The organism is Marinobacter sp. ELB17 (genome assembly GCF_000169375.1).
Lineage (GTDB): Bacteria > Pseudomonadota > Gammaproteobacteria > Pseudomonadales > Oleiphilaceae > Marinobacter.
This window is the reverse complement of sequence record NZ_AAXY01000006.1, coordinates 1-56,024: the sequence shown is the minus strand read 5'-3', so window position 1 is coordinate 56,024 and position 56,024 is coordinate 1. Positions and strand designations below refer to the sequence as shown.

The 56,024-nt window shown below is 54.9% G+C and carries 57 protein-coding genes, 8 pseudogenes and 1 riboswitch (1 of these 66 running past the window's edge); of the genes and pseudogenes, 32 read left to right on the top strand and 33 right to left on the bottom strand.

Translation table 11 applies throughout. The annotated features are described in order from the left end of the window. The 3 genes from MELB17_RS09550 to MELB17_RS09540 form a co-directional block, all read right to left on the bottom strand. Positions 1-246, bottom strand: partial view of an AMP-binding enzyme gene (locus MELB17_RS09550; RefSeq protein ID WP_264673225.1) — the start only. The gene continues 594 nt to the left of window position 1, outside the view; 246 of the gene's 840 nt are visible here — the first part of the coding sequence; the start codon lies at positions 244-246; its stop codon lies off the left edge, out of view. Beyond that, a complete protein-coding gene (locus MELB17_RS09545; RefSeq protein WP_007350013.1) occupies positions 219-968 on the bottom strand; it encodes an IS5 family transposase in 750 nt (249 codons plus the stop codon). Before MELB17_RS09545 ends, MELB17_RS09550 begins: the two co-directional genes overlap by 28 nt. A gap of 78 nt (positions 969-1,046) precedes the next feature. After that, entirely contained in the window at positions 1,047-1,538 is a 492-nt protein-coding gene (locus tag MELB17_RS09540; protein WP_007350012.1) for an FAD-dependent oxidoreductase, read from the bottom strand. 310 nt (positions 1,539-1,848) lie between these two features. On the opposite strand from MELB17_RS09540, the pseudogene MELB17_RS26135 reads away from it, so the two are divergent. Further along, positions 1,849-2,031 (top strand): annotated as a pseudogene (locus tag MELB17_RS26135) (transposase domain-containing protein); the annotation flags it as partial. Positions 2,032-2,089: 58 nt separating this feature from the next. Here the strand turns inward: MELB17_RS26135 and nuoN are convergent. From nuoN to ndhC, 13 genes are all read right to left on the bottom strand, one after another. Then, positions 2,090-3,532, bottom strand: coding sequence for an NADH-quinone oxidoreductase subunit NuoN (nuoN, locus tag MELB17_RS09535; RefSeq protein WP_007350010.1), 1,443 nt, complete (start codon positions 3,530-3,532; stop codon positions 2,090-2,092). Further along, positions 3,532-5,103: an NADH-quinone oxidoreductase subunit M gene (gene nuoM, locus MELB17_RS09530; RefSeq protein WP_007350009.1), complete on the bottom strand. Its 1,572-nt coding sequence runs from the start codon at positions 5,101-5,103 to the stop codon at positions 3,532-3,534. Before nuoM ends, nuoN begins: the two co-directional genes overlap by 1 nt. A gap of 37 nt (positions 5,104-5,140) precedes the next feature. Next, complete coding sequence (nuoL, locus tag MELB17_RS09525) at positions 5,141-7,036, bottom strand: NADH-quinone oxidoreductase subunit L (protein ID WP_007350008.1); 1,896 nt, start codon at positions 7,034-7,036, stop codon at positions 5,141-5,143. Then, a complete protein-coding gene (gene nuoK / locus MELB17_RS09520; RefSeq protein WP_007350007.1) occupies positions 7,036-7,344 on the bottom strand; it encodes an NADH-quinone oxidoreductase subunit NuoK in 309 nt (102 codons plus the stop codon). The genes nuoL and nuoK overlap by 1 nt, the downstream gene beginning before the upstream one ends. Continuing rightward, positions 7,341-7,871: an NADH-quinone oxidoreductase subunit J gene (gene nuoJ, locus MELB17_RS09515; RefSeq protein WP_007350006.1), complete on the bottom strand. Its 531-nt coding sequence runs from the start codon at positions 7,869-7,871 to the stop codon at positions 7,341-7,343. Before nuoJ ends, nuoK begins: the two co-directional genes overlap by 4 nt. A gap of 66 nt (positions 7,872-7,937) precedes the next feature. Further along, complete coding sequence (gene nuoI, locus MELB17_RS09510; RefSeq protein ID WP_007350005.1) at positions 7,938-8,477, bottom strand: NADH-quinone oxidoreductase subunit NuoI; 540 nt, start codon at positions 8,475-8,477, stop codon at positions 7,938-7,940. A gap of 37 nt (positions 8,478-8,514) precedes the next feature. Then, entirely contained in the window at positions 8,515-9,525 is a 1,011-nt protein-coding gene (gene nuoH / locus MELB17_RS09505; RefSeq protein WP_007350004.1) for an NADH-quinone oxidoreductase subunit NuoH, read from the bottom strand. Next, complete coding sequence (gene nuoG, locus MELB17_RS09500) at positions 9,522-12,290, bottom strand: NADH-quinone oxidoreductase subunit NuoG (RefSeq protein WP_007350003.1); 2,769 nt, start codon at positions 12,288-12,290, stop codon at positions 9,522-9,524. The genes nuoH and nuoG overlap by 4 nt, the downstream gene beginning before the upstream one ends. Beyond that, positions 12,290-13,642, bottom strand: coding sequence for an NADH-quinone oxidoreductase subunit NuoF (gene nuoF / locus MELB17_RS09495; RefSeq protein WP_007350002.1), 1,353 nt, complete (start codon positions 13,640-13,642; stop codon positions 12,290-12,292). The genes nuoG and nuoF overlap by 1 nt, the downstream gene beginning before the upstream one ends. Beyond that, on the bottom strand, positions 13,639-14,163 hold the full coding sequence (gene nuoE / locus MELB17_RS09490; RefSeq protein WP_007350001.1) for an NADH-quinone oxidoreductase subunit NuoE: 525 nt from the start codon (positions 14,161-14,163) through the stop codon (positions 13,639-13,641). The genes nuoF and nuoE overlap by 4 nt, the downstream gene beginning before the upstream one ends. Positions 14,164-14,165: 2 nt before the next feature. Then, on the bottom strand, positions 14,166-15,953 hold the full coding sequence (gene nuoC, locus MELB17_RS09485) for an NADH-quinone oxidoreductase subunit C/D (RefSeq protein ID WP_007350000.1): 1,788 nt from the start codon (positions 15,951-15,953) through the stop codon (positions 14,166-14,168). A 55-nt stretch (positions 15,954-16,008) separates the two neighbouring features. After that, a complete protein-coding gene (locus MELB17_RS09480) occupies positions 16,009-16,689 on the bottom strand; it encodes a NuoB/complex I 20 kDa subunit family protein (protein ID WP_007349999.1) in 681 nt (226 codons plus the stop codon). A 32-nt stretch (positions 16,690-16,721) separates the two neighbouring features. After that, positions 16,722-17,132 carry an NADH-quinone oxidoreductase subunit A gene (gene ndhC, locus MELB17_RS09475; RefSeq protein WP_036184372.1) on the bottom strand — a complete coding sequence of 137 codons (411 nt, stop codon included), beginning with the start codon at positions 17,130-17,132 and terminating at the stop codon, positions 16,722-16,724. Positions 17,133-17,390: 258 nt separating this feature from the next. Between ndhC and MELB17_RS26465 the strand changes: the two genes are divergently transcribed. The 10 genes and pseudogenes from MELB17_RS26465 (at position 17,391) to MELB17_RS26130 (ending at position 23,293) form a co-directional block, all read left to right on the top strand. Next, positions 17,391-17,531: a hypothetical protein gene (locus MELB17_RS26465; RefSeq protein WP_007349997.1), complete on the top strand. Its 141-nt coding sequence runs from the start codon at positions 17,391-17,393 to the stop codon at positions 17,529-17,531. Between the two features lie 18 nt (positions 17,532-17,549). Further along, positions 17,550-19,313, top strand: a pseudogene (locus MELB17_RS09470) (aconitate hydratase); the annotation flags it as partial. 154 nt (positions 19,314-19,467) lie between these two features. Next, a pseudogene (locus tag MELB17_RS09465) lies at positions 19,468-19,851 on the top strand (4Fe-4S dicluster domain-containing protein); the annotation flags it as partial. Between the two features lie 54 nt (positions 19,852-19,905). Next, complete coding sequence (sdhC, locus tag MELB17_RS09460) at positions 19,906-20,268, top strand: succinate dehydrogenase, cytochrome b556 subunit (protein WP_036184271.1); 363 nt, start codon at positions 19,906-19,908, stop codon at positions 20,266-20,268. Positions 20,269-20,404: 136 nt separating this feature from the next. Next, positions 20,405-20,584: a hypothetical protein gene (locus MELB17_RS23240; RefSeq protein WP_007349993.1), complete on the top strand. Its 180-nt coding sequence runs from the start codon at positions 20,405-20,407 to the stop codon at positions 20,582-20,584. 16 nt (positions 20,585-20,600) lie between these two features. After that, positions 20,601-20,771, top strand: a complete 171-nt coding sequence (locus tag MELB17_RS24555; RefSeq protein ID WP_007349992.1) for a hypothetical protein — start codon at positions 20,601-20,603, stop codon at positions 20,769-20,771. A 271-nt stretch (positions 20,772-21,042) separates the two neighbouring features. Then, complete coding sequence (locus MELB17_RS09450) at positions 21,043-21,510, top strand: hypothetical protein (RefSeq protein ID WP_036184368.1); 468 nt, start codon at positions 21,043-21,045, stop codon at positions 21,508-21,510. 409 nt (positions 21,511-21,919) lie between these two features. Continuing rightward, positions 21,920-22,120, top strand: a pseudogene (locus MELB17_RS09445) (hypothetical protein); the annotation flags it as partial. A 144-nt stretch (positions 22,121-22,264) separates the two neighbouring features. After that, on the top strand, positions 22,265-22,744 hold the full coding sequence (locus MELB17_RS09440; RefSeq protein WP_007349986.1) for a cytochrome c: 480 nt from the start codon (positions 22,265-22,267) through the stop codon (positions 22,742-22,744). Positions 22,745-22,918: 174 nt separating this feature from the next. After that, on the top strand, positions 22,919-23,293 hold the full coding sequence (locus MELB17_RS26130; protein ID WP_264673224.1) for a hypothetical protein: 375 nt from the start codon (positions 22,919-22,921) through the stop codon (positions 23,291-23,293). Positions 23,294-23,509: 216 nt separating this feature from the next. On the opposite strand, the gene MELB17_RS09430 is transcribed toward MELB17_RS26130, so the two are convergent. After that, complete coding sequence (locus tag MELB17_RS09430; protein ID WP_007349984.1) at positions 23,510-23,860, bottom strand: carboxymuconolactone decarboxylase family protein; 351 nt, start codon at positions 23,858-23,860, stop codon at positions 23,510-23,512. A gap of 576 nt (positions 23,861-24,436) precedes the next feature. Here MELB17_RS09430 and gnd point away from each other — a divergent pair. Further along, positions 24,437-25,447 (top strand): phosphogluconate dehydrogenase (NAD(+)-dependent, decarboxylating), encoded by a 1,011-nt coding sequence (gnd, locus tag MELB17_RS09425; protein ID WP_007349983.1) that lies wholly within the window; start codon positions 24,437-24,439, stop codon positions 25,445-25,447. 86 nt (positions 25,448-25,533) lie between these two features. Here the strand turns inward: gnd and MELB17_RS23235 are convergent, their stop codons facing one another. The 6 genes and pseudogenes from MELB17_RS23235 to MELB17_RS09410 all read right to left on the bottom strand — a co-directional run bounded on the left by MELB17_RS23235 (position 25,534) and on the right by MELB17_RS09410 (position 28,587). Continuing rightward, positions 25,534-25,728, bottom strand: coding sequence for a hypothetical protein (locus MELB17_RS23235; RefSeq protein WP_050774920.1), 195 nt, complete (start codon positions 25,726-25,728; stop codon positions 25,534-25,536). Between the two features lie 6 nt (positions 25,729-25,734). Beyond that, positions 25,735-26,421 (bottom strand): HAD-IC family P-type ATPase, encoded by a 687-nt coding sequence (locus MELB17_RS25575; protein WP_007349981.1) that lies wholly within the window; start codon positions 26,419-26,421, stop codon positions 25,735-25,737. Further along, positions 26,364-26,750, bottom strand: a pseudogene (locus MELB17_RS26460) (HAD family hydrolase); the annotation flags it as partial. The pseudogene MELB17_RS26460 and the gene MELB17_RS25575, both read right to left, overlap by 58 nt. A gap of 29 nt (positions 26,751-26,779) precedes the next feature. After that, positions 26,780-27,481, bottom strand: coding sequence for a cation-translocating P-type ATPase (locus MELB17_RS26125; RefSeq protein ID WP_007349979.1), 702 nt, complete (start codon positions 27,479-27,481; stop codon positions 26,780-26,782). A 16-nt stretch (positions 27,482-27,497) separates the two neighbouring features. Next, complete coding sequence (locus MELB17_RS09415; protein ID WP_007349978.1) at positions 27,498-27,713, bottom strand: heavy-metal-associated domain-containing protein; 216 nt, start codon at positions 27,711-27,713, stop codon at positions 27,498-27,500. A 121-nt stretch (positions 27,714-27,834) separates the two neighbouring features. Beyond that, positions 27,835-28,587, bottom strand: coding sequence for a Crp/Fnr family transcriptional regulator (locus tag MELB17_RS09410; protein WP_007349977.1), 753 nt, complete (start codon positions 28,585-28,587; stop codon positions 27,835-27,837). Positions 28,588-29,077: 490 nt separating this feature from the next. On the opposite strand from MELB17_RS09410, the pseudogene MELB17_RS25565 reads away from it, so the two are divergent. The 8 genes and pseudogenes from MELB17_RS25565 to MELB17_RS09375 all read left to right on the top strand — a co-directional run bounded on the left by MELB17_RS25565 (position 29,078) and on the right by MELB17_RS09375 (position 36,006). Then, positions 29,078-30,103 (top strand): annotated as a pseudogene (locus tag MELB17_RS25565) (tellurite resistance/C4-dicarboxylate transporter family protein). Positions 30,104-30,547: 444 nt separating this feature from the next. Next, positions 30,548-31,261, top strand: a complete 714-nt coding sequence (locus tag MELB17_RS09400) for a succinate dehydrogenase iron-sulfur subunit (protein ID WP_036184365.1) — start codon at positions 30,548-30,550, stop codon at positions 31,259-31,261. Positions 31,262-31,380: 119 nt separating this feature from the next. Beyond that, a complete protein-coding gene (locus MELB17_RS25560; protein ID WP_007349973.1) occupies positions 31,381-31,839 on the top strand; it encodes a cytochrome P450 in 459 nt (152 codons plus the stop codon). Then, the gene (locus MELB17_RS25555; protein ID WP_319795881.1) at positions 31,724-32,149 is read left to right on the top strand and encodes a cytochrome P450; all 426 of its coding nucleotides are present in this window, start codon (positions 31,724-31,726) and stop codon (positions 32,147-32,149) included. Before MELB17_RS25560 ends, MELB17_RS25555 begins: the two co-directional genes overlap by 116 nt. Before the next feature lie 186 nt (positions 32,150-32,335). Further along, entirely contained in the window at positions 32,336-32,944 is a 609-nt protein-coding gene (locus MELB17_RS09390) for a TetR/AcrR family transcriptional regulator (protein ID WP_007349971.1), read from the top strand. Beyond that, entirely contained in the window at positions 32,941-34,092 is a 1,152-nt protein-coding gene (locus tag MELB17_RS09385) for an efflux RND transporter periplasmic adaptor subunit (protein ID WP_007349970.1), read from the top strand. The genes MELB17_RS09390 and MELB17_RS09385 overlap by 4 nt, the downstream gene beginning before the upstream one ends. Then, complete coding sequence (locus MELB17_RS09380) at positions 34,089-35,291, top strand: ABC transporter permease (protein ID WP_007349969.1); 1,203 nt, start codon at positions 34,089-34,091, stop codon at positions 35,289-35,291. Before MELB17_RS09385 ends, MELB17_RS09380 begins: the two co-directional genes overlap by 4 nt. 4 nt (positions 35,292-35,295) lie before the next feature. Beyond that, the gene (locus MELB17_RS09375) at positions 35,296-36,006 is read left to right on the top strand and encodes an ABC transporter ATP-binding protein (RefSeq protein ID WP_036184362.1); all 711 of its coding nucleotides are present in this window, start codon (positions 35,296-35,298) and stop codon (positions 36,004-36,006) included. 661 nt (positions 36,007-36,667) lie between these two features. On the opposite strand, the pseudogene MELB17_RS26120 reads toward MELB17_RS09375, so the two are convergent. The 4 genes and pseudogenes from MELB17_RS26120 to MELB17_RS09355 all read right to left on the bottom strand — a co-directional run. After that, positions 36,668-36,946 (bottom strand): annotated as a pseudogene (locus MELB17_RS26120) (Crp/Fnr family transcriptional regulator); the annotation flags it as partial. Between the two features lie 230 nt (positions 36,947-37,176). Further along, complete coding sequence (locus MELB17_RS09365; RefSeq protein WP_007349965.1) at positions 37,177-40,299, bottom strand: efflux RND transporter permease subunit; 3,123 nt, start codon at positions 40,297-40,299, stop codon at positions 37,177-37,179. Next, complete coding sequence (locus MELB17_RS09360; RefSeq protein ID WP_007349964.1) at positions 40,299-41,582, bottom strand: efflux RND transporter periplasmic adaptor subunit; 1,284 nt, start codon at positions 41,580-41,582, stop codon at positions 40,299-40,301. The genes MELB17_RS09365 and MELB17_RS09360 overlap by 1 nt, the downstream gene beginning before the upstream one ends. A 5-nt stretch (positions 41,583-41,587) precedes the next feature. After that, positions 41,588-42,907 (bottom strand): TolC family protein, encoded by a 1,320-nt coding sequence (locus tag MELB17_RS09355; protein ID WP_007349963.1) that lies wholly within the window; start codon positions 42,905-42,907, stop codon positions 41,588-41,590. 223 nt (positions 42,908-43,130) lie between these two features. Here MELB17_RS09355 and MELB17_RS09350 point away from each other — a divergent pair, with 223 nt between their 5' ends. The 5 genes from MELB17_RS09350 to dmeF all read left to right on the top strand — a co-directional run bounded on the left by MELB17_RS09350 (position 43,131) and on the right by dmeF (position 46,251). Beyond that, positions 43,131-43,481, top strand: a complete 351-nt coding sequence (locus MELB17_RS09350; RefSeq protein WP_007349962.1) for a hypothetical protein — start codon at positions 43,131-43,133, stop codon at positions 43,479-43,481. A gap of 156 nt (positions 43,482-43,637) precedes the next feature. Beyond that, on the top strand, positions 43,638-43,991 hold the full coding sequence (locus MELB17_RS09345; protein ID WP_007349961.1) for a hypothetical protein: 354 nt from the start codon (positions 43,638-43,640) through the stop codon (positions 43,989-43,991). Positions 43,992-44,028: 37 nt separating this feature from the next. After that, positions 44,029-44,547 carry a DUF411 domain-containing protein gene (locus MELB17_RS09340; protein WP_227498856.1) on the top strand — a complete coding sequence of 173 codons (519 nt, stop codon included), beginning with the start codon at positions 44,029-44,031 and terminating at the stop codon, positions 44,545-44,547. 338 nt (positions 44,548-44,885) lie between these two features. After that, on the top strand, positions 44,886-45,164 hold the full coding sequence (locus tag MELB17_RS09335) for a metal/formaldehyde-sensitive transcriptional repressor (protein WP_007349959.1): 279 nt from the start codon (positions 44,886-44,888) through the stop codon (positions 45,162-45,164). Positions 45,165-45,306: 142 nt separating this feature from the next. Then, positions 45,307-46,251, top strand: coding sequence for a CDF family Co(II)/Ni(II) efflux transporter DmeF (gene dmeF, locus MELB17_RS09330; RefSeq protein ID WP_007349958.1), 945 nt, complete (start codon positions 45,307-45,309; stop codon positions 46,249-46,251). 44 nt (positions 46,252-46,295) lie between these two features. Here dmeF and MELB17_RS09325 read toward each other — a convergent pair whose 3' ends face one another. Further along, complete coding sequence (locus MELB17_RS09325; RefSeq protein WP_007349957.1) at positions 46,296-46,853, bottom strand: manganese efflux pump MntP family protein; 558 nt, start codon at positions 46,851-46,853, stop codon at positions 46,296-46,298. A gap of 3 nt (positions 46,854-46,856) precedes the next feature. Further along, positions 46,857-47,029: riboswitch (yybP-ykoY riboswitch) on the bottom strand. 194 nt (positions 47,030-47,223) lie between these two features. Here MELB17_RS09325 and MELB17_RS09320 point away from each other — a divergent pair. The 5 genes and pseudogenes from MELB17_RS09320 to MELB17_RS09300 form a co-directional block, all read left to right on the top strand. Continuing rightward, positions 47,224-47,385 (top strand): annotated as a pseudogene (locus tag MELB17_RS09320) (HupE/UreJ family protein); the annotation flags it as partial. Between the two features lie 741 nt (positions 47,386-48,126). Continuing rightward, positions 48,127-48,336, top strand: coding sequence for a hypothetical protein (locus tag MELB17_RS09315; RefSeq protein WP_007349954.1), 210 nt, complete (start codon positions 48,127-48,129; stop codon positions 48,334-48,336). Positions 48,337-48,728: 392 nt separating this feature from the next. Continuing rightward, positions 48,729-49,085 carry a YHS domain-containing protein gene (locus MELB17_RS09310; RefSeq protein WP_198136472.1) on the top strand — a complete coding sequence of 119 codons (357 nt, stop codon included), beginning with the start codon at positions 48,729-48,731 and terminating at the stop codon, positions 49,083-49,085. After that, positions 49,078-49,416: a DUF5676 family membrane protein gene (locus MELB17_RS09305; protein ID WP_007349952.1), complete on the top strand. Its 339-nt coding sequence runs from the start codon at positions 49,078-49,080 to the stop codon at positions 49,414-49,416. Before MELB17_RS09310 ends, MELB17_RS09305 begins: the two co-directional genes overlap by 8 nt. Before the next feature lie 115 nt (positions 49,417-49,531). Beyond that, positions 49,532-49,747 carry a YHS domain-containing protein gene (locus MELB17_RS09300; protein ID WP_007349951.1) on the top strand — a complete coding sequence of 72 codons (216 nt, stop codon included), beginning with the start codon at positions 49,532-49,534 and terminating at the stop codon, positions 49,745-49,747. Positions 49,748-49,840: 93 nt separating this feature from the next. On the opposite strand, the gene MELB17_RS09295 is transcribed toward MELB17_RS09300, so the two are convergent. Both MELB17_RS09295 and MELB17_RS09290 read right to left on the bottom strand, forming a co-directional pair. Further along, positions 49,841-50,761, bottom strand: a complete 921-nt coding sequence (locus tag MELB17_RS09295) for a DMT family transporter (RefSeq protein WP_227498855.1) — start codon at positions 50,759-50,761, stop codon at positions 49,841-49,843. Beyond that, positions 50,751-51,824: a YncE family protein gene (locus tag MELB17_RS09290; protein WP_007349949.1), complete on the bottom strand. Its 1,074-nt coding sequence runs from the start codon at positions 51,822-51,824 to the stop codon at positions 50,751-50,753. The genes MELB17_RS09295 and MELB17_RS09290 overlap by 11 nt, the downstream gene beginning before the upstream one ends. Positions 51,825-52,277: 453 nt before the next feature. On the opposite strand from MELB17_RS09290, the gene MELB17_RS09285 reads away from it, so the two are divergent. Then, complete coding sequence (locus MELB17_RS09285; RefSeq protein ID WP_007349948.1) at positions 52,278-53,357, top strand: hypothetical protein; 1,080 nt, start codon at positions 52,278-52,280, stop codon at positions 53,355-53,357. Positions 53,358-53,418: 61 nt separating this feature from the next. Next, positions 53,419-53,670, top strand: a complete 252-nt coding sequence (locus tag MELB17_RS25035; protein ID WP_198136471.1) for a hypothetical protein — start codon at positions 53,419-53,421, stop codon at positions 53,668-53,670. Positions 53,671-54,386: 716 nt separating this feature from the next. Here the strand turns inward: MELB17_RS25035 and MELB17_RS09275 are convergent. The 3 genes from MELB17_RS09275 to MELB17_RS09265 form a co-directional block, all read right to left on the bottom strand. Continuing rightward, entirely contained in the window at positions 54,387-54,860 is a 474-nt protein-coding gene (locus MELB17_RS09275; protein WP_007349945.1) for a hypothetical protein, read from the bottom strand. Positions 54,861-54,993: 133 nt separating this feature from the next. Next, positions 54,994-55,380, bottom strand: coding sequence for a DUF302 domain-containing protein (locus tag MELB17_RS09270; RefSeq protein WP_007349944.1), 387 nt, complete (start codon positions 55,378-55,380; stop codon positions 54,994-54,996). 35 nt (positions 55,381-55,415) lie between these two features. Then, a partial coding sequence (locus MELB17_RS09265; RefSeq protein ID WP_007349943.1) for an HAD-IC family P-type ATPase occupies positions 55,416-56,024 on the bottom strand: 609 nt, incomplete at its 5' end.

Below are 56,024 nucleotides of genomic sequence, written 5' to 3'. Positions count from 1 at the left end.
AGCCCAGTCATCCTGCTTGGCGCATACGGCTGCAGGACCATATGTCTCAGTAAGTCCGTAGACATGGGTTAGTTCAAACCCAAGTCCTTCCATCTGTTTCAAAACAGAAGCTGGCGGTGCAGCGCCTGCAATCAGCCCTGAAACCTTGTGCTTGATCGGCGCAGATTGGGTCGCGGCGGCACTGGCGATCATCGAATGTACTAGGGTCTGTTGACAATTCACATCGGCAGCCAAAGAAATGCGCAAGCTAATGACACAATGCTCTCATAGTTACGAGTCAGTTTGTCATATCGGGTGGCGACGGCCCGATACTGCTTGAGCCTGGCAAACGCGTTCTCCACCAGGTGCCTGAGCTTGTACAACGGCCAGTCGAATCCCTTGTTTCCCTTTATCGAGTTTTTCCTTCTGGGAATAATAACGCTCATTCCGAGGGCTTCTCCCTTGTCTCGTATTATCTGGCTGTCGTAGCCTTTATCCGCTATCAGCACCTGCGCAGCGTCAATTTTTTCGATGAGTGCTGGTGCTTCAGTGCAGTCATTGATGTGACCGCCCGTGATGGTGAACACCTCCGGCAGGCCGTAAGCATTCACCGCCAAATGCAGCTTGGAGGTGTTGCCAGCCCTGCTTTTACCGATATTCTCGTCGTAGCCATCCGCGGCTCCGGCACTGTGCTGGTGTGCTTTTACATAGGTGCCATCAATGAAGACCCACTCCAGATCGGAGTCTGCTTTTAGCACGTTGAAGAGCTTTTTCCAGAGGCCTTTTTTCGACCAGTCATTGAAAGCTTTGTAGACGGAATTCCATTTGCCGAAATGGTCTGGCAGATCTCTCCAGGGCACGCCGGTCCGCATTCTGAAGAGAATGCCTTCGACTGTTTTGCGCAGACCTGCCTTGTTATACAGACTGAATTGAAGCAATATTTCTTTTAGCTTGGACCACCGCTCCTCTGTGAGCCTGTATCTGGGCATTGCGGGCTCGTATGGTTGTTGTTGTGGAACTTCATTATACGAGCCTGCTCTTACCTTTCAAAGACTTACGAGCAATTGTCAACAGACCCTAGTCAGTACACGTGACATAACTGGTTGGAACACTTCACTGATCACTGGTCTTGAACCGCAAGCAAGAATGACTTTTTTTGCTTTGACTTCAATGTCCTCACCGACAATGAGGTGGCCCGGCCCGATGACGCGAGCCCGCCCTTCGATCTTATGGTGCGCCGGAATTCTGGCCACATAGCTAAGATTACGCGCCACAAACCGATCGGTCCGTTCCCGGCGCAGTCGCTCCAGCACCTTCGGACCATCTACCGTGCCCCCTGTCTTGACGCCAAAAAACTCGCTGGCATCGATATGGTGGGCATAATCGGCAGCGGTGATCAGAAGCTTGCTAGGCATGCAGCCTACACGTGCGCACGTGGTACCGTAGGGTCCATCTTGAATCATGACAAGGCTATCAGTCTTGCGACTTATCTTGGAGTAGGCCCCTAACCCGGCTGTTCCTGCCCCTATGATTGCGTACTCGATGTCGATGGTTTTCATGCTTGGCTTGCTCTATTGCCCCCTATTTCCACCTATAGGGTGGCAAAGAAGAGCGGTAAATTGGGTTCGCGTGGTAGTTCGTTGGTCGGTAATGCCAACGAACTAAACCCGCACGCACTGGCGAATAGCGGTCAATCCAAGCTTATAATCTGTTTTTTTCTCTTTAAGCATTTAGATCTGATTGTGGAAAAACCAACCAGCTATTAATCAGTGTATTTAGGTTAGTGCAATGGTATTCGGCGGTAAAACGATGATTTCTATCCAACTGATTTAGATTTTGTAATGCGCAATAGTTCTGGGTTCGGCATAAACTGCTAAAGCGAACAGTCTAGAGCCCTCGGCTTATATCCAGCATGTGCTGGCGCGCGTTGCCGAGGCTGATACGCTGGAGAAGCTGGAAGCACTGAAAAGCCAAGGAATTACTGCCAGCCCGTTCGAGGAAATGGTGGCGCAGCCTGGTGGTACAGACAGCAACCTTCTTTGTCTGGAGTGACTGAACTCCTTTCATAGCTTGGTGGTTATCCCGCTGGAAGCCTGTCCGGCGGTTTCATTCAGCGGATGGTTATCCCACCAAGGGCTCGCGCAAGTTCGATCATCGGCGCCGGATAGACGCCCAGCAATATCACCAACCCTGCTACAGCAAGGACCACCAAGCCCCCTGCCCGCGAGCCCCAGTCATCCGATGCGTCGCGACGGTGCATTCCCGGCTCGGCCATAAACAGCGTGATGGTGACCCTCAGGTAGTAGTAAAGCCCGATGGCGCTGCCAAGGATGATGCCGCCCACCAGCCACCAGCGCTGGCCTTCAACGCCCAGAGCGATGAGATAAAACTTGCCGATGAAGCCGACGGTTGCCGGAATGCCCGCCAGTGACAGCATCGCCACGGTAAGTACTGCGGTCAGATAAGGGCGCCGCCAGAACAGGCCTCGATAGTGGTGCAGCGCTGCTGCATCTTCGCCGCTGATCGTGCTCGAAATCAGAATGACCACGCCAAACGCCGCCAGAGTGCTCAACACGTAGGTGATCAGGTAGACCCCTCCCGTTTCCGCCGCCAGGCCGTCCGCGACCACCAGCACAATGAGCAGGTAGCCGAAGTGCGCAATGGACGAATAGCCGAGGATGCGTTTGAGGTTAGATTGAGTCAGCGCCAGCAGGTTGCCGATTAGCATGCTGGCAAGTGCCAGCCCGGTAAACACCGCTCGCAGCCAGTCACCCTGGGCAACCGGCGTCGACAGCATCAGCCGCAGCAGCAGCGCGAATACCGCCACCTTGCTGGCAGTGGCCAGAAAGGTGGCCGCCGGCCCCGGCCCGCCCTCGTAGACGTCCGGGGTCCATAGATGAAAGGGCACTACCGAAAGCTTGAAGCCTAACCCAACGAGCATCAGGCCAACGCCCGCCAGGCCCCAGATACCGGTGTGCGAATCAAGGCTGGCCATCAAAACGTCGATCCGTAACTCACCGGTTTGAGCATAGAGCAGCGCCATACCGAACAGCAAAAATGCGCTGGCGGCGGCAGAAAGAATTAGGTATTTAATGCCGGCTTCAAGGGAGCGTGGCTCATGGTAAGCGTAGGCCAGCATTCCATAGAGCGGCATGGATAACAGCTCCAGGCCGATGAACAGGCTGGCCAGGTGCCGACTCGCCACCAGCACCAGGCCCCCTGCCGCCGCGCACAGCAGCAGAACATAAAATTCTTCGCGGGCGCCGTGAAAAGACTCAAGATAACCATGAGCCAGAATCGCGCAAACCAGGGTCGACGCCAGTATCAAGATCCCGGCTAATAGCGCCAGACCATCAAAATCAAGCAGTGGCGTGTGTACCGGAATCACCCGCCAGGCAAACACCTGAGCGATCAAGGCCAGCCCCAGGCCCAGCACGCTGGCGGCAACCGTTACGGCGTGCTCGCGGCGCCAGGCGATGCCAAGCATCACCGCAATCGCCGTCGCGGCGACCAGAATTATTGGCAGATAGGCGATAAGAACAGCAACGGGCATCAGCGGGCCTCCGGCATTAGCGTAATGGCCGCACCCGGCCCGGCATCGACGCCCCGCTCAGGGGCGCCCGAGATCTCGAACACCCGCTGCACCTCGCCCATGGCGGCTTCGGTGGTATCAAGCAGCGGCTGGGGGTAGATGCCAAGCCATATAAGGAGCACGACGATGCTCAGCATCATGGCAAATTCCCGGGCATCAAGCCCCTTCAATGGCGTGTCGCTGCGAGGCGGGCCATAGTGCACGCGCTGCATCAGGATCAGCGAATAGATTGCGGCCAGCACCAGGCCAAAGCTTGCGATCACAACCACCCAGGGTGCCGTGGGAAAGGTACCGAACAGCACCATAAATTCGCCGACGAAATTGGCGGTGAGTGGTATACCTAGCGAAGCGGCAATAAAGAACAGCCAGAACCCAGGCAGACTCCCCAGCCGCCCCCACAGACCGCCCATCTTGTCCATCTCACGAGTATGCAGGCGCTCGTACAGCTGTCCGCTGAGAACAAAGAGCCCCGCTGCGGAAAAGGCGTGGGCCAGCATCAGTACTATCACACCCTGTAAAGCCAATAGAGAGCCGGAATAGATGCCAATCAGTACGAACCCCATGTGGGCGATACTGGTATAGGCGATGAAGCGCTTAACGTTCTGTTGCCCACAGGCCAGCACCGCACCGTAGTATATGCCAAGCAGGCCAAGCCCCATGGCGATGGGCGCGAATGCCTGGGATGCTTCTGGAAACAGCGGCAAGGCGAAGCGCATCATGCCGTAGGCGGCAGTCTTGAGAAGTATGCCCGCCAGATCCACGCTGCCGGCGGTCGGTGCCTGAGCATGGGCGTCCGGCAGCCAGCCGTGCAGTGGCACTACGGGCAGCTTGACCGCAAAGGCGATAAAGAAGCCCAGCATCAACCACGTGGAGAGTGTCGGCGACAACGTGGTCTCCAGCAGCACCTCATAGCTGAAAGAATACACACCGGTGTTGGCATGGTGAGCGAACACCAGCCCCAGGATCGAGACCAGCATCAAAAGCCCACTGGCCTGGGTATAGATAAAGAACTTGATGGCCGCGCCGATGCGAGTTTTGCCCTTCGAGCCACTATGGCCCCACAGAGCAATCAAGAAGTACATCGGCACCAGCATCAGCTCCCAGAAGAAGAAGAACAGGAACAGATCGATGGCCAGAAACACCCCGACAACGCCGGTGAGAATCCACAGCAGGTTGAGATGGAAAAACCCGATCCGGCGCACAATCTCGTTCCACGAACACAACACCGCCAGCGCGCCGAGAAAGCTGGTCAGGGCGATCAGCACCAACGACAGACCATCCATGGCCAGGTGAAAATCAATGCCAAAACGTTCAATCCAGACCACCCGGAATTCCAGAGCCCACTGGGTAGTCGAGCCATCCAGCGCCGGCAGATGGAAATCGTACTGTGCCCACAACCAAAGCGAAATCAACAGCTCGACCAGCATGGTAACAAGTGCGATCCAGCGCGTCGGCTTATCACCTAATCGCTCTATCTGCCAGCACAGGAGTCCCCCGACGAATGGGATCACAATTAACCACACCAGTATCATAAGCGTTGCATCTCCTTATCCGGGTTTTGCACAATCCCTAGAACGCTAGCACCAGGCTCAGTAGAATCAGCGTGGCCCCGACCACCATGGTGGTAGCGTAGCCGCGTAATTTGCCTGTCTGGGTTCGGGAAAGCCCTAAATGTACAACACGCAAAGCTTGGGCAATCAGGCGGAAGAAGGCATCAAACAGGTCGCCTTTCAGCATGCGCACCAGGCCACGCCAAGGCCTTACCAGCAGCCAGTTGAAAACAATGTCGAAGCCCCATGCCAGATGCCACAAGGTCCAAAGCCCGGCACCGATCCCCTGGCAAGTGATGTGTGCAAGCCCGTCGCGCTTGAAGATAAACAGCCAAGCTCCCAGGCCAAGACCAATCAACGCGGTGGCCGAAGCGACCAGCACAAGCGCGGTATGCCCCGCTTCCATGCCCTCACCGGGGCCCGCCGGCAGCACCCCACTCAGCGGCGGCGTAATCCAGGCGCCCAACAGCGTTGAGAGCAGCGCCAGGATCACCAGTGGTAAGCCGTGGGCAAGGCCCCGCCCCGCTTTAGCCTGGCGGGCGCCATCACTTTTCATCTCACCATGGAAAATACCAATGATCAGCCGCACGGTGTACAACGAGGTCAGGAAAGCGCCAAACAGACCGGCAATCAGCAACCCTTGGCGGCCTGCCGCCAGCTCCTGCCAGAGAATCTCATCCTTGCTGTAGAACCCCGCAGTAACCAGTGGCAAGGCCACCAGGGCCGCACCGCCAACGATAAAGCCCATGTAAGCCAGAGGCAGCTTTCGCCACAGCCCGCCCAGGCGACGCATGTCCTGTTCGTGATGGCAACTGATGATCACCGCGCCGGCAGACAGGAACAGCAGTGCCTTGAAGAAGGCATGGATCATCAAGTGAAACACCGCCGCGTTGAAGGCGCCAACCCCCAAGGCCAGAAACATGTAGCCGATCTGACTCATGGTGGAATAGGCCAGCACCCGTTTGATGTCGGTCTGGGCCAAGGCAGCGAAACCAGCCATCAGCAGCGTCAGGGCGCCAATCAGGCCAGTCAGGTAGAGCGCAGTGGGCGCCAACTCAAACACCCCATGCATGCGCGCAATCAAATAAACCCCGGCGGTGACCATGGTCGCGGCGTGAATTAAAGCCGACACCGGCGTGGGGCCTGCCATGGCGTCGGCAAGCCAGGTGTGCAGCGGTAGTTGGGCAGACTTGCCCACTGCTCCGCCCAGCAGTAGCAATGCCACCAACTCTACGGTTGGATCCCCCGCTCGCCACATCTGCGGTGCGAGAGAAAGGATCTCGGCAATGTTCAGGGTGCCGAGCTTGGCAAACAGCAAAAACATACCGATGGCCAGGAACACATCGCCGATGCGGGTAATGATGAAGGCTTTGAACCCTGCCCAGCCGTTGGCGTTATTCTGGTAGTAGTAGCCGATCAGCAGGTAGCTGCACATGCCGACCCCTTCCCAGCCCAGAAACAGCAGCAGCAGATTATCACCCAGTACCAGCAGCACCATGCTGAACACGAACAGGTTCATGTAGGTATAAAAGCGCGTAACACCTTCATCGCCGCGCATGTACCAGGCGGCAAACAGATGAATCAGAAAGCCTACGCCGGTAATAATTCCGAGCATGGTCAGCGACAACCCGTCCAGGGCAAGACCCATGGTGGGCTGAAACTCCCCCACGGCAATCCAGGTCCACAGGGTAACAATTTGAGGATGGCTGGCATTAGCAGCGTCGTTGACAAAACCCAGTACCAACAGTGCAGTGACCAGCGCAGCCAGTCCCACGCTGCCGACTCCCACAATGGCACTGACACGGTAGCTAAATGTGCCCTGGGAAAAGGCCAGAATCAACGTTCCTGCCAGCGGCAGCAGAAACGTCAGCGGCAGCAGCAGCGTAGTCGAGGGCAGTAACGTCATTATTTCCATTATCCGCGCATCCTGCTAACCGCATCGATATCCAGGGACTTAAAGCGCTGGTGCAGCTGAATCAGCAGCGCCAGACCGACGCTGGCCTCTGCAGCCGCGAGTGTGATCACCAGCAGAAACATGACCTGGCCTTCCGGCTGCTGCCAGGCCGCGCCGGCGACGATAAAGGCAAGCCCCGCAGCGTTGAGCATGATCTCAAGGCTCATCAGTATAAAGATCATATTGCGCCTGAACATCAGGCCAGCCAGCCCCAGCGCGAACAGAATGGCTGCCAACACCAGACCATGTTCCATGGGCACACCGTTCATGGAGCATCCTCGCCAATTTTTGAATCCGACCCTGGGTGGCGTAAACGTCCGACATGAGAGGCCGTGACCAGCGCTGCCAGCAACAGCAAAGCGCTGAGTTCCACTACCAGCAGCCAAGGGCCGAACAGAATCGTGCCCACCTGCTTGGCGCTCAGCACATCACCCTGCACCAGCACGCCCCCATCGCCGCGCAACAGTAAGTCGATCAGCGTCAGCAGCAAGACACCGGCGAGCAGTGATGGCCCCAGCCACGTGCGCGGTTGCAGCCAGATGCGCTCCTGAGCGACCGCCGTCTCGCCCAGATTAAGCATCATCACCACAAAAACGAACAGCACCATGATCGCTCCGGCGTAGACGATAATCTCAAGCGCCCCGGCGAAGGGCGCACCCAGGGCAAAGAACACCATGGCCACGGCCAGTAATGACACCACCAGATACAGCACCCCATGCACCGGGTTGGTATTGCTGATAACCCCCAAAGTCGCCAGCACCGCGACCAAACCGCTCAGGTAAAATGCGTATTCCATGTTTCTCTCTCCCTTCCTCTCCTCCTTTCCACTACTCTCCAGCGAGGCGACGCTGGCGAGGCGGCTTCAGGGAAGCAGCGTGGTGACCTTGATCGGCTCGTATTCCGCCACGCCCTTACCCTTGTCTTTGCCGGCGATGGCCATGCCCGCTACCTTGTAGAAATTATAGTTGTGGTCCTTGCCAGGGCCGCTAATCAACAGATCTTCCTTTTCATAGACCAGCTCTTGGCGGTTGTATTCACCCATCTCGAAGTCTGGCGTTAGCTGGATCGCCGAGGTCGGGCAGGCTTCTTCACACATGCCGCAAAAAATGCAGCGCGAAAAGTTAATGCGAAAGAATTCGGGGTACCAGCGCCCATCTTCCCTTTCGCCCTTCTCCAACGAGATACAAGCCACTGGACAGGCTACGGCGCACAGATTGCAAGCCACGCAGCGCTCCTCACCGTCCGGATCCCGGGTCAGCACAATGCGCCCGCGGTAGCGCGGCGACAGATAGACCTCTTCTTCGGGATAGTTGACGGTTTCGCGCTTGCGAAAGCCGTGCATGAAAACCATGCCCAGGGTGCGCAATTGCGACCAGGTACCTTTTAAAAGTCCCTTGTACATGGCAGTTGCTCCTCGTTCATCATCCATTCGAATGCTCCTAGCCTGGCGCAACAAGCAGTATCACCGCGCCGGTTACCAGAAGGTTGATCAGCGTCAGCGGCAGACAGACAATCCAGCCAAAGGTCATCACCCGGTCGTAACGCGGGCGGGGCAGCGCAGCTCGCACCAGAATGAACAGCATCAAAAAGACACTGGTCTTGAGTACAAACCAGACAATGGGTGACAGCAACGGCCCGTGCCAACCACCGAAGAACAGCGTCACCACGAGCGCCGAAATTAACAGCATGCCGACATATTCGCCGATAAAGAACATGCCGAATTTCATAGAGGAGTATTCAACGTGATAGCCGTCTGCCAACTCCTGCTCCGCTTCGGGCTGATCGAAGGGGTGACGGTGCACTACCGCGAAGCCGGCAATGAGAAAGTTACAGAAACCCAGAAACTGGGGAACGATGTACCACATTCCTTGCTGGGCATTGACGATCTCGCGCAGGTTGAAGGTGCCCGCCATGGCAACAACACCCATCAGTGACAGCCCCATGAAGACCTCATAGGAGATGGTCTGAGCCGAAGATCGCATGGCACCGATCAACGCATACTTGTTGGCGCTGGCCCAGCCGCCCAGCAGTACCGAATAGACATTAATGCCGCCCATGGCCAGGAAGAACAACAGGCCGATGTTCCAATCTGCTACGCCCCAGCCCGGCGTGATGGGGATAATCATGAATGACAGCAGCAGCGATGCCATGGCAATCGCCGGGGCCAGCACGAAAAGGGTCCGGTCGGCGAAGGGCGGTATCCAGTCTTCCTTGAAGAAGATCTTGATCATATCGGCGACCACTTGCAGGGAGCCGAAGGGGCCGACCCGGTTGGGGCCGTAACGGTCTTGCCACCAGCCCAGCAGGCGACGCTCTACCACCGTGAGGATTGCCCCCACCAGCACCGCTACCAGCAGAATGACCACTGCCTGGATCATGGCCACGGCGATATCCATCACCGTCGGGGTCAACCATTCGGGTCGCCAGTCGCCAAGGGTTATCCAGCTCATTCGCGCGCCTCCTTATAGTCTGGGCCCGAAGCCTCAAGCCTGGCCCAATCGCCGCTGCTGAATTCGCTGGATATTCCTGCCGGCAAGCTGACGATACCGCTGGGTAAACGCTGATCGCAGCGTAATGGCAGGGTAAGACACGCGGTCTCTGTTTCTAGTGTCAGCGATGCGCCCTGCTCAAACCCCCGCCGTGCCGCATCTGCGCTGGATAAACCAATGGTCGGCCGTTCCGCACGTTCTTCAATGGGCGCGGAGCGGGAGGAAGTTTCCTCGCCGCCAAACAGTCGCGGCAACACCAGCAGCTGCCAACGGTCCTGTTGCGGTTCGAAGGCCGCGGGGATATCGCTGGCATAGCGATACGCACCGGGCCGCGGTGCAACCAGGCGCACTCCGGGATCGCCGCCACGCAGATGTCCACCCACTTCATCGGTAAATTTATTCCAGGCCTGGTGCGAGTTCCAGCCCGGGGCCCAGGCGAATGGCACTTCTTTACGAGGCCGATCGAAACCGCTGTAACCTTCCATGGAAAAGTTAAAGGGCGTATCCGGGTCCTGGGGCGTGCGCGGTTCGCTCACTGCAATGTTGGCACGCAGAGACGTTCGCCCACTGAAGCGATGGGGAGCCCGGGCCAACTTAACGCCTTTAACTCGATAATCCGCGCTCAGAGAGCTCGCAACAATGTCGGCCAGTGCCGGATAATCCTGGGCACAGGCCTCAGTGGCCTCATCCAGAGTAATGGTGCTGTCCTCGCCGCGAATGAGGCTGATACGCAGGGCGTGTAGCCAGCGCCAGCTTTGGTGGATGCGGGACTCCGGGCGCATATAGCTCGTATCGAAGACCTGGTAGAACCGCTGGGCCCGGCCTTCCAGATTGACCAGCGTGCCGTCCGCCTCGGTGAAACTGGCGGCGGCCAAGCCAAGCCTGGCTCGCTGCCAGGTGCGGGTACGCTGGTGATCGAGCACGACCAACGCGGTTGCCGTATTTAATGCGGCGTCAACCCGCGCTTCCGGCAGCCGGACGTACAGGTCGTTTTCCAATACCACGAGGGCATCTGCCCGGCCTTCGACGATTTCATCCAGGGCCCACTCCAGTGGACGACCGCCCAGCATGGTAAGGCCTGTACTGTTGGCTTCCCTACGAATGAGCATAAGGCCGGCGCGTTTGGTGCGCCGCGACAGTGCCCGGGCAATGCTGCCCGCCGCATCGAGTACCTGGGTGGACTCCAATGAGCCACCGCTGATTACCAGTGGTCTCTCCGCCGCTATCAACTGTTTGGCCACCGTCTGCGCCGCCGCTGCCAGAGCCGCATCGAGCCCCGGCACCGCAGGTGCGTTACCGTCGATAATATGAGCAATGGCGAAGCCTAAGCGGGCGATATCTGCAGGTGCCAGTTGCCAATTGTCGGCACTGATTCCGTCGAGTTCGGTGGCGTTGGGATAGGCGATGTACAGCGGGTGCCGGCTGTCTTGAGCCAAGGTCTTCACGGCTTCAGCGTTCCAGGTCGGGATTCCCCGCTCCTCCGCCAAGGCGTCGCGCAAGGCCAGCACTGCCTGGCGCACCGCCAGAGCCAGGCGCGCGGCGCTGTGCAGCATGTCTTCGCCCAACACCAGCACCGCGTCGTGCGCTTCCACCTCTCGCAACGTAGGAATCGGCAAGCCGCAGGAGGTTTCCAGTTCCGCCATGCGTTCAAGGCAGGCCAGCTCTGCGGCGACGATACCGTTGGAGAAGTTATCCCGGCCCACCAGCTCTATCAGTTGATGATTGCTTTCCAGACTTGCCCGCGGCGAGCCGATACCGATTACCCGTCGGGCGTTGCGCAGCAGATCAGCACCGCGATCCAGCGCCGGGTCCACTTCCAGGATGACTATCTCATCGGCGCGCTCGCCATGATCGTCACTCCTACGCTCACTACGCCATTCAGGCTGGCGCGGCCGGTCGGTGCGATTGACGTAGCCGTAGCCGAAACGTCCGCGATCGCATAAGAAGTAACGGTTAAGTTCACCGTGATAGCGATTCTCAATGCGGCGAATCTCACCGTAGCGCTCCCCCGGGCTGATATTGCAGCCCACCGCGCACTGATGGCAGACACTGGGCGCAAACTGCATGTCCCATTTGCGGACGTAGCGATCCGAGTGGGTTTGATCAGTGAACACGCCGGTGGGGCACACTTCGGTCAGGTTGCCGGCAAACGGACTCTCCAGAACGCCTTCCTGATGGCGCCCGAAATACAAGTTGTTGTTCGAGCCGAAGACGCCGAGATCTGTGCCGCCGGCGTAGTCGTTGTAGAAGCGCACGCAGCGATAGCAGTTGATACAGCGATTCATCTCATGGGCAACAAACGGCCCCAGGTACTGGTTGCGGTGGGTGCGCTTGCGAAAATCGTAGCGGCGCCGGCTGTGGCCGGTCATCACCGTCACGTCTTGCAGATGACAGTGGCCGCCTTCTTCGCAGACCGGACAATCGTGAGGGTGATAGGTCATCAACCACTCCACCACCTCCGACCGGAATGTCTTGGCTTCCTCGTCGTCGATGGAGATCCAGCTATTGTCTGTAGAAGGCGTCATGCACGACATCACCAGTTCGCCCTGGGTGTCGTCCTTGTCCTTGTACTGTTTGACCGCGCACTGACGACAGGCACCGATGCTGTCCATGGCCGGGTGCCAGCAGAAGTAGGGAATGTCGAGCCCCAGAGACAGGCAGGCATGCAGCAGATTGTTCGCGCCGTCTACTTCGTAGGCCTTGCCGTCCACGTGAATCGTTGCCATCAGCTCACCCCTTCAAGCGGTGCATGGGCGATACCTGCTTCGAAATCTGCGCGGAAGTGGCGGATCGCAGACTCCAGCGGCATCATTGCCCCCGGCGCATGGGCACAGAAGGTACGCGCAGGATTCAGCCCCAGGGTGTGCTGCTCGAGGATCTCGATATACTCTGGTTTGCCTTCACCTCTCTCCAGCGCCTGCAGGATTTTTACTGTCCAGGGCAGACCATCGCGACAAGGGGTGCACCAGCCACAAGACTCCCGGGCAAAGAATTGTTCAAGGTTGCGTAGCAACGAAACAATGCTCTGGCGCTCACTGACCACGGCTATCAGGCCGGTGCCCAAGCGGCTGCCGTATTGGCCGATTGTACCGAAATCCATGGGCAGATCGAGATGTTCCGGCAACAGAAAGCCGGTGCTACCGCCACCGGGCAGCCAGGCTTTGAGGGTGTGGCCCTGGCGCATCCCGCCGGCGCGCTCGAGAATCTCCCGGCCGCTGGTGCCAATGGGCAGCTCCCAAAGCCCCGGGCGCTCGACTAACCCGGAGACGCCATACAGTTTGGTGCCCCCATCCTCACTGAGTCCACCGGATAGTCCTTGATACCAATCTGCACCGTGCTGCATAACGCTTGGCACATTGCACAGAGTCTCCACGTTGTTAACCACCGTGGGTTTGCCCCAGGCGCCAGATTGGCCGGGAAACGGCGGCTTGGCCCGGGGGTTAGCGCGCTTACCTTCCAGGGAATTGATCAGTGCGGTTTCTTCACCGCAGATGTAGCGCCCGGCACCTGTGTGTAAGGCGATATCGAAATCGAAGCCGCTGCCGGCGATGTCGCTTCCTAGCAGGCCGGCCTGCCGTGCCTCTTCGATGGCCAGGGCCACGGAGCGCGCCGCCTCCACGTATTCGCCGCGCAGGAAAATATAGCCATAACAAGAGCGGTTGGCATAGCCCGCGATGATCATGCTTTCAATCAGCAGGTGCGGCAGCTGTTCCAGCAGCAGGCGATCTTTGAAGGTACCCGGCTCCATCTCGTCGGCATTACAGATCAGGTAGCCACGGGGCAGATGATCTCCTACCTGTGTCAGGCCCCACTTGACCCCGGCGGAGAAACCACCGCCGCCCCGGCCACGCACATTGGCCTGTTTCATGGTGTCGATTATGTCGGCAGGTGTGCGCTGTGTCAGGGTTTGTCTTGCGCTCTGATAACCCTCCTTCGCACAATATTCCTCGAACCCGACCCGGGCGCCGTCCTCGCGTAGTCGCCAGGTCAACGGGTGTGTCTCAGCGTGGCGCTCCTCGGCACTCTGGCGCAGCTGGCAGTGATAGCGCAGCCGTGAATCTTTCGGTATCACCGTCATGGATAGGCCTCCAGAAGTTCATCTAGGTCGTCTGCTTCGATGGGGCCGAAAGTGTCATCGCCAATCATCATCGCAGGGCCGCGATCGCAGGCTCCCAGGCAGCACACCGGCAGCAGAGTAAAGCGGCCATCTCCCGTAGTCTGGCCGAAGCCTATGCCGAGACGCTCACTCAAAACCTCGCTCAACGCTTCATAGCCTGTGAGGAAGCATGAGCTGCTATCGCACAGCAGGATCACATGACGCCCCACCGGTTGGCGAAAGATCAGGCTATAGAAGGTAGCAACGCCCTCCACTGCTCCGGCACCGACGCCGAGGGTTTCGGCGATAGCGACAATTGCTCCATCTGGCACCCAGCCGTGGCGCTTTTGCACGATTTTCAGCGCCTCAATGCAGGCTGCCTGAGGCTGTTCGTAATGGTCGCGTTCGGTGAGCATGGCCTGGCGGTCGTCCTCGTGCAGCTGGAAGCCATCCGTCGTGATCAGGTCGGCGGCAGTGCTGAGGGGGTTCGTATTTTGCGACATAATCAGCGATCCACGTCGGCCATGACAAAATCGATACTGCCCAGATGCGCGATCAAATCCGGCACAAAGCCGCCACGCATCAGCACCGGAATTTGCTGCAGATGCGGAAAGCTTGGCGTGCGAATTCGCGTGCGGTAGCTCATGGTGCCGCCGTCACTGGTCAGGTAATAACTGTTGATGCCCTTGGTGGCTTCAATCATCTGCAGCGATTCGTTGCCGGGCAGAACCGGCCCCCAGGACACCTGCAGAAAATGCGTAATCAGGGTTTCAATATGCTCAAGCATGCGCTCCCGGGGTGGTGGCGTGGTCAGCGGATGATCTGCTTTGTAATCGCCTGCGGGCATGTGATTGATGCACTGTTGAATGATTTTCACGCTTTCGCGCATCTCGTCGATGCGCAGCTGGCCACGGTCAAAGACGTCGCCGTTGTGTGCCAGTGGTATCTCGAAGTCGAAATTCTCATACCCCGAATAGGGTCGCTTCTTGCGCAGGTCGAAGTCGCAACCGGTGGCCCGCAGGTTGGGGCCGGTGACGCCCCAGGCCAAGGCATTGGCAGTATCGAAGGCGGCGATGTGTTTGGTGCGATCCCATACCAGGGAGTTTTTCATCATCGCACGCTCGTATTCGTTGAGCCGGGCAGGCATCCAGTCAACGAAGCCCTGCATGAGCCTGTCCCAACCTTTCGGCAGATCCTGCATTACGCCACCGATGCGATACCAGGCCGGGTGCATACGAAACCCGGTGATCGCCTCAATCACGTCGTAGCCCTTCTGGCGATCGGTAAAGGTATAGAAAACCGGCGACATGGCGCCAAGATCCTGCAAATAAGTGCCCAGAAATAGCAGGTGGCTGGTAATACGAAACAGCTCTGCCATCATCACCCGAATGGTCTCGATGCGGCCATTCACTTGTATGCCGGCAAGCTTCTCCACCGCAAGCACGTAGGGCAGATTGTTCATCACGCCGCCCACGTAATCGATACGGTCGGTGTAGGGAATGAAGCTGTGCCACGACTGGCGCTCAGCCATCTTTTCTGCGCCACGATGGTGGTAGCCAATATCGGGCACGCAGTCGATGACCTCCTCACCGTCGAGCTGCAATACAAGGCGAAATGCGCCATGGGCGGACGGATGATTCGGCCCCAGGTTAAGAAACATGAAATCAGTTTCATCGTTTTTACGTTTCATGCCCCAGTCTTCAGGCTTGAACTTCAGGGCTTGCTGTTCTCGCTCCTGGCTCGCCACGGTTAGGGTATAAGGATCAAATTCTGTCGCTCTGGCATGGTGATCCTTGCGCAGCGGGTGGCCTTGCCAGGTAGACGGCATCAAAATACGGGAAAGGTTGGGGTGTCCGTCAAAGCGAACACCGAACATGTCCCAGACTTCGCGCTCGTACCAGTTGGCGTTGGGGTAGACCGGGATCACTGTAGGCAAAGACAGATCCTGCTCGAGAAGCGCCACCTTGAGCATGATGTCGCGATTCCCCGAAACGGACAGCAGCTGATAAAACACGGTGAAATCGGCTTCTGGCAGACCATGGCGATGACTGCGCAGGCGCTCGTCAACCGCTGACAAATCAAACAGCATCTCGAATGGCTCGGGTAGCTTGCGCAGCGTTGCCAGCACCTCAACCAGTGCGTCCCGGCTCACCCACAACACCGGCATGCCCGTCAAAGTGGGCTGTTCATGGAGCACCTGGTCACCAAAGCGCTCTCGCAGCATTGCCACGAGGGAGCTGGCCCGATGGTCGGGAGCGGCTGCCGCGCTGGTGTTGGGGTTAACAACGCTCATTGTAACAGTGCCCCTCTCGCTCTAAGGTGCGTGAGAATATCTGGAAATTCTTGGGTTAAACGCTGTCCGGTGTCCGCAGCTCTGTCACCTGAATACGCCGATCGCGATGCTTCTCTCGCTGGGACGGCATTTCTGCGCGGTATACGCCCTGGTCGCCAACTACCCAGGATAGTGGGCGACGCTCCTCTTGAATCGAGTCTTGCAGCAGCTGCAAGCCCTGCAAAAAAGCTTCCGGGCGCGGCGGGCAGCCGGCCACGTAAACATCCACAGGCAAAAACTTGTCAACCCCCTGCACTACCGAATAAATATCGTACATGCCACCCGAATTGGCGCAGGAGCCCATGGAAATCACCCACTTGGGTTCGAGCATCTGGTCGTAGAGTTGCTGGATAATCGGCGCCATTTTCACAAAACAGGTGCCGGCAATAACCATGAAATCCGCCTGGCGTGGAGAAGCACGAATGACCTCGGCACCGAAACGAGCGATATCGTGGGGCGAGGTAAACGCCGTGGTCATTTCCACATAACAGCAAGACAAACCGAAGTTATAGGGCCACAGAGAGTTCTTGCGTCCCCAGTTTACCGTCGAATTGAGCGCATCTTTAAGCTTGCCGGTGTACACGCTGCGGTGCACCTGTTGCCTCATCGGGTCTTCGACCTGTTGTTGCTTACCTAAGGGGTAGCGATCGTTTTCTGCTGCCACTGCATCTTCGGCCCGAGTAAGGCTGTATGCCATGGTGTGCCTCCCAGATGAAAACCAATAAGTGATTACTTTCCTCGATGTAGCCGTTCGCGACCTACGGGAGCCCAATCCAACGCACCAGAACGGTAGTCATACACCAGCCCTGCGAGAAGTATGCCGATAAATATTGCGGCACCCCAGAAGCCGCCCCAACCCACCTCGCGCACCGACACGGCCCAGGAAAACAGGAACATGGCTTCGATATCAAAGATTACGAAGAGCATTGCGACCAGATAGAACTGGATGGAAAAACGCTGGCGTGCGCTACCCGTGCCGATGATGCCGCTTTCGAAAGGCAACCCTTTGCTGGGCCCCTGACTGCGCCCGCCGAGCAGCGCGGACACGCCGATCATGAAAGTGCACAGGCCTATGACTGCCAGAACAAAAAGCCCGGTGGCCCAGTACTCGGCAATCAACACTGTCCCGCCCTGTTGCATAGTTATCCTGCTAATGGCTTCTGTGATTTGCCGTCCAAGGAACCCACCAAGATCGGCAACAAACTCGCTTATGTTGCCAATCATCAGTCAGTCCTAAACTAGGAGGCGCTTATGGTCTTGTCAAGGGCGCCTGTCGATTAAGCCCATCTCAAAGGTCATGCGCGCCAGTGGCCGCCCTTCCGATCATCTGCTTTGTTTAATTAAAATCGGGAGCCCCCGCCCCCGATCTTACAACCCACATGCTGTGGGGAGTTTCTCATGTCATCCAACAGTTTCAATACCCGCGATACACTCAAAGTCGACGATGCGACCTACACCATCTTCTATCTGCGCCTGACCGGGCGGCCCGAGCATCAAATCCTCCTGGTCGAGGCCTATGCCAAAGAACAGGGCCTGTAACACGACCCGGAGCACGAAGCCGAATATTCCCAAATCCTGGAGTTCGATCTTGGCAGCGTCGAGCCGTCGCTGGCCGGGCCCAAGCGCCCGCAGGACCGAGTGCCACTGCGTATCGCGCCGAATGCGGTCTGCGCGCTGCTTGCCGGTCAATCCCAGGCTGACGCGCTGCGGGTCGGTCTTGACGCAGCCTCTGATGCCTCCTTTCCGGCCAGCGATCCGATCTCGATCATACATAGTGATCCCAGCGATGCGCCGCGAGCGCTTCCCGACGATGGCTGCGGCACCGAATGGTCACCCAACCCTATCCCGATAACCCTGGCTGATGGCAGCCAGTGTGAAATCGACCACGGTTCGGTGGTGATCGCCGCGATCACCTCATGCACCAACACCTCCAACCCGTCAGTCATGCTCGGCGCCGCATTGCTGGCCAAAAATGCCGTGGACAAAGGACTGGTCAGCAAACCCTGGGTCAAAACCTCGCTGGCGCCCGGCTCCCGGGTGGTCAGCGATTACATCGAACGCGCCGGCTTGACGCCGTATCTCGAAAAGCTCGGTTTCCATCTGGTCGGCTACGGTTGTACCACCTGCATCGGCAATTCGGGGCCACTGATCCCGGAAGTCGGCGCCGCGGTCAACGACAACGATTTGACCGTGTGCTCGGTACTGTCCGGCAACCGCAACTTTGAGGGCCGGATTCACCCCCAAACGCAGATGAACTTTCTGGCATCACCACCGCTGGTGGTGGCCTATGCTCTGGCCGGCAGCCTGCACGTTAACCTGCTGCACGATCCTTTAGGTGAAGACTCTGACGGCAAGCCGGTCTATCTGCACGATATATGGCCCTCGCCACAGACCATCGAGGACACAATCGCGGCGAATCTGCACGCCGGGATGTTCACCGATGGCTATTCCGATCTCTACGCTGGGGACGAACGCTGGCAGGGCATGGATATTGCCGAGGGTGATACTTTCCAGTGGCAGCCTGATTCGACCTACGTGCGCAAGCCGCCGTTCTTCGACGGTATGGAGCGCGATCCTGCTCCCTTGACCGATATTACCGGCGCCCGGGTGCTTGCCAAGCTCGGCGATTCGGTGACCACCGACCATATCAGTCCGGCTGGGGCGATCGCACCGGATTCGCCGGCGGGTCGCTATCTCATGGAACATAATATCGAGCACAAGGATTTCAACTCCTACGGTGCGCGTCGCGGTAACCACGAAGTGATGATTCGTGGCACCTTCGCCAACATCCGTTTGCGCAATCACCTGGTTCCCGACACCGAGGGCGGATTCACCCGCGATTTCACCCGGGCCGATGCCCCGGTCACCACCCTCTACGAGGCCGCCCAGAATTACGCGGCAGCCGATACGCAACTGGTAATTCTGGCCGGTAAAGAATATGGCTCGGGCTCTTCCCGTGACTGGGCAGCGAAAGGTACCGCCCTGCTCGGCGTGCGCGCCGTGATTGCCGAATCCTACGAGCGTATTCATCGCTCCAATCTGATCGGCATGGGCGTGCTGCCGCTGCAGTTCCTCGATGGCCAGCATGCCGAGACCCTTGGGTTAACAGGCGAAGAAACCTTCGGGATCACCGGCCTGGCGGATAACGAGACGCCAGCCCACGAGCTGCGTGTCACGGTTACAAACCCGCAGGGCCAGACCCGGACATTTGATGCCATCGTGCGCATCGACACCCCGGCCGAGGCCGACTACTACCGGCACGGCGGTATTCTGCCCTGTGTACTTCGACAATTGCTGGCGCCGGGAGAGGCCAGTCGATAGCTTAATCGCTGCCATGGTGAAACATCACGGTGGGCCCTTTGATGGGGCGAGGAGATAAAAATGTTGATCAAGTCTTCCGATGAACTACCGCGCAAGACGCTATTCAAGCGCTTTCCTTTCGCCGCTCTTGCCGGGAGGGGGTCTGCGCCACGCGTTCGCCCAGTATGCGGCTATAAAACCCTGGCTGCAGGCCGAGGCGCCGTCAAGCGGCATAGAACATCTGCAATCACCGGAAGATCGCAGTAAATTGGATGGCTACTATGAATGCATTCTGTGCTTCTGTTGTACCTCCGGTTGTCCGAGCCATTGGTGGAATGGCGACCGGTTTCTGGGCCCCGCGGTACTCTTGCAGGCTTGGCGTTTTCTGGCCGACAGCCGTGATCAGGCGACCAGCGAGCGCCTGGACGAACTAGATGATCCGTTTCGGCTGTATCGCTGCCATACGATTCTCAACTGCACCCGCACCTGCCCCAAGGGTCTTAATCCGGGTAAGGCAATCGCCGAAATCAAGCGCAAGATGATTACGCGACAGAGTTAAATAGAGAGTTGAATAGAGAGTTGAATAGAGAGTTGAAATTTGGAGGCAGCCGTCATGAATCATAGGTCACGACCTGGATCACCCCATGTGCAAGTCTATCGCCCGCAGCTCACCTCGGTGCTGTCTTTTGGTCATCGACTGAGTGGACTCTTCCTTAGTCTCGGGGCCGTATTGCTGGTGGGATGGTTATTAACGGCCGCCACCGAGGCGCAAGCCTTCACTCATCTCAATGCCTGGCTTGGCTCTGCTCTGGGCTTGTTACTGCTGTTCATCTGGACATTGGCGCTGTTCTTTCACCTGTGTAACGGTATTCGCCATTTACTGTGGGATGCGGTGATTGGTTTTGAGCTGGTTGACATCTACCGGTCGGGATGGATCGTGGTTTTTTCGAGTATCGGACTGACGCTGGTGACCTGAGCACTAGCACTATGGCAAATGGGGTAAGCGAAATGCGGGACAACGACAATCGTGCAGCATTAAGCCGGGCTCGCGGCTTGGGATCGGCAGGGACCGGTGTCCACGCCTGGCGCTGGCAACGGGTGACGGGTGACGGGTGACGGCTGCGATTCTGGTACCTCTGGTTATCTGGAGCCTGGCCTCGCTGATTGCAATTGTGGGAGGCGGTCGCGAGACCGTAGTCGGTTGGCTGGCTCGGCCAGGCGTGGCAATCCCTATGATTCTGTTACTCATTGCCTTATTCTGGCATATGGCACTGGCAATCACCGGCGGATAGCCGCAGGAAACGTTCCGTGGACACGCTGCAAAGTGCCGCCATCCTCATGGGGGTCGACGTTATTATCCGCGACACCCTTTTGTCGAGCATGCACCTTGGCGAGCAAGCTCTGCTGTCCATGGAATTGACCGAGAAAAATCGGCCTATGCAAAAGAGCGCTTTTATCGTCACGATTCTGAAACGCTGAATAAACAAAGCGCCAATCCGGGCTACCCGGAAATGCTAATAAAATCACAGCGCGAAGCCTTGAAAGAACTCGAGGAGCTGTTCGCGGAAGATGAAATAAATTTCCCCGAAGAAAAAGATCATTCTGAATAGCTGGATGCCGCCGACATAGCTTTTCCTGATAAAAACACGCATGGAAGTAAGCTATTTCCCCGGTCTCTTGCCATACTTTGCAGGCTAAAGGAACAATATCTCTTGCCTGTCCAATGGATTTGAACAAAGAGTACATAACCATGAGCATCAAGACGTTCGGTGAGCTGATTGACTGGACACGAAAGCTACATGAGCATCTGGCACATTGTCTCGCTCAGGGCGCCAACCAGCATAAAGAAGAGCGGGCCAGGATGCTGCTTGAATATTTGGCCGCCCACGAAGCTGAGATGGAACGTGTAGTAGGCGAATTCGAGCGCACAGCTTCGTCCCAGGCCTTGAAAACGTACGTGCCCTACCTCTACGCAGAACTTGAGCAACGGCCAATCCGGACGCATCGTATCGGTGACGTGCCTTATGGCTCACTGTCAATTGATGATATTTTTCGGGAGGTCTTCGACTTCCATGATCAGGTGATTGATTTCTACCGTCAACTGAGCAACGAGGCACAAATTCCCGAAGCCAAGGAGTTGCTTGGGGCACTGTTAGCGTTTGAACGCCATGATGCGATGCGCCTGGCGCGTCAGACCGGGAGCATAAATGAATTCTGACAGTCAGGGTGCGTATTGACCGAAACCCGGCCTCGTGCTTCACAAAAAAATCGGACCGCAGTGTGATAGGAATGGACCTAATGCTGCTTTTTAACCGGTACATTGACAGGTTTTACCGACGCTCTCGGCCTTGAGCCTCTCTCAAGAGTCACGAAAACGTCCTCAGTGAAAGCATAAAGGCGTCAAGTTCAATTTTGATTTCCGCCATCACATCTTCAGCGACGTTCGTAAGGGCAAGTTTGATAGCCTACAACCGGCCAGCCAGCTCACCGAATGAGCTCGGCGACATGTTGTCAGACTTGCCTGAAGCACGCCTGACCTCCACTCCAGGCACGCCGAAGGAAGTGTTGATCGCCGATGATCCACCCTATACGAATACCGCACTGCAATTGCGGCGAGCCGTGCGCGAAGATACGGCGTCGAAGACATGCGCCAAGCGGTAAACGAGGCGACGCTGCAGGGAATTTCCACCTTCTGCTTGACCATTGACCGCCAGGCCCACAGCTACTTGCCGCACATCTTTGGTGCCCATCATTACGCACTGTTGCCACGTCCCGAATTACTGCCAACCACCCTGCTCGATTGGTTGAAACGCTTAGTTATTCATTGATCGCATAGGCCGCGATGTCAGTAGCAACCTGGGTTAATAGCAGCAACGACCCGATGTAGTTTACTCTGGGACAGTCACGCATGGATTCGGTAGGCTCGCAATTGAACAGATTGTTTTTGTAATACCCCAAAGGAGATGAATAAGATGAAAGCAACGGTGGGAACGTTTGTATTCGCGTTACTGGCAATGGGCGTCTTCGGCACCGCGGGAGCCGAACAGTCCGGCGGCACCAACGTCGGTGAAGAGCTCCCGCCAAATGTCCGGGTTCTGCTTATTCAGGAGATGCAGGCCATCCTCAAAGCCAGCGAGCAAATCCAAACCGCCATCGTGCAGGGCGACCACGAAACCGTGGCTCAAAAGGCACAGGCGATTCATGACAGCTTCATCATGGAGCAGCAAATGACCGAAGCGGACAAGCAGGCCCTACTCGCCGTCGTACCAGAAGCGTTTCTAGAGCGCGATCAGGCGCTCCATGATCTCAGCGAAGAGCTTGCCGAAGCCGGGCGAGACCAGGATACGACGCGCCAATTGCAGCAGTTTTCTGAGATGATCCAGGGTTGCGTGGGCTGCCACAGCCGCCACGCAACGGCGCGCTTCCCCGGCCTGTCAACATCGCAACCGTAAGTACTTCTTGGGTCAACGTCGCGCGTCAAATACATTTTTCGCGCCGTTGATCTTGCTTGATCATGCGTTACCACGTGTCTTGATTGATATCCTTAACTTTCTGGTCAGCAGCCCAGGAAGGTGAATATTAAGATACGAAACGCTTTCACAGCAATATCTACTGCGAACCTCGCCTTGGTCGCCAAGAAATACGGTTCGAGTTCTTCACTCGATTGGGCGACCAAGGATACCGCCCTGCTCTGTGTACGCGCGGTGATCGTCGAATCCTATGAGCTCATTCATCGCCCCAGTCTGATCGGCATGGGCGTGCTACCGCTACAGTTTCTCGACGAGAAGAATGCCGAGACGCTCGGACTATCCGGCGAAGAAACCCTCTCGATCAAAGACTTAACGGGCATCGAAGCACCGACCCGCGAGCTGCGCGTCGCAGCCATCGATCCGCAGGGCCAGACTCAAACGCTCGACGACGCCGTGCGTATCGATACCCCGCCGAGGATAACTACTACCGGCATGCCGTATCCTGTCATATGTAATGCGACAATTACCTGATTCCGCGGAGAACCAATAGTGCATGGCGCTTGATTGTTACGTGTGACGCGTTTGGAGGGCATGGGGCAGGTTACCGTAGGTGAGACGCTCCATAGACATGCTGCAAAGTGCCGCCGCCGGGGCGCTGCGAGCTAGCAACCGAGGATAACCCTTTCTTAAAGGCTTCTCGGTTGTTATTGGCCTTGTGCGATCCTTCAGATGCGCGGAACCCTTCGCTCAATCCTTGGTGGATTTCTTCTCCATATCGTTGATCGTGTCCAGTGCCACGATCGAATGGGCGTAGGCTCCGCCCGCCCGCATCTCCGAGGCAACCCATATGGCTTCCATGATCTCGTTGGGGGTCGCGCCTTCACGAACCGCCGCCTTCGTATGTCCCCGAATACAATAGCCACACTGGGTAACATGCGCTACGGCCACTGCAATCAATTGCTTCGTTTTCTTATCCCGAGCGCCGTCAGCGAAGACCTTTTGGCTGAATTCCTGAAAGGCGTCGTGGATCTCCGGTGCCAAGGAGGCTCGCTGTTTATTGGTTTTCAGCGTTGCGGAAGGATAGAGATGTTCGGACATGTGCTTTCTCCTGTCTTTTTTCTATAAGATATATATAATATAAATCTTATAGAAAGCCAACGAGAATCCAGCGCATTACCATGATTGGGATTGGTGGTACTTTCGCCCGGTTTCCATCTTCTCGATGTGGTCATGAGACAGAGCGCTGTGACGTAACGCGAGGCGTTGGCGTAGATCTTAGTGCCGTCCAGACTGATGGTGCCCAGCTTGAGCAGCTTCATATTCTGCGCTAGGCGGAGAACCGGAATAAACAGGTCAGCCAACTCGCCGAGAAAACGCGCCAAATGGCCTTGGGGCAACCAATCGCCAACGGACCGCGGGAAGTAGATAAGCCGTCTGGCCGTCAATCGAACAAAAGTTCGCTTATTGCACCGGTGGCTAAGACCCCAGTCAACTGTTATGTTTAATTAACCTCGGGAGTCTTGTCATTTTATGCCTTGCCTCGTGCCAAACACGAGCCTGTCGTGAGTCTTCCCTCCGGACCTACAACCCGCGAACTGCGTGTCGCAGCCACCGACCCGCAAGGCCAGACTCGAACGCTTGACGCTTGATTGTGATGAAAAGGATGACGGTGTAATGCAAATCGGAATGATCGGACTGGGCCGCATGGGCGGCAATATGGCGCAACGCCTGATGGCGGCGGGCCATGACGTGGTCGTGCATGATGGTGATGCCGAGGCGCTGGGCCGACTCGCGGCGCTTGGTGCCGAACCTGCAAGGACGCCTGATGAACTGGTCGAGCGTTTGGCAGTGCCACGGGTGGTTTGGTTGATGGTTCCCGCCATCGCGGTGGCGAATGTTATTGACACCCTGAGTCCCTTGCTCGGCACCGACGATATCCTGGTCGACGGCGGCAACTCCCATCATCATGATACGCGTTATCGAGCAAAGCGCCTGGCCGAAAAGGGCATTTCCTTTGTCGATGTCGGTGTATCCGGTGGCATATGGGGGCTGGAGCAAGGCTACTGCCTGATGATCGGCGGCGCCGACGCGCCGGTGGCACGGCTGGCCCCGCTGTTTCGAACCCTGGCGCCCGGCAAGGGAAGCGCCATGGCACCCGTACTTCTGGAAAATAACAGCGGCACCGCCCTAGAAGGCTATTTACACTGCGGCCCAGCAGGATCCGGTCACTACGTGAAGATGGCACACAACGCCATCGAATACGTGCTCATGGCCGCCTATGCCGAAGGTTTCGAACTGCTTCGCAATGCCGGTCACGATCGGCAAAGCCCCGATGAGCTGCCCGCCTCCTGCGACGATCCGGAAGCTGTCGATTACGACTTCGATCTCGCGGAAATTGCCCAGCTTTGGCGGCAAGGATCGGTGATCCGTTCCTGGCTGCTCGATCTGACCGGTGAGGCATTAGCCGTCGATCCCGCCCTGGCCGCTCATGATGGCCGGGTGGCAGATTCGGGAGAAGGACGCTGGGCGCTACAGACAGCCATCGCGACGGAGACGGCTGCACCACTATTGGCCCAGGCATTGTTCCAGCGCTTTACCAGTCGGGATCAGGCGCGCTATGGCAACCGCCTGTTATCTGCCATGCGTGACGGGTTCGGAGGGCATGGGCCGAGTAGTCGCAGGTAACGCATCACGGACATGCTGCAAAAAGAAACTGGCAAGGTGAATTTCGTTCGCCGGAGAAGGCCTAGCCCTCCCCGGCGCTTATGCCGCTATGCAGCCTGTGCGGGTTGCTGGGCAGCGGCCGGAATGGTCCGCACGCCCGCTGGGCGAGCACGCAGCAATCGCATGCCGTTGACTACAACCACCAGCACTGAGATCTGGCGGATAAACATGCCACCGGCCATGTGCACCTCGTTGGCGAACACGCCCGCAAGAAGTCCAATAACGGTTAGCAGCGCAATCACCACGTTCTAGCGGATGTTGTTCAGGGTCGCACTGGCCAACCCGATTGCTTCGGGAATCTTGCCAAGATCGTCGGCCATCAGCGCTATGTCGGCGCTCTCGATTGCCACATCGGTTCCGGCGGCGCCCATGGCGATGCCGATATCCGCGGCGCCCAGGGCTGGGGCGTCGTTGATGCCGTCGCCGACCATGGCAGTGGGCCCGCTCTCTCGCTGAATCGTCTTGACAGCTTCCAGCTTCTGCTCGGGCAAGAGCCCCGCGTGAACCTCGTCGATTCCCAATTCACGCGCAACCCGCCATGCGCTGGCAGCATGATCGCCGGTGAGCATGACCAAGCGCTTCACTCCAGCCTTATGAAGGGCCTGCAAGGCCGCTGCGGCGTCGGGGCGAACGCGATCGGCGAACCCAAGTAGCCCGATCACTACACCGTTGACGGCGATCGCCGCAGCGGTCTCACCCCGTGAATGAAGATCCTCCAGCGCCGTAATCGCAGCAGCAGGCCACTCCTCCACCCGGGTTTCAATCCAATCAGGGCGACCGATCTCGGCTTTTCGACTCTGCCAGCCGGCACTGATGCCGCCGCCCGGCGCTGTGTCAAAGCTCTCAGCCCGGGGGCCAACATAGCTCTCCGGCAAGGCGCGCTCGACCGCACGCCCAGGGGGTGTTCCGAGCCACTCTCGGCCAACGCGGCCCATTGTAGCAACCGAGTGCGGGGCGAACCTTCATCCGTTATTGTTGCCAGTGCTGGAATACCAGACAGCGGCGTAACCGTCATTACTTCAGGGTGCCCTTCCGTGAGGGTACCGGTCTTGTCAAAGGCAACGGCTTTGATACGACCCGCTGTCTCCAAGTACTCGCCGCCCTTAATCAAAATCCCGTCGCGAGCCGCCCGGCCGATGCCAGCGATTACCGAGATCGGTGTGGAGATAACCAACGCACCCGGGCAACCGATCACCAGCAGCGTTAGCGCCAGGGCGATGTCCTTCGTTATCACATAGGCGCCTATCGCCAGAACGATGATCATTGGCGTGTACCAGCTGGCAAAGCGCTCGATCATTCTCTGGGTCGGGGCCTTGGCCTCCTCTGGGCCTCCTCAACACGCTGGATGATTCGCGCCAGGGTCGTATCGGCGCCTACGCCTTCAGCGTGAATCTCAAGATAACCATTATGGCTGACCGTGCCTGCAAACACCTTATCGCCCACCTGTTTCTCGGCGGGAATCGGCTCGCCGGTGATCGCGCTCTCGTCGATAGCAGATCGGCCACTGAGGATTGCACCGTCAACGCCGATGCGTCCACCCGGGCGAACCACCACCGTTTCCCCGGGGATTACCTCGTGGGACGCCACATTAATCTCGCTACCGTTGCGGAACACCGTAACCTCAGTCGGCGCCAGCGCCAGCATATCCTTCAGTGCGGAGCGGGTGCGGGCCAGAGTCCGCGCCTCCAAGTAACCGCCCAGTACGAACAGAAATGTGACTGCGGCCGATTCCCAGTATTCGCCGATGAATACGGCGCCAACGGCGGCGATCGTAACCAGCAATTCAATGCTGATTGCCCTTGCACGCAACGCGAAGAAGGGCCGCCGATGAAGTAGCTGCCGACGCCACCGACGCTCGCCAAACCCGCCACTAGGGCTACTGTGCCGCGCCGGTGCGCTGGTGAACGCAACTGGCGAGCCCAGTGGGACAATGTACTGATAAATTTCATGATTGTTCACCTCATGGTGAAACTGCCGGGCAGGCTTGTGGCCCACCCGAACGTTTGTGAACTCAGAATGCGCTGATGCGCGCCTCGTAGCCGACCTCACGCACCGCCGAAAGCAGCTGTTCAGCCTTGATTTGTTCGGCATCGTGTTCGACCTCGATGCGTCCGGTCGCGAAATGGACCTTGGCATTAGTCACACCCCCGAGCCGGCCCAGCGCTTTCTCGATCTTGGTAATGCAGGACGGACAGTTTAGTTCATCACTACGCAGTAGGGTCTTCATCTCTCATCTCCTGTCTGTGTTTGGGTCACGACTAGAATGAGTGACGTGCGTGGTGTGTTACATGAGCCGCAACAAGTAGCTCCATTGATTAGTCATAAAATGCGGAAAATGCACAGACAGGCTAGATTTCGCCCGCCAGACGGGCCAGGTTCGTGCGATTGCGAATGCGTATCCACTGTCGACCAGTTTCGATGTCACCGCTTCGCCGTAACCCGGAAATGACGCGACTCACGGTCTCTGAAGTCGTAGCTTCCATGGCGGCAAGGTCCTGGTGCGACAACGGCGACTGGATCAGAATGCCACCGTCGTCGGCTTCACCCAACCGGTCGGCTAGACGCACCAACACACGTGCGATCCGTGCCTCCACCGGCAAGGTACTGATCGCGCGGATCGTCGCTTGAGCCGCCTCAAGATCACGGGCAACGGCATCAAGGACGTTCAATGCCACTTCGGAATAGGTGCGCAACAGATATCGAAAGTCGGTGATCGTGATAACCAACACGCAACATGGTGTCTGCGCGAATGCGTTCTGCGGGTAGCAGCGCTGGCCGAGCATGGTCAGGCCACCGAATAAATCGCTCTGCCCCAAAAGGTCGAGCAGCACCTCTTCCCCAGAGGCGCTGTACTGAAGCAGTTTGACTGTGCCGTGGGCGACCAGAAATAGCGCTTCGGCCGGCTCGTTTTCATGGTGAAGCGCCGCGCCGGCGGCGTAGTTGAAGGCACGAAAGTAGTGATTTACAGCGTCGAGCGCTGGTGCCGCTAACCCTTTGAAATAAGGAACGTCACTTAGAATCCGAGCGCGCAGTTCGCTCGAACAGTGGCCGGGCTCAACGTGCTCATCACTTAGGGGTGTCGTGCGCTTTCGCTTCACCATTGTTTCTCCATTACGCTGGCTCGAACGTTGAGATAAGCCAACCATACCCTGCCATCAATGACGGGCCTAATCACCAACGGTAATCTCCACCGATAGCCCCGGGTGTCGCAAGAGAAGTCTTCTGCTTCTAATAAACCGACTTAGTACAGGCTGATTGTGGCCCGCGGTGTCCTATGCCGGCTCTTCGATTCCTAGAACGGCATTCCTATGCGGTACCATTGACTGCACAGACTAAAGGTCTCATCCGACTGCATGGTGAAAGCTGAAAAAGAAGACTAAGCTGCTGTTTCATCTGAATCTTGCCAGAGTGAATTATTATCAAATCTGCCTCCGTTCACTTTAACTCCCAACGTGCTAATACGACTTAGTTGACCGGAATAGGAAGTTGAACAGGTTCAGTGGCGGGTTAAACTGCCGTTTTTTGAGCGAGCGGGCAGCGAATGAAAAAGCTTTCGGGAAACCATTAAGAGGAAATGCAGGTGGCCGAGGTATGAAACACGATCTAAAAAGCCTGTCACCGGCCTATTTCGGCATTGTGATGGCAACTGGCATCATATCGTTAACCGCTCACATGCTGGGTTTTGATCTGATAGCCATCAGCCTGTTCACTGTAAACATAGGCTTCTACGGGGTTTTGTGGGCGGCTACATTTGCCAGGTTTCTGAGGTATCGTCGAGAATTCCTGCTCGATGTTATAGATCACCTTCGTGGTCCCGGGTTTTTTACCCTGCCTGCCGGCTCCAGTGTTCTTGGCAGACAGTTCATTATGTTGACGGATTTCACTCTGGCCGGCCGAATTCTCTGGGTGGTTGCCATACTGCTTTGGCTGACGCTGACCTACACCATATTTACGGCGTTCACGGTCAAAGAGGAAAAGCCGTCTCTGGATAAAGGCATTACGGGAGGGTGGCTGCTTGCGGTGGTGGCAACCTAGTCAATTGCGGTACTCAGTGCGTTGATTGCGGTGGATATGCCACAACCTTACAAACTCGGCATTAACTTTCTGGCGCTATCCATGTGGCTCTGGCGCGGTATGCTGTACATCTGGATGATGTCGTTAATCTTCTATCGCTATACGTTTTTCAAGTTTTCCCCTAGTGACCTTGCGCCCCCGTACTGGATAAATATGGGCGCCATGGCCATTTCGACACTGGCCGGCTCGTTGCTGATCGTGAACGTTAAAGATGCGCCTTTTCTGGATTCACTGCTGCCATTTCTAAAAGGCTTTTCGGTTTTTTATTGGGCAACTGGAACCTGGTGGATACCCATGCTTTTTATTCTGGGTATATGGCGGCACGTTTATAAGCGCTTCCCACTGGAATATGACCCTTTGTATTGGGGTGCGGTGTTCCCTTTGGGTATGTACGCCGCCAGTACCCATGAAATGGCGGCTGCTCTGGGCTTTCACTTTCTTGATTTCATACCCATCAGCTTTTTCTATCTTGCCCTCGCGGCCTGGGCAGTGACTTTTGTTGGACTTGTGCGATCGTTCAAGCCGGCGAAACTGCACGATTGACGACTGGGGGCTTATTGTTCGGCGTCACCCGAGATCTGTCTGTGCACCCGCAAGCTGGTAATTAGAACAGGTTCTGGCGTATACGCTTTCGGGCCCGTTGCACTCTCGGCTGCTACCACGAAACGCTGGAGAAGCAATATGAAACCCTGGACAGCAGCCAAGGCGATGACGATCTTTCCTGGCCCAAAACACTCGGGAAGCGGATCTGTTTCGGGAACTGGCCGCCAACCAGCAGACCGAGGCCCGCCTGCAATCGCGAGAAATCGGCAGGTTGGATATGTAACAGCATCCGCCAGAATGAATTTACCATCGTTAATTGATGGAGCGTGGCATCGGGTTCTTTTTTTGCACATTCCGCTTGTTTGTTTGGATCATCTGCTAACCTTCAAACTGAATACTTCTTTTTTTCTAGGGCATCAAGCCGATGCTTGGGGGAACAACGCCATGAGTGGTTTTATCGTCAGGCTATACCGCTATAACCCCGAGCAGGATGAAATACCTTACAACCAGGATGTTGAGGTGGGCGACGAGTTCCGAAGCCGCATGGTGCTGGATGTACTGGAGCACCTGAAAACCCGGGATACCACGCTCACGTTCCGGCGCTCTTGTCGAGAAGGTGTTTGTGGCTCTGACGGGCTCAGCATGAATGGCCGCAATGGCCTGGGTTGCATTAGTGCGGTCGCGGACGCCTTGGGTAAGAAGAACGTTCTGGAAATTCGCCCACTACCAGGTATGCCCGTGATCCGCGATTTGGTGGTTGACCAAGCACTGTTCTTCAAGCAGTACGAACGTATTCAACCATGGTTGATCACCGACACCCCAAATCCAGCGATCGAAAGACTGCAAAGCCCGGAGGACCGCGCAAAACTTGATGGATTGTACGAATGCATTCTCTGTGCTTGCTGCTCATCTGCCTGTCCGTCTTGGTGGTGGAATCCGGAGAAATACATCGGACCAGCGGGCTTGCTTCAAGCTAACCGGTTTTTGGTGGACTCACGGGACACTGCCACCCGCGAGCGTTTGGCAAAACTGGGCGATCCGTTCAGTGTGTTTCGCTGCCGTGGGATAGGTAATTGCATGGCGTACTGTCCGAAAGGGCTCAACCCCATGAAGGCCATTGGCCATATCAAAACGATGCTGCTGCGGGAACAGATCTGATTGTTCAAAACCCGACCCGGGTTCAGGCTATTGAAACTAGCACTAACTTGATTAATCTTTAAGAAGACAATTTGGCCATCTGTTAGTCTGGAGAAACCGCTTTTTCCCGAGGATTTGCAATGGCCAACAAGCCCCATGAACCAGACTGGAACCCCCGTGCGGGCGGGGTTCTAAAAGACCAGATACGCGCCTACGACACCATGCGTACGCAGTGCCCGGTAGCTTGGAGCGACTATCAGCATTGGACGTTATTCAGGCATCGTGATGTTATGCAGGCGCTGGAAGATCACCAAACCTTTAGCAGCGCCTCATCAAACCACCTTTCCGTGCCGAATGGCATGGACCCGCCCGAGCATACCCATTATCGCCAGGTCATCGAACCTTACTTTTCACCACAGGCGATGAGCGATTTTGAGCCAACCTGTCGGAATATAGCCCGTAATCTCGTAGACAGTCTGCCCAATGGCAATGCGTTTGATGCTGTCGAACAGTTCAGCAGAGTCTTTGCGTTGCAGATACAGTGCGCCTCTAATATCCAATCGCCGGATAACAACGCGGGAAATAAAGATGGGTACTAAAAAAATTCCCGCCGGCGAGAAAATCACCGTTATGTGGGCATCCGCTAATCGTGACGAAGGAGTATTCAGTGATCCAGATGTTTATTGTCCCGAGAAGAACCGTGACCAGAATCTGCTTTATGATGCAGGCATTCATATTTGCCCTGGTGCACCTCTGGCCAGGATGGAACTCAGGATTTTGATTGAGGAATTTCTTCGCGGTATCGATACCCTGGAATTCGCGCCCCATGAGCTACCTGAACGTGCCGTTTTCCCAACCGGCGGGTTCAATTATTTACCGATGACCATTGGAAAAAAATACGGGTTGTAAAGCGCCTGGATGCGCTCTGCGCTGAGCTACAAGACTGTGTTTATGACGAAGATAACCACCATCACGACGATTCATGGCACCGGCCTGAAATCCAGACCTACACAGCCTTAAATTAAAGTTTTTTTAGCTTATTTCAAGGCCTCCAGATAAGATAGTAATTAATTACTTTCTTATCTGGAGGCCACAATGAATGAGCGCCCAAAAAAACTTTCGGCCGACGCACGCCGGCTCGCGACCGTCGAGTCTGTAATTCAGCTCGCCGCGTTACAGAATCCTGTCGAGATAACAACCGCTGCTATCGCCAAGCACATGAATCTAACCCAAGGCGCGCTGTTTCGACATTTCCCGAACAAGGAAGCCATCTGGCAGTCGGTAATGGAATGGGTGGCAGAGCGTCTGCTGAATCGAATCGACCGCTCTGTGCACGGAATCGATTCGCCTTTGGCGGCAATGGAGGCGATATTCATGACTCATGTCGAATTCGTGGCCGAACATCCTGGCGTGCCCAGGATGCTGTTTGGCGAGCTTCAAAGAGCAGAGTCAACTCCTGCCAAACGTTTGGTGCAAACCTTGATTCAACGCTATGGCGAACGCTTGAATCATCTTATTGAGAAGGGTAAATCGAATGGTGAATTGAGTTCCTCTTTAGACAACGAAGCGGCGAGCACGCTTTTTATAGGCACGATTCAGGGCCTGGTTATGCAATCGCTGCTGACTGGCGATGTGCAACGCATACGCCACGATGCGCCACGAGTGTTTGCAATTTATCGGCGCGGTATCGGGAGTGATTTATGAAACACCTACCGATTCAGGGCCGTACCTTGGCCCTGCTAGCCGTTATCGTTCCATTGCTTGCACTCTTCGTTTACGTCGGATTGCGCTCTGGTCCACTGGCACCGGTTGCTGTAACGGTGATGACCGTGGAATCGCGTGCGATTACGCCGGCGCTGTTCGGTATAGGCACAGTGGAGGCGCGCTACACCTACAAAATTGGGCCAACGTTCGCCGGGCGCGTCAAAAACCTTGAGGTGCATGTAGGCGACCAAGTAACGGCTGGTCAAGTGCTCGGCGAGATGGATCCGGTCGATCTGGATGACCGGCTGCGCTCGCAACAAGCGGCCTTTAGAGGAGCCCAAGCCGCGTTGCGCGAGGCCCAGGCCCGGCAAACCTATGCGCAGACCCAGGTGGGTCGATATAAACGATTGTTCGCTGCAGGTTCAACCAGCGATGAAACTCTTAACACCAAACAACAGGAACTGGCGATAGCCGCCGCCAGCCTTTCCGCTGCTCACGAAAACCTAGCCCGTACTCGGTCAGATCAGGAGGCTCTGGTGACGCAGCAAAAAAATCTACAGCTGATCGCACCGCACGATGGTGTGGTCGCCTCTCGGGACACCGAGCCAGGCACCACGGTAGTTGCCGGTCAGGCTGTACTGGAACTCATCGATCCCGAAAGTGTTTGGGTCAATGTGCGCTTCGATCAGATTAGCGCAGCGGGGCTGGCCAAAGATCTACCCGCACGCATTGTTTTGCGTTCACGTAGCGGCCAAACGCTGAGCGGCGGTGTGTTGCGCGTTGAATTAAAAGCCGATGCGGTAACCGAGGAAATGCTCGCGAAAGTGGTCTTTGATGAACTCCCCCAGCCTTTGCCGCCGTTAGGCGAGTTAGCCGAAGTCACGGTTGATCTCCCTGCCCTTCCCGTCGCGCCGACCATTTCCAACGCTGCGATTCGACGCGATGGCAATAGCGTGGGCGTTTGGCAAATCGTTGACGATGAGTTGCGTTTAACACCGGTCACCTTGGGTGTCACAGACCTGGATGGCTCTGTTCAAGTCCGAAAGGGAATTAAAGAAGGAGACCAAATCGTGCTCTACAGCGAACAAGCGCTGACCTCGCGCAGTCGCATCGAGGTGGTTGACCGCATTCCAGGGGTGTCCAAATGATTAGCTTGGCCGGTCGCGACATTCTTCAGGCGTGGGGAAAGTTCGTTTTTACCGGGGTGGGCCTTGGTCTGCTGATTGGTGTGACACTGTCTATGGCCGGAATCTACCGTGGCATGATCGACGACGCCAAAGTGTTGCTGGATAACAGCAGTGCAGATCTCTGGGTGGTGCAAAAGGATACCCTGGGCCCCTATGCAGAGCCGTCGAGTATCTATCAGGATACCTGGCGCGGTATCCGTGGTATGCCCGGTGTGGCACGAACAGCCAATGTTACTTACCTGACCATGCAGGTACGCCAAGGTGAGCGCGATGTGCGGGCGATGATCGCCGGCATAACGGCTGGCGAACCCGGTACCCCCGGCTGGCCGCCGTATCTTGTTGCGGGTCGTCAGATCACCCGAAGCCATTACGAAGCCGTCGCCGATATCGCAAGCGGTTTTGAGCTTGGTGATCGCCTGCAGATACGCCGTAACCACTACACCGTTGTCGGCCTCACCCGTCGCATGGTCTCGTCTGGCGGCGACCCCATGATTTTTATTCCGCTAAAGGATGCGCAAGAAGCACAGTTTCTGAAAGACAACGACGCCATTCTGCAAAGCCGGCGTCGAACTGAGGCCAACCCTGCATTTAACAAGCCTGGTAGTCCGGATTTACTTGGCGCCGTTATCGATTCGCAAACCACCAACACCTATGTAAATGCGGTTTTGGTCCAGATCGAAGACGGCTATAGCCATGACGATGTGGCCGAATCGATCCGCCGCTGGAAGCGGCTAACGGTTTACACCCGCGCGCAGATGGAAGAGATCCTCGTAGGTAAATTGATCGCCACCTCCGCAAAACAGATCGGTATGTTTCTGGTGATTCTATCGATGGTCAGTGCGGCTATCGTGGCTTTTATTATCTACACACTGACACTCGGAAAAATCCGCGAGATCGCCGTACTCAAACTGATCGGCACCCGCAACCGCACCATCGCCGGAATGATTCTGCAGCAGGCGATTGCGCTCGGGGTTATCGGGTTCGTGGTGGGAAAAATTGTCGCCACCTTGTTTATGGCGCCGATATTTCCCAAGTATGTCTTGCTTGAACCCCTTGATTCGATATTCGGGTTTATTGCGGTTGTGTTGATCTGCGTATTGTCGAGCGTTATCGCCATCTATGCAGCACTGAAGGTTGATCCGGCCGAAGCGATTGGGTGACAAAATGAGCGAAAAAGGCATCCGTATTGGAGGGTTGAGCAAGCGTTATGGCAAGGGCGATACCGCCGTTGATGCGTTAAAGCATGTGGATATGCATGTTGCTCCGGGAGAAGTTGTCGGCCTTACTGGGCCTTCTGGCTCCGGCAAGAGTACCTTGCTGAAATGTCTGGGTGCGGTCATCAGCCCGACGGCGGGACGCATGACTCTGGGTGATCAGGTCATTTTTGACGATGGCTGGAAAGTTAAGGATTTGCGTGCTCTGCGCCGTGACAAAATCGGTTATGTGTTTCAAGCACCGTATTTGATTCCGTTTCTGGATGTTACTGACAACGTGGCATTGCTGCCGATGTTGAGAGGTGTACCCAATGGCGAGGCGCGTGCGAAGGCGCTGGAATTACTCACAGCGCTGGACGTGCAACATCGAGCCCGCGCCATGCCATCGAAGCTTTCGGGTGGCGAACAACAGCGGGTAGCGATCGCACGCGGGCTGGTCAACCAGCCGCCTGTGATACTGGCCGACGAACCAACTGCCGCCCTTGACAGTCCGCGCGCCATGGCTGTCATCAAGATCCTCAACGAAATGGCACACAAGTTCCAAACGGCCATCATCGTTGTCACCCACGACGAAAAAATCATTCCTACGTTCAAGCGTATTTACCACATTCGGGACGGCGTCACTCACGAAGAAACGGGTGAAGGACGTGGGTTCGAGTAAACCTCCGCCGACTGGTTTTTCACTCGACGACTACCATGCAGAGCGTGGCCCCAGAACTGTCGCTTTCGCCGGCGTCTTGCTGAGCCGCCGCGCCGGCGCCTAGGAACTGAAATGAAATGGCTTTACAGATAAGCGACTTGATCTAGGTCACTCCAGATTCTTGCTGACAGTCGGTTTTGGGATCTAAATGGTCTTTACTGCCACCGATTCTGTTGTATTACGCCGGCATGCATTACGGCGAGCACTTTATGGCTGGTTTCGCCGGCAAAGAATGGCGCTTTACTACCACTATTCTGTTTCTGTCCGAGCTGCTGACGTTTTTTGTGATGGGTTGGCTGATTCACTCGGTTGTTGCGGGTAAGGATCTGGCTATCAGTTACGAAGACGCCTGTTTGTTAGCTGCGATTGCTCCCGTGCAGCTATGGCTGTCGTCGCTGGCGTTGCTAGCCCCCTCCCTAGCATTTAGCGTTGTCGTTGTGCTTATTGCGATGGGGCTGTCATGCACACTGATTTACCAAGGCTTGCGAGCTTTAAGCCATCGCCCAGATACCGACGTGGAGGCTATGTCTGCAACCTACACAATAATGGCAGCGTCGTTTTTGGCATGGGCGCTGTTGATGGTAATGGTGTGGGCTTCCCAAATCACTTGTGATGGTCGGCGTCAGCCGTTTTTTTGGCGGTTAGACGCTGCTCTTTTCAAGCGCGAAAAAGTAGCGGGCACAGCACCAAGCCAGGCCGCTAATTGGTTGTCTGGCACTCGCTTCGTCAGTTCAGGGTATTCTTCCTGCATCAACGCATAGCGTTCGTTGGCAGGCATGGTGTGTTTGCGGAACTCGTGCATGCTGGCCAACTCGGCCAGTTCTTCTGTCAACGCTAAAGCAAATTTCGGCCATTGTACCGCGCCGTGACTTTGTATCGCTGAACGGAATGCAGCTGGATCGTGCGTTTTACGAGCTCAGCGCCGACCTGGTTGAAGCGGCCAAAGCGGCAGATCAGGCCCGGGAGCGGGTGCTGCTCGGGAAGATATTGGAAGCATGTGTTGCGTGTCATTCCAAGTATGCAAATGGGCGTTTTCCGGGATTGAAAGCAGAGTAAATGGTTCTTCGCCTTGCTACATGCAAAAAAGTGCAAGAGCCCACTCACCCCGAGCTCCTGCACTTTACCAAAACTCTAGTTTAGGAGCGGTTTGCGCCTCCATAAATAGAACAAGACCGGAATTACCAATAGCGCCAAAATGACCGCAGTGATCATACCCCCCACCATAGGCGCTGCAATTCGCCCCATCACCTCAGAACCTGTTCCAGTGCCGACCATTATCGGAACCAGACCACCGATGATGGCGGCCGCGGTCATCATCACCGGCCGTACTCGCATACCGGCACCGTGAAGCACCGCATGACGGAGCGTTTCCCGCCTGGGCGTCAAGCCTTTCTGTTCGCAGGTTGCAAGCATTGTCTGATAGGACTGGTTGAGGTACACCAGCATGATGACTCCAATCTCCACCGCTACGCCCGCCAAAGCAATGAAACCAACGCCAACGGCGACGGAGAAGTTATAACCCAACAGATACATCAGCCAAACAGCTCCAATCATTGCGAACGGAAGCGTACCCATGATGATGCCCACTTCCGCAAAGCTCCTGAAGTTCAGAAACAGCAGGATGATGATAATCGCCAGTGTCAACGGAACCACGTAGGTCAGCTTTTCTTTGGCGCGAAGCATGTATTCATATTGGCCCGACCAGGCGATGGAGTAACCCGCCGGCAGGTCTAATTCTGCCTGCACGACCGCCATCGCTTGTTCAACGTAAGTGCCGACGTCTACACCCTCTATATCCACAAAGGACCAACCGTTAAGACGAGCGTTTTCACTTTTGATTGCCGGCGGCCCGTCTTCTATACGGATATCGGCGACATCAGCCAGCGCAATTCGCTGGCCTGAAGCCGTTACGATAGGAAGCTGTTCCAGTTTTTCGGGAGAATCTCGGTAGTCTTCCGGATAACGAAGGTTAATGGGGTAGCGCTCAAGGCCCTCAATGGTTCTGGAGACATTAATCCCACCGATTGCGGTAGCAATCACTTGCTGTACGTCCGCGATATTCAGACCATAACGGGCAGCGCGCTCACGATCTATGTCCACCTTGATATAGCGACCACCGGCTACGCGCTCTGAGTAAACCGACGCCGTGCCGGGCACGTCTGCCAGAATTTCCTCCAGGCGTTTTCCAACATCCTCGATGGTTTTAAGATCCGGGCCGGCGATTTTAATGCCTACGGGTGTTTTTATACCCGTTGCCAGCATGTCAATGCGGGTGATAATTGGCATTACCCAGGCATTGGTGACACCAGGAAACTGAATCAGTGTGTTGAGTTCCTCTTTGAGCGTGTCTGTGGTCATGCCCTCGCGCCACTGATCGCGGGGTTTGAGCTGAATGAAGGTTTCAATCATGGTTAAAGGCGCTGGATCGGTTGCCGTATCCGCACGCCCTACTTTGCCGAACACGGTCTTCACTTCCGGCACCGTCGCAATCAATTTGTCCGTCTGCTGAAGTAACTGACGGGCTTTGCCGATTGAAATTCCAGGATAGGTCGTTGGCATGTACATCAAGTCCCCTTCGTCCAGCGGGGGTATGAATTCGCTACCGATTTTTGTTGCAGGCCAAAGGCCGACAGCCAATACCAGTAGGGCAGCCAGCACCGTCGCCATGGGAAACCTGAGCACCAGCTTCAAGACCGGCATATAGGCACCGACCAACACCCGGTTGAGGGGATTCTTATGCTCGGGCAGCACTTTACCGCGAATAAAGTAGCCCATCAATACCGGAACCAGCGTCACAGCAAGAAACGCACTGGCCGCCATGGCGTAGGTTTTGGTGAACGCCAGTGGCGCAAACATTCGCCCTTCCTGCGCCTCAAGCGCAAACACAGGCACAAAACTGACGGTAATGATCACCAGCGAGAAAAACAGCGCGGGGCCAACTTCAGAGGCAGACCTGGCGACAATCTCCCATCGGTTCTCGGGTGTGAGTGGCGTTCGCTCCATATGCTTGTGCATGTTCTCTATCATTACGATGGCCCCATCGATCATGGCGCCGATAGCAATGGCGATACCGCCGAGAGACATAATGTTGGCGTTGATGCCTTGCCAGTACATGACGGTAAACGCCATCAGAATGCCCACAGGTAAGCTGACAATCGCCACCAACGAAGAGCGGACGTGAAACAGAAAGACGATACACACCAGGCCGACGACCAGAAATTCTTCCAGCAGCTTAAAAAATAGGTTGTCGACGGCGCGCTCAATCAGGCCCGAGCGATCGTAAACCGTGACCACTTCAACACCATCGGGCAGGCTCGATTGCAGTTCGACCAGCTTGGCCTTGACGCCATTGATGGTTTCCTGGGCATTTTCACCGAAGCGCATCACCACGATGCCACCAACGGTTTCCCCTTCCCCGTTAAGCTCGGCAATACCGCGTCTCATCTGTGGCCCCACTTCGACACTGGCCACATCTTTGAGCAGAATCGGTGTGCCGTTTACATCCAGACCTAACGGAATCACCATCAGGTCTTCCCGGGATTCAATGTAGCCGGAGGTGCGAACCATGTATTCCGCTTCAGCCATCTCGATGACCGACGCTCCAACTTCCTGATTACCCTGTTGAATCGCTGTTTGGATAAGTGACAGGGGAATTCCCAGGGCGCGGAGCTTTTCCGGGCTGACCTTGACCTGATATTGCTTCACCATGCCGCCGAGAGCAGCCACCTCTGATACCCCGGGTACCGTTTGTAATTCGTACTTCAGAAACCAGTCCTGCAGGCTGCGCAACTGGCTCAGGTCATTTTGCCCTGTGCGATCAACCAATGCATAAAGATACACCCAGCCAACGCCAGTGGCGTCCGGCCCTAATTGCGGCCTCGCTGAATCTGGCAGGTTGGGTGCCACTTGCGACAGGTACTCCAGAACTCTGGAACGCGCCCAGTACATATCGGTATCTTCGTCAAAAATCACGTAAACGTAAGAGTCCCCAAAAAACGAATAGCCACGCACGGTTTCCGCACCGGGAACCGACAGCATGGCGGTCGTCAGGGGATAGGTGACCTGGTCTTCTACTACTTGCGGTGCTTGTCCCGGAAAACTGGTTTTGATGATCACTTGCACATCGGACAGGTCTGGAAGCGCATCGACCGGGGTTTTACTGAGTGAGTACAGGCCCAACCCTGATATTAATAGGCTCGCCAGCAACACCAAAAAACGGTTTCGGATGGACCAATGAATAATGGATGTAATCATTAGTGGGTTCCCTCACGATCCATAGTCTCGTGGTCCATCTCGCCGTGATCCATCGTGCCGGCCGGCATGGCCGACATGCGCTGAAAATCCGAGGTCTTACTGGATTCAGAATCAATCAGGAACTGGGCCGATGTGACCACCGTATCGCCCGATACGACACCGCCGAGAATTTCGGCGTACTGATCACCCGTCCGTCCAACATCCACATTGACGGATTTGAAGGCCCCGCCATCCAATGCCAGCACCAGTCGATCGCTCTGGCCCGTTCGAATAACCGATTCGCGAGGCACCAGCAGTTGCCGGTCTGCCCTTGCCCCCTGAATGTTTAACGCTACAAACATGCCCGGCAGCAAGGTGCCATCGGCGTTGTCAAAACGCATTCTCACCCGGGCCGTACGAGTCTTGAAATTCACTTCCGGATACACATAATCCACCTCGCCCGTCCACTGGCGCCCAGGCAGGTAGTCCAGCGTCATCACCACGCGACTTTTGGATGCCACGGTCGCCAACTGACGTTCAAATACTTCGCCAATAACCCACACCTCATCCAGTGCCGCAATGGAGAGGACTCGATCCCCTGGCTTGATAAACATACCTTCGCGAACATTGAGGTTGTCGATAACACCTGAGGTAGGCGCATACATTGTCAACGTACGCCGTGTTTCGCGAGTTTTGGTCAGCTGTCGTATCGCGCTTTCCGGCACATTGAGGGCCGCGAGTCGTTCCTTGGCGGCATCGATCAAACGCTCATTACCGCGGTTTAAAGCGAGGACTAATTCATCCTGGGCGTTGACCAATGTGGGTGAGTAAAGTGTATACAAAGGCTTGCCCTTCTCGACCGCTTCGCCCTCTGCCTTCACATAGAGCTTCTCGATCCAACCCTCAACCCGAGGGTGGACATGAGCCATATCGTCTTCGCTGTACTGAACGTATCCCACCGTTGTTATGTTATTCGGCAGCCGCCCCTGAGTGACCGGGCCCGTCCTCACGCCCAAGTTATTAACCACGCTGGGTGAAATACGAACCGTGCCTGGGGCGTCTTTACCCGACCCGCTTTCGGCATAGACAGGAACCAGATCCATTCCCATGGGCGATTTACCCGGTTTATCACTCTTGAAATTGGGATCCATGGGCGCTACCCAATGCACGGGTTCTTTACTGACACTGCTCGGGGCCTCGACCACCGAATCCTTTGATGTGTCGGGGGCAAACCAATAGGTTGCTGCCGCTCCGGCTACGCCACCTAACAACAGAAAGCCCAATGGGCGCATAACATTTGCCATGAGTTTTAATCCTGGGAATTTTTCAGTGAAAACGAGGGTGAGTCAGAGGTATCAGCGGTGAGATAGCGAAAGTTCGCCAGGTTTTTGGCGCGTTCAGCGGTCATCTGTATGAAATCAACCTGTGCGTTGAGCTCGGCGATACGTGCACGGACAGCTTCGGCAAAATCGCCATCATCGTTGTTGTAAGCTGATAGAGCTGCATTCGCCTGCTCCGCTATTTGCGGAAGCAGCGTTTGCTGGTAAAGCAGGATGCGGTCATCGAGCCGGTTAATTCGGGCAGCCGCCGCACGGGCCTCGGCTGTTAGTCGCCGAACCTGCAGCATCCGATCAGACTTCGCCGCTTCCACCCGCGCGATTGCCGCGCTTACGGTGCGATCCTGGCGATTGCCGGTAAAAAAAGGCAGGTCAAATCCAATCCCGACTGTAAAGAGATCCGCCCGGTCTTGCCCGCCCGGAGCCTGGTCCCGATATCCATACTGAGCCGATACGGTCCATTCAGGCTTGTAAGCCTGACGAGCCAACTCAATGTCGAGTGACCCGGCATCAATCAACTGGTCGGTTGCGCGAATTGAGGAGTGAGTGATCGCGGCGTTGCCGCTGGTATAAGACGGCGTATTAACAAGCTTGGCTAACAGATTAAAGGGGATACGTTCGCTTACCCGTAAACGAAACGTATCAGCACCTACCCACTCTCCCAGCTCTTCCTGAGCGGTTTCCAACTGCGAGTGAAGCCCCGTTAAGCGGTCATCAAGGCGGGTTAACTCAAGAGAACCACGAATGATGTCCTGCTGCCGCGAACCGGTCATCGTAGAGGTGTACCCGGCTTCAGCAACGTCTGCCAGCTGCTCAAAAAGGCCCCGATTGTTGTCAATTATTCGAATACTCTCCTGCGCTTTCCAAAGTTCAAGCCATAGGTAAGTGACCGATCTAACCACCAACTCCTGTCGATTCTCCCGCTGAAACGACTGGGATTCGGCGAGCTGTATCTTCTTAGCGCGGGCGAGAGACCGACTATCACCACGAGGAAATCGCTGGCTGAGGCCAATAGTGGCTTGTGTCATGCCCTCCTGGCCGGTATCGAAGGTATCGGTGGGAAGGTTTGCGGCGCCCAACGTAATGCGTGGATCCGGTAAGGCACCTGCTGCAACGGATTCATCAATAAGCGCCCGTTGCAGATAAATGCTTTGGGCTGACCAGGGATCGCCTCGAATGGCAATATCAATGGCGTCTTCAAGGGCAAGTGTCGGTTCCGCAGAAACACCAAGACTCGTTAGAAGAAAGGCACCTATTACCGCTGCTTTATATACACGAACAAAGTCATTCACGTTCTATTCTCCACTGAATTGGTACGCAGCGAAGAATCATAAAAGCGCTATCTGAATTCAGGCTGAAATTTAAAAAAATATTGTGTGATTTTGATCTGAGTCAAACGCTATTAATGACTGATAAATATCAATAAAAATTATTACATTTGTTTTATTACTTCTTTCAGGGTGAATTCAGGAAGAGATGTTTAAATCGTTTCATCAACCAACCAGGAGGTACATCATGAAAGCACCTATTTTATTTTTAGCCGCAATCACTTTATCTACTGCAGTTTTTGCCGGCAACATGCAGCAAGACACTAAGAGCAGCGCTTCGATGCAAGGCGATATGAGCTCAATGCACAGCAATATGACATCAATGCACAACAACATGAATTCGATGCACAGCGGCATGAATAAAGAAGCAACGCAGACCGAGGTGCTCAAGAATAAGGACATGCAACGCCTTCATAGAGAAATGACACGCAACGGAATGTCTGAAGGTGGTATGGAAGCTCGGGTTGATATGATGACGGAAAAAGGTAGAGCCTTCCACCGAGCATTGGAGCAGGATCAAAAAAACACCGCAGGATAACTCCTCGGGTTAGATTGATTCAAAAAAGCTCAAGGGTCATTAGCACTATTTAATTCGCGCTGGTGACATCTTGGGAGATGAGCAGAAAAATATATAAACCTGAAATCAATCTGAATTACGTTTTAACGAACAGTAATTCAGAGCAAGGAGTTCAACATGAAAAAGATCATTATCGCGACTGCAATTACAGCCTTGTTCTCAATGACCGCAAATGCCAACTCTGGTTTGGCGGATCGCATTAACGAGGCGCGAAGCTATCCAAATAAAACAGTCGAGACGGTTAGCCCTAAAATGCTGCATCTGCAGCATAAAAGAATACACATGAAAATGGATAAAGCTGAATACAAAAATCACTCGAATTCATCGGGTTCGAATCATGCAGGACAGATGCGTGCTCAAGACTCCAGACACCAGACACCAGAAATCGTAACAAACGTGTCCAGCCATGCCTCACTTAGCATGGCTGGTTCTTGTCTAATGCCCGCCAGGACCTTGGGCGAATCAACGTAACCGGACGGGAATAACAACCCAATACTTGGAAACTGCCATGTCTAATCGCCAACTTATCATGAGAAAACCAATGATCGTCGGCCTGTTGGCCTTCGCCGTCGGTTCAACGGTTATAGGGTTCACAGTACAAGCTTCTGAGCCGGTTGCAGCATCAGCCGTTCAGGATCAATCAGCCATTACTGTGTACAAAAGCGCCAGTTGCTCCTGCTGCACAGGCTGGGTAGAACACCTTGAACGGAATGGTTTTGATGTTGAGGTCAAAGACACAAACAACATAAACGAAATTAAAATGAGCCATCAGGTGCCGCGCGAAATGGCGTCGTGTCACACCGCTCTTATTGATGGTTTCGTGGTTGAAGGACATGTTCCAGCGAGCGACCTCAAGGATTACCTGGCTAGGGCAGCTTACCCGTTTGGTGACAAGACAATCGGAATTTCCGTTCCGGGAATGCCCCATGGCACACCAGGCATGGAAACTGGCCGGCAAGACAGCTACGACGTACTGGCTTTCACCGCTACAGGTCAAACCGAAAGCATGAAACGGTACCAATTCTGATACGCCGAACTTTGCCGCTTGGCACCTCTTTTCTCTCCTCTTACTCCGCCCTGGTGCCCGGCTACCTGCTCGTGCGCATCGGCGGAGTCATTGCTGATTCTGGAACCTGCATAAAACTTTTTGGTCGAGCCTTTTCTCTCTCTGTATAGGGGGCTCAACCTTGTCCGCGTCATACGGCCTGGGCGAAGAGGTCAGCTGATAGTTAGCTTGGCATCGGGAAATCAGTGCGTCCTCCCTCGAACTGTTGTTCATCGTTTCATTGCCAACTTACATTTATAGCTCTTTTCTGTCGTTTATTATACTATACCCCCCTACCCTATAATTTTGACTTGTTACCCATGAGCCATATCACACATAACAAAGCCAAGTTGCTGGGCCGTGTGCGCCGTATACGCGGCCAGGTTGAAGCGTTGGAACGAGCCCTTGATACAGATAAAGGCTGCACTGAGGTGTTGCATCAGATTGCCGCCGTCCGCGGTGCCACAAATGGTCTTATGGCCGAAGTCATGGAAGACCATATGCAAATGCATGTCGCCAATCCCGATATCACAAGTGACGCCGAGCGCAACCAGGGTGCCAATGAACTGATGGACGTCATTCGCACCTACCTCAAGTAAACGCGTTCGCCAATAAAAAATGTCGGCTATTCGGCGCTGCTCGAAACACTGCGAACGGTAGAGCGAACGACGGTTTAATCAAAATGATGGTCAGGCGCCGTGGAGCCTTACTCAACCAAAGCTGTTATTAGGACGCGGACGTATGCATGAAAACGATATTTCAAAATGGCACCATGACCACGCTTTTGGGCAAGACCAGAAACGGTCTGGTGAAAAGCGCACATTAATCGTCGTCGGACTGACTCTGGTGATGATGGTCTGGGAAATTGCAGCCGGCTTGGTCTATGGCTCCATGGCACTGCTTGCCGACGGCCTGCACATGGGCTCACACGCGACGGCGCTGGGCATCGCTGCGTTCGCATACGCGTACGCCAGAAAAAACGCCACTAACGCCCGTTTCAGTTTTGGTACCGGCAAGGTGAATGCACTGGGAGGATTCACCGGTGCCATACTTTTAGCTGGATTCGCACTTTTTATGGTGATTGAAAGCGTCGACCGTTTTATGAATCCGGTTGTCATTTCGTTCAACGGAGCTATTTTTGTTGCGGTTATAGGTTTGATCGTAAATGGCGTATCGGCCTGGATTCTCGGCGACGATCATGATCACAGCCACGCTCATCATGAAGATGAATCACACAGCCACCATCACCACAGCCAATACGATCATAATCGCCAAGCGGCCTACCTCCACGTGCTGGCCGACGCACTCACCTCTCTCTTGGCCATCATAGCCCTGCTTGCCGGCAAATATGCGGGATGGAACTGGATGGACCCGGTTATGGGCATTGTTGGAGCCATACTTATCACCCGCTGGTCTTGGGGCTTACTGCAGACCACGGCGAGTGTATTACTCGACAAACAGCAGGCAAGTATCGTGCAGGACATCAAACGTACGGTGGAGTGTGACGATACGCGTGTGAGTGATCTCCACGTCTGGTCGATTGGACCCAATCTGTACGCCGCGATTGTCGCGATCGTTGCCCACTATCCGCAGTCTCCCGGCCATTACCGTGACCGAATCCAAACCGGCCAATCGTCGCTCGTACATGTGACAGTGGAAGTCGAAACCTGTCCATCGCATTTCTAACGGCGCTGCCACCCAAGGGCGTGGGATAGATCAATTGCTGAGAGTTAAAGATTGCCTGACAAGATCCATGCACCAACGGCAATCAGTGTCAGGCCGCCCATAATTTCAGCCTTCTGACCGAACAGTGAACCCACGACTCGTCCCAACATGACGCCTAACGTAACCATTACCGTTGTGGCCAGGCCAATGAGCCCAGCGGCCAGAAATATGCTCACCTCTACAAATGCCAGGCTTGCACCCACTGCCATTGCATCAATACTGGTGCCAAATGCGGTTAGAGCAATCTTAAGAAAAGAATGTCTGGAGGGTTGTTCTATCTCTTCACTACTTGGACTCAGACCTTCATAGAGCATGTGTAAGCCAAGAAACACCAATAACGCGAACGCTATCCAGTGCCCCCAAACATCCACATAAGACGCGGCGATATTACCAATTAACCAACCGATAAAGGGAGTGATGGCCTCAATTAATCCAAAAATGAGGCCCATTCTTAATGCTTCGAAGAAATGGGGATTTTTAAGGCTTGCTCCCTTGCCTATGGCTACTGCAAACGCATCAGTAGACATTGAAAGAGCCAACAACAGAAGGGCTATGGGGTTCATTCAATGTTCTCCGGCCGGGCGTTGAGTCCACGACATATCCACACGCCCGACCATCAGGCATGGATATATCGATGGTCTCGCCAACCGAGAGGTGTTCGCACCATGGCGTTTGGCCAGGTATGTTGACACGAACTCTTCCGAATACCGGAAGCAGGCTACTCCCCAAAGAGCGCCAAATCTAACACAGCCAACGTGTAAATCAAGTGGGAAGGAGATGAATACGCTTCTGCAACCTCAGAATTACTGAAAGCTTCATGGCTATAGCAAGATAATGCCAAATCGCTTCACCACCACAGCCAGGACGCTAAAACACACCACGGCGATAATGGCACTTGCCGCAAGAGCCCGGCAGAAGACATGCCCGGCGTGGTTGCTGACTTTTAGTTTCTTTCATGGCTTTGGTCTGTCCACGAAAATCATTGAGTACGACATCTCCCCGGATGAACTGATACCGAACCTTCTCGCGTTCAATGTCGCTGTGAAAATCGGCCAGTTTCTCGCCTTGGCGATGATACTCATCGTCATAAATTACCCAGCTCCGCGCAGCTGAGTCGGTCCACGATCATCGCGACGATCGTTGCGCTGGTGCTGCTGGTAGCTGTGGTAATTCCCTCCAAATACGCTCTGGACTTTACAAGCGTTAGCCGCCTGCTAGGGTTTGACGGAGATGGGTGAAATCAAGGAATAACTCTCGCAAGAATCCGCGGAGGTGGTGACGGTGCAATCCGCCATCGACGAGGCACTTTCAGAGACCGTTAAGCCTGTCTTCGATACAGCCGTAGTTGTTGAAGTTGAAGCTGAAGCTGCGACAAAAGTGAAGAACATACTCCGGCAATGGCCGCCGAACTCAAATGATAGGACGAGGTTCTGTTTTGTCCCGGCTAGTTCATCTGCAACTGCAACGATAATGACATCACACTGGTGCTTCGCACCGATGGTGAGAGTGGGGGCTCAGTTGAGCTGCAAAGAGCGATGTAATAGAAGTAGCCTGGATAAGTGCTGTAACGACCGTGCCTACCATTTTTTGACATGCCCTGGCCTGATATAAATTTTGATAAAATTAACTTCTCCACTTTATAAAAGAGCAGTGTCTGCCATTGGTTTTCAGAAAATAATTTTCAACTTTTTTGTTTTTTTCAGATTCATTTCAGTAATGAATGTTTTAATAGAACTGTCAAAAGGCAACGAGATGTCGTTCGAATTTTATTCCTATCATTAGCGGCACTTACTAATTTAGTTTCTTGCCTCATATCCAAATAGTAAGGAGTTTTATATGAAAAAGATCATTATTGCTGTGGCAGCTACCGTATTCTTCTCAGCTATGGCCAGTGCGAATTCTGGTTTGGCAGATCGCATCAGTGACGCTCGCAGTTATCCTAATAAGACGGAGAGCATAAAAGTTTCGGAATCGCTTAAAATACAACATGAAAAAATCCATGCTCAGATGCAGAAATTGAAGGTAAAAGCTAACGATCCGGCTTAAACGTTTGGACGCTCAAAAATCGGTATCCATTCGCAGTAGTTAAAAAATAAAGGTGACCGGCTATTACTCTTGTAGTAGCTGGTCATAATTTTATACTAAGAATACAAATGTTGTAGATCTTTTATAGGTCTTTTTTTATTTTTACCGTCTACGGGTTTTTTTAAAAAATCAGTTAACCATTTTTTATAAAAATAAAGAAATTAGCTCTTACCGTTCATGATTATAAAAAACGTTAATTCGATGAACTACCAACGGATAGCTGACAACTTCTATAGTTATGCTTCATATACTATCTCATTATTTAAAACGTTTTTCATACCACCATTCAGTTCCAATTAAGTTTCATAGTATAGGATGTTATCAGTTGATGGTTTGATAACTAACGGAGAGAGATGATGAACGAATTGGCGTACTTCATGCTTTGGGCGGGAATCATCTTCCTGATGATGCGTTTTGGCTGTGGTGCTCACGTAATGGGCCATGGGCACGGTAAGGCCAAGCATGGCGGGGAAGCGCCAAAGGGACAGGCCACCGATGGTCTGCGCTGGATTCCGCCTGCCGACGACGTGGATCTTGTATGTGGCAAGACCGTCGACACTGAAAAGGCAAAGTCGAGCGTCCATGACGGCCATGTCTACTATTTTTGCTCGCGTGACTGCCGGGAACGCTTCGAGGCCGCACCTGAGCAATATCTTTCCGGTGATGATGCCAAACACCCGTCCACTCAATCGGAGAACGAACATGCCTGACGCCGAGACCGTTTCGAACATCAAATCTAAGCCGCGCTATGGCACACCCCTACCGGTTCAGGCCGTGCCTCGAATACCCGTGATCGCATTGGGGATGAGCCTCGGTCTGTTCCTGGCTGTGACCTTCATTCTTTGCGTCGGTTTCGACCTTTTGTTTCCAGACCACGCGATGTATGAGAGCTGGTTGCGTCTGCTACCTGGCTTCACTTGGTTGAGCTGGTCAAGTTTTTTCCTGGGTCTGGCAGAAAGCTTTGGCTACGGCTGGTACGTGGCGTTAATTTTCGGCCCCCTCTACAACTTCTTTGCCGCTCGTACCCATCAGCGAAAATGAGCGGAGGCCACGGCTAGCACGGAGCCACCAGGCCCAAGCGGCCAATACCGGCCCTGCCAACGGCTCGTCGCAGCAAAAGCAGCATCACTACACACAAAAAACGGAGAGAACAACAATGAAACGTGAACGAGAAGAGCAAAAATCTTTTGAGGATCCTGTCTGTGGCATGCAGGTCAGCTACAAGACCGCCGCCGCGGAGTCCGACTATCAAGATAAACGCTATCAAGATAAACGCTATTACTTCTGCGCGACGGCGTGCCGCGAACAGTTCGACGCAGATCCCGAACGGTATGTTCGAACGCACCGGCAGCATGGATCGAAACGTGAGTGAACGTAGAACCCCCAATCCATCACCATGATAGGAATGAACCCCGCCGCGTTGACCAGCGCCATCGTGCTGGCACGCAGCGGGCATCGTGCTGCCTCACGACTCAAGCAATACGCTTTCCTGCTTTGGAACTATGATAATCACCAGCAGCCCCACAACCGTGATCGCAATTCCGGTCATTTCCACGGTACTGAATGTCTCATCAAAAAATAGAGTCCCGATAAGTAAACCGAAGACCGGTGTCAGAAAAGTAAAAGGATTGAGCTTATTCAACGGTGCTCTGGCAAGAAGTGCATACCAGAGCACTACCATTAACGCCGTTGCCGGGATTGCAAGCACAAAGACAGCGCCGGCAAATGACCATGTCCAGTCAACCTCAAAGCCTTCCCCCGCCAACAAAGAAGCCAGAAACAGAAATACCGCCCCCATTACGAGCTGGATCCCCATAGGCCAGTACACATCCCCGTCGCCGGCCTGAAGCTTCAACAGAACATTCCCAATGGCCGTCCCAACGGCCCCGCCAAGTACATAGAGCGCGCCGATCGAACGATCTGCACCAACGTCAAAACCGGGTAGAGCGAGAATAACGACCCCGACAAAGCCAATGAACAAACCCAAATACAAACGAACAGTAATGACTTCCTTGAGCACAAAAAGCGACAGTATCGCGGCGAAAAGAGGTTGCGCATTCGCCAGCACAGTTGCGACCCCTGGCCCTACATCACTTGCTCCGAGGAACATACCGCCAAGCCCCATTCCGGTGTAACTGAAACCGATCAGCGCAAGCATCATCAAACCCTGAAACGAATAATGGGGCATTCGCCCCATTTTCATTCCTACAACAATTAAACACCCTCCCGCCAAAAGGGCTCTTATAGACGCGAACAGCAAGGGGGGCGCATCCGGTAAACCAACCGTTATGAACGGAAAGCAGATGGCCCAAAGAATCGCAACGACCACCATTCCGATGATGGTCTGTAATGAAAGTGATTGGTTTGCCATTGCGTTATTTTTCATCCTTAATCGATATCTGATGGCCTATACCTTCTAACGGAATCTCATCAATCACTTTGAGGGACTCTGAGTCGAGCACCCAAAGCTTGCTCTCGGTGCGACTGGTAATCAGCAGCTGGCCATTACGGGGAGATACAGCGAGGTGATAAGGTGCCGGCGCCAGTGCCGCGCTTTGGCGAGTTCCGCTGGCCAGCTCAATCCGAACGACCCGATTACTCCCCTTACTGGTTGCGTAAAGTACCTGGCCGTCTTCGCTCAAACCAACGCCATGGGGTTCCTCCCCAACTTCGTACGTTGCCGCCACTGTGTCGCTCGAAAGCTCAACGACAACAACTTGGCCGGATGTACCGTTATTAACATAAAGCCGCTCGTTGTTGGGGGCGAGCACCATATGTTCCGGACCACCACCAACCCGAAGGTTACGCTTGACGAACCAGTGCCCGGTGTCCACTTCGCTGATTGTGTCATTACCGCTATTGCTGACCAGAAGAGACTGACCGTCGTCCGTTTCCACCATGTAATTGGGGGCAGGTCCTGTCGCCACCGTTTTAACCAGCTCTCCGGAATCCAGATCAACAACACTGATACCGCCACCCACGGGATGAGTGGAAACGGCATAGCGACCATCCGAGGTCACCAGAACATGATGCACCGGCCCTGGAACCTCCAGTTTGCGAACAATCGCATTCGTTTCAGTGTCCACCACATAGAGCAGCCCGGTATTCGATTCTTCCGATGTCGCAGCAGCGCCACCGCCATGATGGGCGGCGTGTTCGTCTTCAGTTACACCTTCTGGCCGGCTGACAGGCTCTTGGCTTTCATGGGCGGTCAGACTGCCTACAACCAGGTACCGCCCGTCTGGGGTCAGTGCAGAGCCGTGGGTATTCACCGTTCCGGCAATTGACGACGTCATCTGACGACTTTCCAGATCAATAACGCCCACCGAATCGGCCACCCCCATGGGAACAAATGCCCGGCTAGTACCCGCAGCCGCCATCAGCGAATAACTCATCGTAACGCTGATGGTCAGCGCAACAAGCCAGCGTTTGCAAAATTGATGTTTCATCGCGTCACCTTTTGGATAGGAAGATTTCAATAAAATTAGCCCTACCAACTGGCAAGGGTTGCGACCGTGTGTGGTCACTACCTAGCAGTCCAACACACAAAACTGAATCAGGCCTGAACACAGCCGTTAAACATGTATTTTCTTGACCAGAATCAGGGCCGAAACTAGAGCCCAGATTGTTGAAGCAACTTGGCACCTACATCGACAGGTCGAACGACCTGCCATAGCGACGGGCTCAAAATGCAAGACGTGACCCCTAAAAACCAAAGACCCATCACGACTCACGCTGACCAACTCAACCGCGGTTGCTACTGTGCCACGCTCGATCGCAAGGCTCTAAATGTGAGCCTTCGAGATCAGTTTTTAGACGCTGGAAGTAATTTCTCAGCGGTTCCCGAAATCCAGCATTTTTTTTCAAACACACCGGTTTTCGTCCCCCGGGCGGACGTCGAAATGATGGAGCGTATCGTACAGGCGATCGAATCGGCCTCCGCGCTTGCGTCCTATCGTGAACGTGCCCTGTCCTGGGCGCCGGAAATCGCACGTATCGATCCAGGCCCCATAGGCGCTTTTATGGGTTATGATTTTCACCTGGGCCCCGACGGCCCTCAACTAATCGAGATCAACACCAATGCCGGCGGCGCGTTTCTGAATACGGTACTGGCCCGGGCTCAACATCGATGCTGTGACCCATCGCAACAGACCGCAGCGACCAAGCAGGCGCTGGATGGATTTGAGGACGCAGTATTAGACATGTTTGAACAGGAGAGGAAAAAGCAGCGTACTGACTCGATGCCCAGCTGCTTGGCCATCGTGGACGATGACCCGCAGAGCCAGTTCATGTTCCCCGAATTCCAGCTGGCTGAACAGCTACTTCAGGCCAGAGGCATCGATACCTTGATACTCGACCCATCGGAGCTTGAATACGTCGATGGTGCTTTGACCGCAAACGGCAAGCGCATCGATATGGTGTACAACCGGCTGGTGGACTTCGCACTGGACGCCCCGGCTCATGAGGCTCTAAGGCGAGCGTATCTCGACGGCGCGGTGGTGGTAACACCCAACCCCCGTGTGCATGCACTCATGGCCGACAAACGAAACCTGATTCTGCTGTCCGATCCCCAGACCCTGCGCGACTGGGGGCTGAATGAAGCTGAAGCCGGATATCTGGCGAGCGCCGTGCCCAAGACCCGCCTGGTTGCAGCAAGCAACGCGGCAGAACTGTGGAGAGTCCGTCGTGAGCTGTTCTTCAAGCCGGTTGCCGGCCACGGCAGCAAGGGTGTCTACCGGGGCAACAAATTGACCCGGCGCGTTTTCGAAAACATTCTTGAAGGCGACTATATCGCACAGAACTTCGTTCCTGCGGGGGAACGAGCCATGAAAGTTGACGGTACTGTCACCACCAGAAAAGTCGATATTCGCCTTTACACCTACGCGGGAAAAAGTTTGCTCGCCGCTGCCCGTGTATACCAAGGCCAGACCACCAATTTTCGTACGCCTGGAGGTGGCTTTGCTCCTGTGTTTCAGCTGTAATTGCCTACCTCTCATTCAACACACCACTCAAATGAAGATGGCCGTTCTGTACCGGTTGGTTATGCCTGAACATACCCTTCCTTTTGACCCGAAGTCCAAAGACTTGCTGGAATGCGAAGGTTTCGAGGTTGAGGATTACTCTTTGGAGACCCGCGAGGATACCGACGACACAGCCTATCAGCCGACTATCGTGCTGTTCTCGATTGCGGCATTGCTTGCGCTGGCTTTCGTCTGGGCCGCGCTATCATCGGTCTACTCGCGTTCGGTGCGCTTCGAAACCAGCCACCCAAGAAACATCCATCTTGTGGAATAGGCCAGCAACATTGGCAAGACCACCCACTGGGCGAGCGGCAATATTCCTGTGCCGGTCACAGCAAGTTCGGGCATTTGTTCGTTGTAGCTCCACCGCTGCCCGTCTCCGGTCGCCCAATACTCAAAAACGATTGTCACGATCAGTCCGACGCAGAGATAGACCAACAGAGTCGACCGGCTCCAGGATTTCGCCACCCAGAACCAATCCCGGGATACACAAGCCGCCATCGTGTAAGCGCCAAAGGCTATATTCGCGTCTCCGAGGGTCGCACGTGTACAGAGCCAGACTACATCCCAGTGACGCGCTTCGGCCATACCAAGGAAAAACGGTACTTGTGCCATTTCCCAGAAAAAATGCAGAAAGAAGCTTACACCCCAGACCATTAGAGCGAGCACGGCTGCGGCCCTTGGCCGGCGCGAAATCTTTAGAAAAACCATTGCACCTCCAACAGGGCCAGGGGCTTCCGACATGGATCAAGTCGCCAAACAATACCTTTCGAATTTTATTACGTTTCAGTTTCGGAGAGTTAACCGCACAGATTGAGGACATCTGCGCACGCGTCGGGATTGAACCTGATGGTGAACATTCTATAACCGAAACCGGCGCCACAGCCATCTGGGCCGCTTAAGCCCAGAGGCTTTCGAGACAGCTTCAGCGTGAGGCAGCGAAGTGTCCAGAAAGCTCAGGCATTCCAGATAATCGTCAATGTCAGAAAATTATTTCGAGCGGCCTTGCAACTCCTGCTGATGCTCCAGCATTTGCTCCATCATCAACTGCATCTGATCCATGCGTTTTTCCATAAACTGGAAGCGATCCTCCGGTTTAATTGCAGGTTGGCCCTGGCTGGAATGCCCCTGCATACCTTGATTATTCATCATTCCCTCGCCTTTCATCATTCCTTCGCCATTCATCATGCCTCGGTTGCCCATCATACCGTCCCGCATCATGCGCATCTGCTCTTGCATGCGCTCCATATGCTCCTGCATGAGCTCTTGATGGTCTTGTCCGGGATTTTGCCGCATCTGGCCGGTCATATTCTGCATGCGGGACATATTCTGCTGCATTTCCTGCGTTTGTTCTAAGGACATCATCATGCCACCGGACCTCTGCTGGTTACCTGAACCCTGCGCCCAGACAACCGGTGTGGCCATAATCAACGAGATTGCGATTACTTTGGTGAAACTCTTCATAGCGAAGCTCCTTAACGAGGTCGATTTGCGACATATCCAGTTAACTGCATCTACCTGAATCAGGCCTGAATTTATCCTCAAATCAACCTCTCGATTGCTGTACATCAATTTTTTTGGCTGGTCGATTCAGCCGTCAGATTGCGTTGATAACTTCAGACAGCGTATCTCTCACCTCACCCGCAACCTGCTTGAGCTGCTCATTGTCGATTGCGCTCATGGATGAAACGGGATCAACCGCACTGACTTCAACACCCTCGGTTGTCTCGCGAAGAATAACGTTGCATGGCAACATTGCTCCTACCCGAGGTTCTACGCCGATCGCTTCCCAAGCCATGTTTGGATTACATGCACCGAGAATTGTGTAGGCGCACATATCCTTGTCCAGTTTCTTTTTCATGGTCGCCTTGACGTCTATTTCCGTCAAAATCCCAAAGCCCCGATCGGCCAAGGCCTTTCGGGTTCGTTCATCCACTTCAGCAAAATCGGCATTCTGAATAACGCGATCCATTGTATAAGACATACACATCTCCTTTTTCCTAGGGAGGCTCCACCAGCCTAGTCGTCTGAAAGTTTCACTACCCTCAATCGCAGGGCGTTCGTAATGACGCTTACCGAAGACAACGACATGGCCGCAGCCGCAATGATGGGCGACAGCAGGATGCCTGCAACTGGGTACAAGACACCCGCCGCAATTGGCACACCCGCGGCGTTGTAAACGAACGCAAAAAACAGATTCTGCCGAATATTGCGCATGGTTGCCCGCGACAACTTCCGGGCTTCTACAATGCCCATCAAATCGCCGCGCAAAAGCGTAATGCCCGCGCTTTCAATGGCCACGTCAGTCCCTGTACCCATGGCGATGCCAACGTCTGCGGTGGCCAAGGCTGGCGCATCGTTCACACCATCCCCTGCCATTACCACAATGCGACCTTCATCCTTCAGGCGCTGAATGATCTTGCCCTTGTCTTCAGGCAGCACTTCCGCTTCCACTTCATCAATATGAAGTTTGCGGGCCACAGCTTCGGCGGAGGTTCGGTTGTCTCCGGTCAGCATCACCACCCGAATGCCTTCCTTTTGCAGAGCGGCTATTGCTGCTTCCGTGGTCTCCTTGACCGGGTCCGCAATCGCCAGCAACCCACAAACACTGCCATCCACTGCGGCAAA

Bases quoted from the DNA above. Each gene is read 5' to 3' on its own strand.
- MELB17_RS09545 (WP_007350013.1), bottom strand. From the start codon at position 968: ATGCCCAGATACAGGCTCACAGAGGAGCGGTGGTCCAAGCTAAAAGAA.
- MELB17_RS09540 (WP_007350012.1), bottom strand. From the start codon at position 1,538: ATGAAAACCATCGACATCGAGTACGCAATCATAGGGGCAGGAACAGCC.
- nuoN (WP_007350010.1), bottom strand. From the start codon at position 3,532: ATGCCCGTTGCTGTTCTTATCGCCTATCTGCCAATAATTCTGGTCGCC.
- nuoM (WP_007350009.1), bottom strand. From the start codon at position 5,103: ATGATACTGGTGTGGTTAATTGTGATCCCATTCGTCGGGGGACTCCTG.
- nuoL (WP_007350008.1), bottom strand. From the start codon at position 7,036: ATGGAAATAATGACGTTACTGCCCTCGACTACGCTGCTGCTGCCGCTG.
- nuoK (WP_007350007.1), bottom strand. From the start codon at position 7,344: ATGAACGGTGTGCCCATGGAACATGGTCTGGTGTTGGCAGCCATTCTG.
- nuoJ (WP_007350006.1), bottom strand. From the start codon at position 7,871: ATGGAATACGCATTTTACCTGAGCGGTTTGGTCGCGGTGCTGGCGACT.
- nuoI (WP_007350005.1), bottom strand. From the start codon at position 8,477: ATGTACAAGGGACTTTTAAAAGGTACCTGGTCGCAATTGCGCACCCTG.
- nuoH (WP_007350004.1), bottom strand. From the start codon at position 9,525: ATGAGCTGGATAACCCTTGGCGACTGGCGACCCGAATGGTTGACCCCG.
- nuoG (WP_007350003.1), bottom strand. From the start codon at position 12,290: ATGGCAACGATTCACGTGGACGGCAAGGCCTACGAAGTAGACGGCGCG.
- nuoF (WP_007350002.1), bottom strand. From the start codon at position 13,642: ATGACGGTGATACCGAAAGATTCACGGCTGCGCTATCACTGCCAGCTG.
- nuoE (WP_007350001.1), bottom strand. From the start codon at position 14,163: ATGTCGCAAAATACGAACCCCCTCAGCACTGCCGCCGACCTGATCACG.
- nuoC (WP_007350000.1), bottom strand. From the start codon at position 15,953: ATGAGCGTTGTTAACCCCAACACCAGCGCGGCAGCCGCTCCCGACCAT.
- MELB17_RS09480 (WP_007349999.1), bottom strand. From the start codon at position 16,689: ATGGCATACAGCCTTACTCGGGCCGAAGATGCAGTGGCAGCAGAAAAC.
- ndhC (WP_036184372.1), bottom strand. From the start codon at position 17,132: ATGCAACAGGGCGGGACAGTGTTGATTGCCGAGTACTGGGCCACCGGG.
- MELB17_RS26465 (WP_007349997.1), top strand. From the start codon at position 17,391: ATGTCATCCAACAGTTTCAATACCCGCGATACACTCAAAGTCGACGAT.
- sdhC (WP_036184271.1), top strand. From the start codon at position 19,906: ATGAATCATAGGTCACGACCTGGATCACCCCATGTGCAAGTCTATCGC.
- MELB17_RS09450 (WP_036184368.1), top strand. From the start codon at position 21,043: ATGAGCATCAAGACGTTCGGTGAGCTGATTGACTGGACACGAAAGCTA.
- MELB17_RS09440 (WP_007349986.1), top strand. From the start codon at position 22,265: ATGAAAGCAACGGTGGGAACGTTTGTATTCGCGTTACTGGCAATGGGC.
- MELB17_RS09430 (WP_007349984.1), bottom strand. From the start codon at position 23,860: ATGTCCGAACATCTCTATCCTTCCGCAACGCTGAAAACCAATAAACAG.
- gnd (WP_007349983.1), top strand. From the start codon at position 24,437: ATGCAAATCGGAATGATCGGACTGGGCCGCATGGGCGGCAATATGGCG.
- MELB17_RS25575 (WP_007349981.1), bottom strand. From the start codon at position 26,421: ATGGGCCGCGTTGGCCGAGAGTGGCTCGGAACACCCCCTGGGCGTGCG.
- MELB17_RS09415 (WP_007349978.1), bottom strand. From the start codon at position 27,713: ATGAAGACCCTACTGCGTAGTGATGAACTAAACTGTCCGTCCTGCATT.
- MELB17_RS09410 (WP_007349977.1), bottom strand. From the start codon at position 28,587: ATGGTGAAGCGAAAGCGCACGACACCCCTAAGTGATGAGCACGTTGAG.
- MELB17_RS09400 (WP_036184365.1), top strand. From the start codon at position 30,548: ATGAGTGGTTTTATCGTCAGGCTATACCGCTATAACCCCGAGCAGGAT.
- MELB17_RS25560 (WP_007349973.1), top strand. From the start codon at position 31,381: ATGGCCAACAAGCCCCATGAACCAGACTGGAACCCCCGTGCGGGCGGG.
- MELB17_RS25555 (WP_319795881.1), top strand. From the start codon at position 31,724: ATGGCAATGCGTTTGATGCTGTCGAACAGTTCAGCAGAGTCTTTGCGT.
- MELB17_RS09390 (WP_007349971.1), top strand. From the start codon at position 32,336: ATGAATGAGCGCCCAAAAAAACTTTCGGCCGACGCACGCCGGCTCGCG.
- MELB17_RS09385 (WP_007349970.1), top strand. From the start codon at position 32,941: ATGAAACACCTACCGATTCAGGGCCGTACCTTGGCCCTGCTAGCCGTT.
- MELB17_RS09380 (WP_007349969.1), top strand. From the start codon at position 34,089: ATGATTAGCTTGGCCGGTCGCGACATTCTTCAGGCGTGGGGAAAGTTC.
- MELB17_RS09375 (WP_036184362.1), top strand. From the start codon at position 35,296: ATGAGCGAAAAAGGCATCCGTATTGGAGGGTTGAGCAAGCGTTATGGC.
- MELB17_RS09365 (WP_007349965.1), bottom strand. From the start codon at position 40,299: ATGATTACATCCATTATTCATTGGTCCATCCGAAACCGTTTTTTGGTG.
- MELB17_RS09360 (WP_007349964.1), bottom strand. From the start codon at position 41,582: ATGGCAAATGTTATGCGCCCATTGGGCTTTCTGTTGTTAGGTGGCGTA.
- MELB17_RS09350 (WP_007349962.1), top strand. From the start codon at position 43,131: ATGAAAGCACCTATTTTATTTTTAGCCGCAATCACTTTATCTACTGCA.
- MELB17_RS09345 (WP_007349961.1), top strand. From the start codon at position 43,638: ATGAAAAAGATCATTATCGCGACTGCAATTACAGCCTTGTTCTCAATG.
- MELB17_RS09340 (WP_227498856.1), top strand. From the start codon at position 44,029: ATGTCTAATCGCCAACTTATCATGAGAAAACCAATGATCGTCGGCCTG.
- MELB17_RS09335 (WP_007349959.1), top strand. From the start codon at position 44,886: ATGAGCCATATCACACATAACAAAGCCAAGTTGCTGGGCCGTGTGCGC.
- dmeF (WP_007349958.1), top strand. From the start codon at position 45,307: ATGCATGAAAACGATATTTCAAAATGGCACCATGACCACGCTTTTGGG.
- MELB17_RS09325 (WP_007349957.1), bottom strand. From the start codon at position 46,853: ATGAACCCCATAGCCCTTCTGTTGTTGGCTCTTTCAATGTCTACTGAT.
- MELB17_RS09315 (WP_007349954.1), top strand. From the start codon at position 48,127: ATGAAAAAGATCATTATTGCTGTGGCAGCTACCGTATTCTTCTCAGCT.
- MELB17_RS09310 (WP_198136472.1), top strand. From the start codon at position 48,729: ATGATGAACGAATTGGCGTACTTCATGCTTTGGGCGGGAATCATCTTC.
- MELB17_RS09305 (WP_007349952.1), top strand. From the start codon at position 49,078: ATGCCTGACGCCGAGACCGTTTCGAACATCAAATCTAAGCCGCGCTAT.
- MELB17_RS09300 (WP_007349951.1), top strand. From the start codon at position 49,532: ATGAAACGTGAACGAGAAGAGCAAAAATCTTTTGAGGATCCTGTCTGT.
- MELB17_RS09295 (WP_227498855.1), bottom strand. From the start codon at position 50,761: ATGAAAAATAACGCAATGGCAAACCAATCACTTTCATTACAGACCATC.
- MELB17_RS09290 (WP_007349949.1), bottom strand. From the start codon at position 51,824: ATGAAACATCAATTTTGCAAACGCTGGCTTGTTGCGCTGACCATCAGC.
- MELB17_RS09285 (WP_007349948.1), top strand. From the start codon at position 52,278: ATGATGGAGCGTATCGTACAGGCGATCGAATCGGCCTCCGCGCTTGCG.
- MELB17_RS25035 (WP_198136471.1), top strand. From the start codon at position 53,419: ATGCCTGAACATACCCTTCCTTTTGACCCGAAGTCCAAAGACTTGCTG.
- MELB17_RS09275 (WP_007349945.1), bottom strand. From the start codon at position 54,860: ATGAAGAGTTTCACCAAAGTAATCGCAATCTCGTTGATTATGGCCACA.
- MELB17_RS09270 (WP_007349944.1), bottom strand. From the start codon at position 55,380: ATGTCTTATACAATGGATCGCGTTATTCAGAATGCCGATTTTGCTGAA.